This is a genomic window from Microbispora sp. CL1-1, assembly GCF_012034195.1.
GTDB lineage: Bacteria > Actinomycetota > Actinomycetes > Streptosporangiales > Streptosporangiaceae > Microbispora.
The window spans coordinates 1-45,709 of record NZ_JAATEK010000054.1; the positions used below are offsets into that span (position 1 = coordinate 1).

General features: G+C 69.4%; 35 protein-coding genes, 2 tRNA genes and 2 pseudogenes. 20 read left to right on the top strand and 19 right to left on the bottom strand.

The annotated features are described in order from the left end of the window. Nucleotides 1–963, bottom strand: a pseudogene (locus HCK04_RS41585) (hypothetical protein); the annotation flags it as partial. A 169-nt stretch (nt 964–1,132) separates the two neighbouring features. Next, nucleotides 1,133–1,411: a hypothetical protein gene (locus HCK04_RS36315; RefSeq protein WP_142651877.1), complete on the bottom strand. Its 279-nt coding sequence runs from the start codon at nt 1,409–1,411 to the stop codon at nt 1,133–1,135. Between the two features lie 325 nt (nt 1,412–1,736). Here HCK04_RS36315 and HCK04_RS36320 point away from each other — a divergent pair, with 325 nt between their 5' ends. From HCK04_RS36320 to HCK04_RS36330, 3 genes are all read left to right on the top strand, one after another. Continuing rightward, the gene (locus HCK04_RS36320) at nt 1,737–2,858 is read left to right on the top strand and encodes a sensor histidine kinase (RefSeq protein ID WP_142651878.1); all 1,122 of its coding nucleotides are present in this window, start codon (nt 1,737–1,739) and stop codon (nt 2,856–2,858) included. Nucleotides 2,859–2,953: 95 nt separating this feature from the next. After that, nucleotides 2,954–3,232 carry a hypothetical protein gene (locus HCK04_RS36325; RefSeq protein WP_142651879.1) on the top strand — a complete coding sequence of 93 codons (279 nt, stop codon included), beginning with the start codon at nt 2,954–2,956 and terminating at the stop codon, nt 3,230–3,232. Between the two features lie 70 nt (nt 3,233–3,302). Beyond that, entirely contained in the window at nt 3,303–3,962 is a 660-nt protein-coding gene (locus HCK04_RS36330) for a hypothetical protein (protein WP_142651880.1), read from the top strand. 72 nt (nt 3,963–4,034) lie between these two features. Here HCK04_RS36330 and HCK04_RS36335 read toward each other — a convergent pair. Further along, nucleotides 4,035–4,111, bottom strand: a tRNA-Thr gene (locus HCK04_RS36335). Between the two features lie 447 nt (nt 4,112–4,558). On the opposite strand from HCK04_RS36335, the gene HCK04_RS36340 reads away from it, so the two are divergent. Beyond that, complete coding sequence (locus tag HCK04_RS36340; protein WP_185949103.1) at nt 4,559–6,088, top strand: alpha/beta hydrolase; 1,530 nt, start codon at nt 4,559–4,561, stop codon at nt 6,086–6,088. Between the two features lie 218 nt (nt 6,089–6,306). On the opposite strand, the gene HCK04_RS43930 is transcribed toward HCK04_RS36340, so the two are convergent. Next, nucleotides 6,307–6,429, bottom strand: a complete 123-nt coding sequence (locus HCK04_RS43930; RefSeq protein WP_260617531.1) for a hypothetical protein — start codon at nt 6,427–6,429, stop codon at nt 6,307–6,309. A gap of 25 nt (nt 6,430–6,454) precedes the next feature. On the opposite strand from HCK04_RS43930, the gene HCK04_RS36345 reads away from it, so the two are divergent. Together HCK04_RS36345 and HCK04_RS36350 are read left to right on the top strand one after the other, a co-directional pair. Next, nucleotides 6,455–7,849, top strand: a complete 1,395-nt coding sequence (locus HCK04_RS36345; RefSeq protein WP_142651882.1) for an OmpA family protein — start codon at nt 6,455–6,457, stop codon at nt 7,847–7,849. Between the two features lie 244 nt (nt 7,850–8,093). Continuing rightward, entirely contained in the window at nt 8,094–9,947 is a 1,854-nt protein-coding gene (locus HCK04_RS36350) for a lectin (protein WP_142651883.1), read from the top strand. Between the two features lie 54 nt (nt 9,948–10,001). Here the strand turns inward: HCK04_RS36350 and HCK04_RS36355 are convergent, their stop codons facing one another. Further along, nucleotides 10,002–12,173, bottom strand: a complete 2,172-nt coding sequence (locus tag HCK04_RS36355) for a helicase-associated domain-containing protein (RefSeq protein ID WP_142651884.1) — start codon at nt 12,171–12,173, stop codon at nt 10,002–10,004. A gap of 69 nt (nt 12,174–12,242) precedes the next feature. Next, nucleotides 12,243–12,575 carry a helix-turn-helix domain-containing protein gene (locus tag HCK04_RS36360; protein ID WP_142651885.1) on the bottom strand — a complete coding sequence of 111 codons (333 nt, stop codon included), beginning with the start codon at nt 12,573–12,575 and terminating at the stop codon, nt 12,243–12,245. 84 nt (nt 12,576–12,659) lie between these two features. Between HCK04_RS36360 and HCK04_RS36365 the strand changes: the two genes are divergently transcribed. Together HCK04_RS36365 and HCK04_RS36370 are read left to right on the top strand one after the other, a co-directional pair. Next, nucleotides 12,660–13,511 carry an MBL fold metallo-hydrolase gene (locus tag HCK04_RS36365; RefSeq protein WP_142651886.1) on the top strand — a complete coding sequence of 284 codons (852 nt, stop codon included), beginning with the start codon at nt 12,660–12,662 and terminating at the stop codon, nt 13,509–13,511. Beyond that, nucleotides 13,508–14,386: an alpha/beta hydrolase gene (locus HCK04_RS36370; protein ID WP_142651887.1), complete on the top strand. Its 879-nt coding sequence runs from the start codon at nt 13,508–13,510 to the stop codon at nt 14,384–14,386. Before HCK04_RS36365 ends, HCK04_RS36370 begins: the two co-directional genes overlap by 4 nt. A 17-nt stretch (nt 14,387–14,403) precedes the next feature. On the opposite strand, the gene ricT is transcribed toward HCK04_RS36370, so the two are convergent. The 5 genes from ricT to topA all read right to left on the bottom strand — a co-directional run bounded on the left by ricT (nt 14,404) and on the right by topA (nt 23,419). After that, nucleotides 14,404–15,255: a regulatory iron-sulfur-containing complex subunit RicT gene (ricT, locus tag HCK04_RS36375; protein ID WP_142651903.1), complete on the bottom strand. Its 852-nt coding sequence runs from the start codon at nt 15,253–15,255 to the stop codon at nt 14,404–14,406. Nucleotides 15,256–15,385: 130 nt separating this feature from the next. Beyond that, the gene (locus tag HCK04_RS36380; RefSeq protein WP_142651888.1) at nt 15,386–16,558 is read right to left on the bottom strand and encodes a DNA polymerase III subunit delta'; all 1,173 of its coding nucleotides are present in this window, start codon (nt 16,556–16,558) and stop codon (nt 15,386–15,388) included. Between the two features lie 6 nt (nt 16,559–16,564). Next, nucleotides 16,565–18,628, bottom strand: coding sequence for a dTMP kinase (gene tmk / locus HCK04_RS36385; RefSeq protein WP_142651889.1), 2,064 nt, complete (start codon nt 18,626–18,628; stop codon nt 16,565–16,567). A 289-nt stretch (nt 18,629–18,917) separates the two neighbouring features. Then, a complete protein-coding gene (locus HCK04_RS36390; RefSeq protein WP_142651904.1) occupies nt 18,918–20,252 on the bottom strand; it encodes a metallophosphoesterase in 1,335 nt (444 codons plus the stop codon). Nucleotides 20,253–20,743: 491 nt separating this feature from the next. Further along, nucleotides 20,744–23,419 carry a type I DNA topoisomerase gene (gene topA / locus HCK04_RS36395; protein ID WP_260617532.1) on the bottom strand — a complete coding sequence of 892 codons (2,676 nt, stop codon included), beginning with the start codon at nt 23,417–23,419 and terminating at the stop codon, nt 20,744–20,746. A 268-nt stretch (nt 23,420–23,687) separates the two neighbouring features. Here topA and HCK04_RS36400 point away from each other — a divergent pair, with 268 nt between their 5' ends. Further along, a complete protein-coding gene (locus HCK04_RS36400; protein WP_030507892.1) occupies nt 23,688–23,873 on the top strand; it encodes a DUF5703 family protein in 186 nt (61 codons plus the stop codon). Between the two features lie 332 nt (nt 23,874–24,205). Here the strand turns inward: HCK04_RS36400 and HCK04_RS36405 are convergent, their stop codons facing one another. The 3 genes from HCK04_RS36405 to HCK04_RS36415 form a co-directional block, all read right to left on the bottom strand. Further along, nucleotides 24,206–26,278: a chaplin gene (locus tag HCK04_RS36405; RefSeq protein ID WP_142651891.1), complete on the bottom strand. Its 2,073-nt coding sequence runs from the start codon at nt 26,276–26,278 to the stop codon at nt 24,206–24,208. A 206-nt stretch (nt 26,279–26,484) separates the two neighbouring features. Continuing rightward, entirely contained in the window at nt 26,485–27,111 is a 627-nt protein-coding gene (locus HCK04_RS36410; protein WP_142651892.1) for a hypothetical protein, read from the bottom strand. Between the two features lie 109 nt (nt 27,112–27,220). After that, the gene (locus HCK04_RS36415; RefSeq protein WP_142651893.1) at nt 27,221–28,516 is read right to left on the bottom strand and encodes a M20/M25/M40 family metallo-hydrolase; all 1,296 of its coding nucleotides are present in this window, start codon (nt 28,514–28,516) and stop codon (nt 27,221–27,223) included. Nucleotides 28,517–28,728: 212 nt separating this feature from the next. Between HCK04_RS36415 and HCK04_RS36420 the strand changes: the two genes are divergently transcribed. The 3 genes from HCK04_RS36420 (at nt 28,729) to HCK04_RS43140 (ending at nt 30,386) form a co-directional block, all read left to right on the top strand. Further along, nucleotides 28,729–28,814, top strand: a tRNA-Leu gene (locus HCK04_RS36420). Nucleotides 28,815–29,498: 684 nt separating this feature from the next. After that, the gene (locus HCK04_RS41595; protein ID WP_205831155.1) at nt 29,499–29,888 is read left to right on the top strand and encodes a hypothetical protein; all 390 of its coding nucleotides are present in this window, start codon (nt 29,499–29,501) and stop codon (nt 29,886–29,888) included. Between the two features lie 33 nt (nt 29,889–29,921). After that, nucleotides 29,922–30,386: a hypothetical protein gene (locus HCK04_RS43140; RefSeq protein ID WP_240972152.1), complete on the top strand. Its 465-nt coding sequence runs from the start codon at nt 29,922–29,924 to the stop codon at nt 30,384–30,386. 306 nt (nt 30,387–30,692) lie between these two features. On the opposite strand, the gene HCK04_RS36430 is transcribed toward HCK04_RS43140, so the two are convergent. The 3 genes from HCK04_RS36430 to HCK04_RS36440 form a co-directional block, all read right to left on the bottom strand. Then, nucleotides 30,693–31,724, bottom strand: coding sequence for a site-specific DNA-methyltransferase (locus HCK04_RS36430; protein WP_205831156.1), 1,032 nt, complete (start codon nt 31,722–31,724; stop codon nt 30,693–30,695). Next, nucleotides 31,721–32,302, bottom strand: a complete 582-nt coding sequence (locus HCK04_RS36435) for an XF1762 family protein (protein ID WP_142651894.1) — start codon at nt 32,300–32,302, stop codon at nt 31,721–31,723. Before HCK04_RS36435 ends, HCK04_RS36430 begins: the two co-directional genes overlap by 4 nt. A 325-nt stretch (nt 32,303–32,627) precedes the next feature. Beyond that, nucleotides 32,628–36,359, bottom strand: a complete 3,732-nt coding sequence (locus HCK04_RS36440) for a CHAT domain-containing protein (RefSeq protein ID WP_168066549.1) — start codon at nt 36,357–36,359, stop codon at nt 32,628–32,630. Between the two features lie 433 nt (nt 36,360–36,792). On the opposite strand from HCK04_RS36440, the gene HCK04_RS36445 reads away from it, so the two are divergent. From HCK04_RS36445 to HCK04_RS36465, 6 genes and pseudogenes are all read left to right on the top strand, one after another. Then, nucleotides 36,793–37,203, top strand: coding sequence for a hypothetical protein (locus HCK04_RS36445; protein WP_142651896.1), 411 nt, complete (start codon nt 36,793–36,795; stop codon nt 37,201–37,203). Next, the gene (locus tag HCK04_RS36450) at nt 37,200–38,135 is read left to right on the top strand and encodes a hypothetical protein (RefSeq protein ID WP_142651897.1); all 936 of its coding nucleotides are present in this window, start codon (nt 37,200–37,202) and stop codon (nt 38,133–38,135) included. Before HCK04_RS36445 ends, HCK04_RS36450 begins: the two co-directional genes overlap by 4 nt. Nucleotides 38,136–38,141: 6 nt before the next feature. Further along, a pseudogene (locus tag HCK04_RS43145) lies at nt 38,142–38,252 on the top strand (IS630 family transposase); the annotation flags it as partial. A 955-nt stretch (nt 38,253–39,207) separates the two neighbouring features. After that, complete coding sequence (locus tag HCK04_RS36455; RefSeq protein ID WP_142651898.1) at nt 39,208–40,575, top strand: type IV secretion system DNA-binding domain-containing protein; 1,368 nt, start codon at nt 39,208–39,210, stop codon at nt 40,573–40,575. Then, on the top strand, nt 40,572–41,402 hold the full coding sequence (locus HCK04_RS36460; RefSeq protein WP_142651899.1) for a replication-relaxation family protein: 831 nt from the start codon (nt 40,572–40,574) through the stop codon (nt 41,400–41,402). Before HCK04_RS36455 ends, HCK04_RS36460 begins: the two co-directional genes overlap by 4 nt. After that, on the top strand, nt 41,399–42,703 hold the full coding sequence (locus HCK04_RS36465; protein ID WP_142651900.1) for a C40 family peptidase: 1,305 nt from the start codon (nt 41,399–41,401) through the stop codon (nt 42,701–42,703). The genes HCK04_RS36460 and HCK04_RS36465 overlap by 4 nt, the downstream gene beginning before the upstream one ends. A gap of 219 nt (nt 42,704–42,922) precedes the next feature. On the opposite strand, the gene HCK04_RS43935 is transcribed toward HCK04_RS36465, so the two are convergent. Further along, nucleotides 42,923–43,057, bottom strand: coding sequence for a hypothetical protein (locus tag HCK04_RS43935; protein WP_260617533.1), 135 nt, complete (start codon nt 43,055–43,057; stop codon nt 42,923–42,925). Between the two features lie 182 nt (nt 43,058–43,239). Here HCK04_RS43935 and HCK04_RS36470 point away from each other — a divergent pair, with 182 nt between their 5' ends. Then, nucleotides 43,240–44,547, top strand: a complete 1,308-nt coding sequence (locus tag HCK04_RS36470; protein ID WP_142651901.1) for an IS256 family transposase — start codon at nt 43,240–43,242, stop codon at nt 44,545–44,547. A gap of 209 nt (nt 44,548–44,756) precedes the next feature. On the opposite strand, the gene HCK04_RS36475 is transcribed toward HCK04_RS36470, so the two are convergent. After that, nucleotides 44,757–44,999 (bottom strand): hypothetical protein, encoded by a 243-nt coding sequence (locus HCK04_RS36475; RefSeq protein WP_142651902.1) that lies wholly within the window; start codon nt 44,997–44,999, stop codon nt 44,757–44,759. A 110-nt stretch (nt 45,000–45,109) separates the two neighbouring features. Here HCK04_RS36475 and HCK04_RS36480 point away from each other — a divergent pair. Further along, the coding region (locus HCK04_RS36480) for a transposase (protein ID WP_185949104.1) at nt 45,110–45,709 on the top strand (600 nt) is incomplete at its 3' end.

Consider the following 45,709-nt stretch of genomic DNA (forward strand, 5'->3'; position numbering starts at 1 on the left):
ACCCTGGCCGGGTCCACCCTGGCCGCCCTGACCGGGTCCACCCTGGCCGCCCTGACCGGGTCCGCCCTGGCCGCCCTGACCGGACCCGCCGCCCCAGTGGCCAGAGCCGCCGGAGCCGCCCTGGCGGGGCCGGTCCCCGCCCCAGTTGTGGTCAGAGCCGCGGCCCCAGTCCCAGCCGTGGCCATGGCCGAACCCACCCCAGTTCTGGCCGAACCCGCCCCAGCCGCGGCCGCGCCCGTCCCATCTGTGGCCGAACCCGTCCCAGCGCTGACCGATCCCGAACCCGCGACCGGGGAGGCCGTACCAGCAGCCGGGCAGGTCAAGGGTCCGGTCACAGTTCCAGCGGCCGGGCAGGGGGTACGCGCGACCGTTGAGGATGTACACCGGAGTGCGGTAGCTGCACGTGGGCATGATGTACACCCCACCGTTCATGATGTACTGGCAGCCGGGCAGGACGTACGTGCGGCCATCCAGGACGTACTCATGAACAACGCGCTCGTCGAGCCGGTAACCGGGGAGGCCGTACCAGCGGCCGGGTAGGCCGGCGATGGGCTGCTCGTACCAGTCGCCGGGCAGGGCGTACGTGCGGCCGCTCAGGATGTAGACGGGACGGGTTTGGCTGCAGGTGGGCATGACGTACACCCCGCCGTTCACGATGTACTGGCAGCCGGGCAGGACGTACGTGCGGCCGTTCAGGATGTATTTGTGATCGCGGTCCCCGCGGAAGCGACCTTGCACGGTGTGCCTCGGGGAGTAACCGTTCCTCGCGCTGATGTGGGACCTGCTGCTGGCCGTGTGCGTGGTGGTGGTCGCCGCACTCGAGGCAGCGTGCGTGAGGGTGCGCGCCGCGCTTGTGACCGTGTGCGTTGTGCTCACCGCGCTTGCGACCTGGGTGGCCACCGCCGCAGTGGTGATCAGTGCAGCGGCGGCGAGGACGCCACCGGCAACGAGAGCTTTCTTCATCAGGAGATGATTCCTTTCGTGAGGTTCGCGGAAGGCGCCATGCTCTCTTCCTGATGGGGTCGAGGACGCATCCCGGGAGCCGACCGGCTGAGAATGGCGCGGCGGAACGTGTAGTTCTTCGGTCGAGATGGTGCGAATCGAACTCTCGATAAGAACCCATCCGAGGAGGTCAGGAATACGAATTCTCAACAGAAAGCACGATGAGTTCGCAGATCCATGGAAGATGAATGCATGGGTTGAACAGGTCGACAGTCTGCGCCCCCGCTGCTGTCGCGATGGCGTCCGCCGTGGTACGACGGCGCGTGCCTCGCTTGAACAGACCGTCAATGCACTGTCCGCTGGTAACGGCCGGGCAGCGAGCGAACTCGGTCACCCTGCGACCGAGTCCGACCATCAAGGCGCGCAAGAGCACCACGCTCCGCAGGTGCACCTGCGGCTTCCCGGCCATGGCCAACCTCTCCACGGAATAACTCGTCATCAGATTCTGCTGACAGTTCGACTGCGGGTCACACTGTAATGGGAACGGGTACGCCGGCGCCCGTAGAACTGAAAGATTTCTGTGTGCGTGTCTTAAGGCAGAGGTGCCTTGCGAGCCATCTCGCCGAAAATGCCGTAGCTGGTGATTTGTAGAGGATTTCGATCTATTGTCAGAATTCAGCGGGCATGATACGTAGTGGGAGTGTTGGCAAGAGGCCCTCCCGGAGCTACCAGGAGGGCCCGGCCAGGGCGAAGCGCTGGGCTCGCCGCCAACGGGCGCGCTAGCGTACGGCCCAATGAGCCGACTTTTCCAGGGCGACGTCGAAGGCCCCGCGCTGCTGCAACGGGCCTTCTGGATGTCGTTCGGACTGCTGTTCCTGACCCCAGTCGGGGTGGCGGTGGCCCATTACGAAGGGACGCGGCGCTGGCTGGGCCTGGCGGCCATGGTGGTGTTCGCGCTGATGTACTACGCGGCGGCGTTCGTACGGCGGCACTGGGACGACCCATACACGGTGCGGTCGGTGACGGTGCTGGCGACGTTCGCGCTGCTGGCGGCGGGGCTGCCACCGCTGTTCGGTCTCGACTGGCTGGGTCTGCCGATCTACCTGGCATTCGTGCTGGCGATGTCGCTGCCGCTGCGGTGGGCCGCGTACGGAGTGCTGGTGTCGACGGCCGTGATAGCCGTGGACGGGGTGCTGGTCGGCGCCCCGGCCCCGATGATCGGCGGGTTCGCGCTGGTGCTGCTGGCGTTCGGAATGTTGATGGTCGCGCTCCGGCACTCGCGGACGCTGGTGCTGCAACTGCGCGAGGCTCGCGGCGAGGTCGCCCGGCTCGCCGCCGCCGACGAGCGGTTGCGCATCGCCCGTGACCTGCACGACCTGCTCGGCCACAGCATGTCGCTCATCGTGTTGAAGAGCGAGCTGGCGCGGCGGCTGGCCGACCGGGACCTCGCCCGCGCCATCGCCGAGATCGGCGACATCGAGTCGGTGGCCCGGTCCTCGCTGACGGACGTGCGCGAGGCGATCTCCGGCTACCGGCGGCGTGACCTGAGCGAGGAGCTGGACGGCGCGCGGACGGTCCTGGCTGCGGCCGGAGTGGACACGACTGTACGGATGTCGGGAGCGCCCCTGCCGGATGCGGCCGACGGCGTGTTCGGCTGGGCGGTGCGCGAGTCGGTCACCAACCTCGTCCGCCACGCACGCGCTTCCCGCTGCGTCATCGAGGTAGGACGCGACGGCGACGACGCGGTGCTGGAGGTCCGCGACAACGGCCGGGCCAAGGGGAAGCACGTTCCGGGCAACGGCCTGAACGGCCTGTCCGAGCGCGTCGCTGCCGAGGGCGGCACGATGGAGTCCGGCCCGCTGCCGGGCGGCGGCTTCCGGGTAGCGGTCCGCGTCCCCATCGGGTCTGCCTCATGATCAGGGTCATGCCGGCGGAGAACACGGTGCGGGGCCCCGGATCCAGCGCGTACACATGCTGCGGAAGCATCTGGCGGCTGCGATAGCCTCCCGCAATGCCCTCCGCTTCAGTCGACTGGCCATCGGTCGCGGCCGCGGGTTTCCCCTTTCCCGGGGATGTGGCGGTCCGCCGCCTCGCGGACGAACTCTCGGCCATGCTCGTGTCACCGGATCCCGCGGTCCGTGACGACCACGCTTACACCGCGCTCGCCCGCTGGACCCGCGACGGGCACCTGGACGAGGTGCTCGCGGACATCGGAGACACGTCGGCCAGGCGTTTCACCCACCCGGACATCCAGGCCCGCTCCTTCGCCGCGCTGGTCCTCGCCCGCTGAACACAAGCGAACGGAACTGACACACTTCGCGCCTCGCCAGCGATCTCTCTAATAGAGATCAGGAGGCGAGATGGGCGGAACGCTGTGGATGGAAACCGTCAAGGCAGTTCCCAACCTTGCAGTTGCCCTATTAACCCTCACCCTTGGATGGTTGGTGGGCAACCGGCTCACCGCTCGATGGGACGAGCGGAAGAAGCGCCGAGAGCTGGATCTCCTGGCTCTCGGCGCTTTCTATGAGGCATACGGGCAGTTCTGTTCAATTTGGAAGTCCTGGGACGGCGCTCCTGCCAGTTTCAGAGAGGATGATCGTTTCCAAGCGGAGATGCTGAGCCGTGCTGCCGAAGCAGAGGGCAAAGTGGAGTCGCTCCTTGTGCGACTGGCCTCCGAGCACTCCCTGTCGCAGCGGGAATGCACCCTTCTTGGCTGTTTTCGACAGGCTTTCCAAAGCCTACGGAAGTCCATCCAGCGGAAGGTCCCCCTGCAGTCCCGTATCTATAAGTCCGGCACCCGAGAGATAGTGGCGCATCGGTGGACCAGTGCGGACGCTCCGCCCTACCTTGCCTTCAAGGCTCTCGCCGGCTTCACATCAGACCTCATGTCTAATAGCAGCCTATCAAGTCGTGAGCCAGAGTCCTCCTTCATCGCCTTGCGACATATCACAAGTAACGCTCTGGAGAGGACTTGGGTGGACGAGACGTTCCAGTTGCTTAGCCTCGGAAGCCGCACTTAGCCGATCAAGTGGGCAACTGTTACGAGGGTGTTAGCAAGAGGCCCTCCCGGTGATCCGGGAGGGCCTCTGTAGTGGAGCCGCCTAAGGGAATCGAACCCTTGACCCCTTCATTACGAGTGAAGTGCTCTGGCCGACTGAGCTAAGGCGGCACGCCGCGAACGGCTTCGCACAGTCTACAGGGTTGGCGCGGTTCTCGTGCACCCGTCGCGGCCCGGAGCGTCGCGATCTTCGAAGGCCCCCGGAGGGCCCACGGGCGCGGTCCGGGGGCGTGATCAGCGCGACGAGAGATCGGTAAAACTTCCCGAGCCGCCCACTGGGCCTCCCTTTACCCGATGACCAGCGGAGACAGGGCATACCAGGCGCATCTGTCACACGAAAAGCGCCCTGTCTCGTCCGACGGCGCCCTCGGGCCACCAGACATTTGACCTCATCCCGCACGGCTCTTGCCGGGTGGTCGCCGCCCGCCCGCGGCAGGCGGCATGCTGGTGCTCGTCACGCAGGCGACAGCAGGGGAAACGACGGGTATGCGATCGGCTGGGCAGAAAGCGAAGGTCCTACCGCCTCGTACGCGGTACGGCGGTGGTCAGAGCCGGCGAATGGCGATCGCGGCGCTGGCCGCGCTGCTGCCGTTCGCGGCGTGCTCCAGCCACGCTCCGGCCGGCTCCGAACAGCCCGGCGCGGGCGCGTCGGCCCAGCCGGCGGCCGAGGCGCCCTCGGCCGATCTGCAGCCGTTCTACGCGCAGCGGCCCGCATGGAAGGCGTGCGGCGACGGCTTCCAGTGCGCCAAGATCCAGGTGCCCCTCGACTACTCGAAGCCCACGGGCGAGCGCATCGACCTCAGCGTGATCCGGCTGCCGGCGACCGGCAAGCGCGTCGGCTCCCTGCTCATCAACCCCGGCGGGCCCGGAGGCTCCGGCATCGACTACGCGCGGGCGGCCCGATCCGTGGTCAGCGACAAGGTGCGCGCCCAGTTCGACGTCGTCGGGTTCGACCCGCGCGGCGTGGGCCAGTCGACCCCGGTCACGTGCATGACGGCCTCCCAGCTCGACGCGTACATCGGGATGGACTCCAGCCCGGACACGCCGGCGGAGGTCACGGCGCTCGACAGGGAGTCGAAGCTGTTCGCCGACAACTGCGGAGCCAAGTCGGCCCGGCTGCTCCCCCACGTCGGCACGGCCGACGCGGCCAGGGACATGGACGTCCTGCGCGGCGTCCTCGGCGACCGTGGTCTCACCTATCTCGGCAAGTCGTACGGCACCTATCTGGGCGCGATGTACGCCGACCTGTTCCCCAAGCACGTGCGGGCACTCGTGCTCGACGGCGCGGTGGACCCGGCCGTGCCGTCGCTGAAGTCCAACGAGGTGCAGGCGAAGGGCTTCGAGGTGGCGCTGAAGGCCTTCGTCGAAGACTGCTTCCTCGACAAGTCGTGCCCCTTCAAGAGCCGTACGGTGGACGGCGCGATGCAGGAGATCAGCGACCTGCTGTCGCGGGCCGACCGGCAGCCGCTGAAGAACGACCTGGGCGACGGCCGGCAGATCAACGAGGCGTGGGCGGTCATCGGCATCGCCACTCCGCTGTACGAGCGGGCGGCCTGGCCCCGGCTGCGGGAGGCCCTGGCCAAGGCGATGAACCAGGGCGACGGCACGGAGCTGCTCCAGATGGCCGACCTGCTGGTCGACCGGCGGGCCGACGGCAGCTACTCGAACCAGACCGAGGCCAACATGGCCATCAACTGCGTCGACCACCCGTTCCCCAAGTCGCTGGCCGCCTACCGGAAGGCCGCGGGCCAGGCCGCCAAGGCGGCGCCGCACTTCGGGCCGTTCGTGATGTGGGGTTCGCTGCCCTGCGCCTACTGGCCGGTGAAGTCGGTCGGCACCGACAAGCCGCTCAAGGCCGCCGGCGCGCCGCCCATCCTCGTCGTCGGCACCCTGCGCGACCCCGCGACGCCGTACGAGTGGGCGCAGGGGCTCGCCTCGGAGCTGACCTCGGGCGTGCTGCTCGGGTATGACGGCGACGGGCACACGGCCTACCGCAGCGGCTCGGCGTGCGTGGACAGCGCGGTCGACGACTACCTGCTCGCCCTGCGCACGCCCAAGAGCGGCACGATCTGCCCGAAGACGGGCTGAGACCGGAGACCGACGTAGCGGACGGGCCTTTTCCCGGCAAACCATCCGTCCATATCCCTACAATTCCGGCACATGGCTTACCGGTGGCGATCACGCGATCTGACTGTGCCTGTGACCATGGCCGCGGCCTTGGCCGTGTCCGGATGCGGGGTGCTGGGCATGCCCCGTGGGCCGGAAGCCGCCTCACCGATGCCACCTCGGCCGTCCGCCACGTCAGCTCAGAAGCCCACGTCGGCCGAGGAGCCCACGTCGGCCGAGAAGCCCACGTCGGCCGAGAAGCCCACGTCGGCCGAGGAGCCCACCGGGGCGTCTCTGACCAAGGAGGGGTGGTTCGGTCCCACCGGCCCCCTCCACGCGCGGGTGGAGATGCGCGAGGTGGAACGGCTGGCCGACCGGTCCGTCCTCCATTTCACGGTCACCTCGCTGGAGGACGAGCCACGCCACACCGGCAACGCGTTCGGGACGGCGGCCGGTGACTTCGGCAGCTACCGCATCCCGCTCGTCGATCCGGTCGGTGGCAAGGTCTATCACCCGCTGACCGACCAAATCGGAACGCTGGGCAGCAAACCGGGATATTACGAGCCCGGCGTGCGCTACGAGACCGTCGTCTACTACCCGCCGCTCCCGGCCGGCGTCCGTACGGTCACCGCGATCACTCCGGGCACGGCCGGGGAGTTCACCGGCGTGCCCGTGGTGGACGGCACCGGTTCCGGCAGCGCCATGTCGCCTACGACCGCCCCCGGCAGCACGCCGCAGCCCGGCACCACCGTGTCGTGGCCGGTGCGGGAACCCACCGGAGAGGTCACCAGCAGCGTCCAGGACCTGTACGGCATCACCGAGAGCCCGGAGAAGACGACCGACGCGAGCGGCGGCGACGAGACCGTGGGCCTGCGCACCGACGTGCTGTTCGCCTTCGACTCCGACCGGCTCACGGCACGGGCCAAAGCCGTGCTCGACGACGTCGCGAAGGAGACCCGGGAGAAGGCCGATCCTGACCGGCCTCCCATCCTCATCGAGGGCCATACCGACGGCAAGGGCACCCACGCGTACAACATGGCCCTGTCCCTGCGGCGCGCGGAAGCCGTACGCAAGGAACTGCAGGCGCGCCTCGGCGGGGCGTACCGATACCGCGCGACGGGCAAGGGCGAGACCGAGCCCGTCGCCCGCGAGGGAGGGGCGGACGACGAGGATGCGCGGGCCAGGAACCGGCGGGTGGAGATCTCCTACCGCATCAAGCAGCCGACCGGCGGCTCCACGGCCTCGGCAACCGAGGAGACCCGTGCCGACGAGCCCACCGCGGGCGGGGGACGACCGGCGCCGTTCCACGCGGACGACGGCGAGACCGTGGCCGGCCGGACCACCACCCAGAAGCCGACCGGGCAGCGTCTCCGCATCGACGTGAAGCCCTTCTATCGCGACGGCGCCTACCTCGTCGCGGTGTTCGACATCGTCAACCTCGGGCCGCGCGCCCTCGGCGCGGGGACCGGATATGGCGGGGACATCGCCTACATCGGCGGCTGGTACACCGGCTTCTCCGTCGTCGATCCCGCCTCGCACACCGTCTATCGCGCCGTACGGATGGGGCCTGACGACCCGCACGGCCCCGACGACTACGTGGACCCGGGCTGGGCGACGTTCAACGTCGAACCGGGCACGGGCAACCGCGGCTTCTTCTACGTGCCGGCGCCCCCTCCAGGCGTCACGAGCGTGACCTTCGACGCCGGCCCCTTCGGCAGGTTCGACAACATCCCCGTACGTTAACCCCGTACGTTAACCCGGACAAAGGTGAAAGTTTCACGATCGGCAGTTTCGTGATCGACACTCCGATGCCTGCTCGGCCCAGGTGATCAGGCCGCTGCCCGCTCGGCCGAGCAGGCCCGGCACCTTGACCATCCCTCGCGCATGGGGTCTACTCCGCCGCATGACACGGTCTCCCGCCGTGAAATGTTAGCGCTCACATTAACGTAACCCGCTCGGCGAGCGACCACCACTTCAGGAGGCGCATGTGAGATCCGCTTTATCGCCATACAGGCGCACGGTCGCCTGGATCGTGAGCCTGCTGTGCGTGCTGGTGCTGCTCCCGGCCGGCGCGGCCAGGGCGGACAACCCGATCGTGCAGACGATCTACACCGCCGACCCGGCGCCGCTGGTCTACAACGGCCGGGTCTACCTCTACACCGGGCACGACGAGGACGGCTCGACGTACTTCACCATGAAGGACTGGCGGGTCTGGTCCTCGACCGACATGGTCAACTGGACCGATCACGGCTCTCCGCTGAGCGTGTCCACCTTCAGCTGGGCCAAATCGGACGCCTGGGCCGGGCAGGCCGTCTATCGCAACGGCAAGTTCTACTGGTACGTCCCCACGACCAACCGGTCCACCGGCAGGATGGCCATCGGCGTGGCCGTATCCAACAGCCCCACCGGGGCCTTCAGCGACGCCCTGGGCCGCCCCCTGGTCGAGAACGGCGAGATCGACCCAACGGTCTACATCGACGACGACGGACAGGCCTACCTCTACTGGGGCAACCCCAACCTGTGGTACGTCAAGCTCAACAGCGACATGACCTCCTATTCGGGCAGCCCGACGAAGGTCAACCTCACCACCTCCGGGTTCGGCACCCGCACCGGGGACGCCAACCGGCCGACGCTGTTCGAGGAAGGCCCCTGGTTCTACAAGCGGGGCGGCCTCTACTACATGGTGTTCGCGGCCAAGTGCTGCTCGGAGTTCATCGCCTACTCCACCGCCCCCGGTCCGACCGGCCCGTGGACCTACCGCGGCACGATCATGCCGACCCAGGGCAGCAGCTTCACCAATCACCCCGGGATCATCGACTATCAGGGCAATTCGTACTTCTTCTATCACAACGGCGCACTGCCGGGCGGTGGCGGCTTCACCCGCTCGGTCGCGGTGGAGAAGTTCACCTACAACGCCGACGGCACGATCCCGACGATCAACATGACCACGACCGGCGCGCCGCAGGTGGGCACGTTGAACCCGTACGTCCGCCAGGAGGCCGAGACCATCGCCTGGGAATCCGGCGTGGAGACCGAGCCCTCCACCGAAGGCGGCATGAACGTCGGCTTCATCGAAAACGGCGACTACATCAAGGTCAAGGGCGTCGCCTTCGGCAACGGCGCGACGTCGTTCACCGCGAGGGTGGCTTCCGGCGCCAGCGGAGGAAACATCGAGGTGCGCCGCGACAGCGCCACCGGCACCCTCATGGGCACCTGCGCGGTCCCGGCCACCGGCGGCTGGCAGGCCTGGACGACCGTCTCCTGCCCCGTCACCGGCGCGACCGGCACCCACGACCTCTACCTCAGGTTCACCGGCGGCAGCGGCTATCTGTTCAACGTCAACTGGTGGCAGTTCAGCGGCGACGGCGGGCCACCCGCCAGCCCTTCGCCGTCCCCCTCCGCGCCCGCGTCGCCGTCCGCGTCGCCGTCCGCGTCGCCGACGGGCACCCCGCAGACGACGAGCGCGATCCGGGGCACGGGCTCGGGCCGGTGCCTGGACGTCACCGAGATGTCGCAGGCCAACGGGGCGCAGGTGCAGATCTGGGACTGCAACGGGCAGTCCAACCAGCAGTGGACCTCCACCAGCGCCGGTGAGCTGCGCGTCTACGGCAACAAGTGCCTCGACGTCAACGGCGCGGGCACCGCGGACGGCACCAGCGTGATCATCTGGGACTGCAACGGCCAGAACAACCAGAAGTGGCGCTTCAACTCCGACGGCAGCATCACCGCCGTCGGCGCGAACAAGTGCCTCGACGTGTCGAACTACGGCACCGCCAACGGCAGCAAGGTGCACATCTGGACCTGCCACGGCGGAAGCAACCAGAAGTGGACCCGCACCTGATTCCGTAGAGCTCGGGGACGGCGCTTCGACGCGCCGTCCCCGGCCTGCCGCACGTCACGCGCGCCGGCGGGCGGCCCTCTCGACGATCGCCGCCCCGGTCTCGGACTCCAGCGCCGGGGTGTAGCCCGCGGCGCGCAACCGGGCCAGGGTCTCCTCCTCGCCCCGCGCGCTGATCAGCACCGTCGGGGCGATCTTGCGCAGGCCCAGCGTACGCAGCGCCGCGGAGCGGGCGAGCTCCTCGACGAGCGCTTCGTCGTCGGAACGCAGGCAGCACCCGGAGCGCACCACCCGGACACGCCCGTGCGTACGGGCGGTGTCCTTGATCAGATATTTCAGCGGCTGCGGCAGGGGCGCCTCGGCCACCTCGGCGAGCCGCGCGAGCAGGGCGTCGGCCTCGTGCCCGCGGTCGAAGGCCCGGCGTACGGTCGAGCCGGAGAAGCGCCAGACCACGGCGTGCCCCTCCGACTCGCGGTCGGCGACGTCGTCGAGCAGCTCGGCGAGCTCCGGGCCGGGCATCCCGCGCACCACGGCCGTCAGGTCGGCCTGGAAGAAGGCGGTGGCCTGTGCGGGCGGGAGCATGGCCGTCAGGGCGGCGGTCAGCGCGGGCTCCGGCGACGTCCACGCCGCACCGCTGAGCAGCAGATCGCGTACGGCACGGCCGACGCCGGTGAGGGCGCCCCCGGCGACCACGCCGAGCAGCTCGGCCTCGCGCAGCACGGCGCTTACCAGGTCGTCGTCCGCCCCCGACTCCGCGAAGTGGAGCGGGCGATGCCAGGCCGCCCGTTCCGTCACGTACGGCAGGCCGTCGGCGGAGACGCCCTTGCCCGGGGGAAGCGCGGCGAGCGCGTCGAGGACGGCGCTCCTGATCCCGACCGCGTACGGATCGTCGGGCTCGATGATGGCGACCGGCGTCCCGGCCTCCTCGGGCCAGAACGTGTAGACGGCGGGGATGGTCGCCCAGGTGGCGATGATCGGCGTCAGCCGCTCGGCGGGAGACCGCTGCAGCCAGTCGTCGTACTCCGGCTTCGGTAGCAGGCTCACGACCGGATCCGGCAGCTTGCCGCGATGGCCCTTCGGCCGCTGCACCGGCTCGGCGTGCAGGCCGAGCAGCCCGGCCTGCATCGCCAGATCGAGCCAGAGCCGGGCGACCTCCTCGGCCACACCGGCCGCCTTGGCGATCCGCCTGGTGTCGCGGACCGCCAGGCCGCCGGCCTTGCGCAGGGCGGGAGGCTGGCCGGCGCACGCGGCGAGCACCCGCTCGATCTGGGACAGCGCGGCCGTGGCGGCCGCCTGGGCGGAACCATCGGCGCCGACGGCGTCGGGAAGGCCGGACGGAGGCCGCGGCGGCTCCGGCGTGAACGGCACACGCAACTCGCCGAGAACGGCCACGGCGACCTCGATCGGCACCTCCGCCGTGTCGTCCAGCCCGGCGGGCAGGAGGAGGCCGCGCGCGGCCAGCCAGTCGGTGTCCGGGTCGCCGGAGCCTCCCGGCCGGAAGGCGTACTTCAGCACCTGGTGATAACCGAAGACGCCGCGCGCCTGATAGGCGTGGGTGAGCACCCGCGATCCGCTCCCGATGATCTCCAGCAGCCACTGCCGGGCGCTCGCGGGGGCCTGCGCGAGCAGGGCCCGCACCCGCTCCTGGTCGGTGAGCAGGTCGAGCACGTTGCGCTCCGCGTCCTCCCGCATCCTGGCCTTCGGGAATCCCAGGGCCTCGGCGATCGCGTGGACCTCCGGAGCGTTGAAGTGAAGCCCGATGAGCTCCGCCGCCGGGCGGCCCAGCCCCGCCGTCTCGGCGAGGTGCGCGTGGACGCCCGTGGACACGATCACATGGTCGGCGTGCGGTGGAAGCACCAACGCCATGTCGGCGAGCGCGTCCAAAGTGGCGGCCGCGTGGTCCCGCAGGGCGGGATCGTCTCCGGCTAACAGGTCGAGCACGTCGGCGCGGGGCACGGCCCTCGTCACCGGGTCCCCGTCATGCCAGAGGTCGAGCAGCGGCCCGTGGCGCTGCGCCGCCAGCCACGCGACGGCCGACAGGGCCTGATGCTGGGGACGGGTGCAGAACCGCGCGAGCGCGAGCGCCGCACGCGGCTGCAGCAGCAGCCGGGCGAGGTCCTGCGGAGTCACGTCGTCGTCTGTGGTGAACCCGACCCGGGCGAGGATCAGCCTCCGGTCCTCTGGCGACTTCGTCTTCAGCCATGACGCCAGGCGCTGCCGAGTGCTCATCACCGCAGCGTATTACGCCGCGTACGGCGGCCGGGCCGGTCTCGGCGGTCCATATATGGATGGCGGCGGCTATCCGCGGGCGTGCTCCAGTGCCCAGGCGCAGATGGCGCCCAGCGGTTCGCGCAGCGTACGCCCCAGGTCGGTCAGCGCGTACTCCACATGCTGGGGCGCCGTGTCCTTGATGACCCGCCGTTCGACCATGCCGTCCTTCTCCAGGCCGCGCAGCGTCTCGGTCAGCACCTTCTGCGTGATGCCGGGCAGCCGCCGGCGCAGCCGGCTGTGCCTCTGGGGACCGGCCAGCAGGGCGTAGATCACCAGCACCCGCCACTTCGCCGCGAACCGCTCAAGGGCCTGCCGCGTGGCGCAGCTCTCCTCCAGCGTGTCGGGAATCACGGGATCCATGCGGCCCTCCTCCGTACGCCTGACTGATGGGCACCACAAAGTGCCTTCTGGCCCGAAGAATCCGGCACGCCTAGCTTCTCAAGCATGAGCGATCTCGTCATCCACACCTACACGGCGGCGGAGCCGGGCCTGTTCGCCAACAGCTATCTGCTGGAGACGGCCGAGGGGGTGGTCCTCGTGGACGGCAACCTGCTCGTCTCCGACGCCCGGGCACTCGCGGCGCGCCTGGCCGCGCTCCGCAAGCCGCTGCTCGGAGCGTTCGTCACCCACGCACACCCCGACCACTTCAACGGCCTGCCGTACGTGGTGGACGAGGACGTGCCGGTGCACGCCTCGGTCGCGGTGGCGGAGACGATCGAGCGGATCGCCGTGCCCAAGCGGGAGCAGTGGCAGCCGGTGTACGGCGACGAGTGGCCCGACCGATATCGGGTGCCCGACCACCTGCTGAAGGACGGGGATATCATCGAGGTCGCCGGCCTGCGGGTCCAGGTGCGTGACCTTGGGCCGGCGGAGAGCCATGCCGACTCCTATGTCCTGGTGGAGGCGGGCGGCGAACGGGTGGCCTTCACGGGCGACCTGGCGTTCGGCGGGACGCACCCCTACACCGCGGACGGACACTCCACGGCCTGGCTGCACGTCCTCGACCGCGTCATCGACGAGTTGGACGGCTTGGTCCTCTACCCGGGCCACGGCTCCCCGAGCGACACCGGCATGTTCCTCCGGCAACGGCGATACCTGCTGCTCTACCGGGAGGTCGTACGGCGGCTCGCCGGGGACGGCGCCCCGCTGACGGATCGGCAGAAGCAGGAGCTGACCACGGTGATGACGGGCTTCCTGCCGGACGCGCCCCTGGAGTGGCTCATCGGCCTGGGCGCCGACGCGGTGGCCGCCGAACTGTCCACCCTGGCCACCACGTCTGGGGAGGCCGGACGATGACGACCACGGTGCGGACCGAGCGGGTCGCCTTCCCGGCGGCCGGTGTCGAGCTCGTCGGAGAGCTCAGGGTGCCCGAACGGCGCGAACCCTCGCCCGCCGTCGTCCTCACCGGGCCCTTCACCGGAGTGAAGGAACAGGTCACGGGCATGTATGCGGAGCGGCTCGCCCGGGCGGGCCTGGTCACCCTGGCCTTCGACCCTCGGGGGTTCGGCGAGAGCGGAGGGCGCCGAGGGCACGAGGACAGCGCGGGCAAGCTCGCCGACCTGCGCGCCGCGGTGAGCCTGCTCGCCCGCCGGGCCGAGGTCGCCCCGGACCGGATCGGCCTCGTCGGGGTGTGCCTCGGCGGCGGGTACGCGGTGCGGGCGGCCGCCACCGACCCACGGGTGAAGGCGGTCGCCGGAATCGCCGGCGCCTACAACAGCCCGGCCTGGTTCGCCGAGCAGATGGGCGCCGACGCCTACCGGACCGCGCTCGCGCGTTTCCTCGACCGCTACGACGAGTATCTGCCCGCGGTGGCGCCCGGCGGCGGTGAGGCCGCGATGCCCGGTGACGAGCCGTACGCCTACTACGGCACCTCCCGCTCCGCCTCACCGCATTGGGACAACCGGGTGACCTGGGGGTCGCTCCATTCGCTGATGACGTTCGACGCACTCGGCGCGGCGCCACTGCTCGCCGCCACGCCGCTGCTCGTCGTCCACGGACGGGTCGACGCGTACTGCGCGCCCGAGCTGGCGGAGACCCTCATCCAGCGCAGCCCGGGAAAGAAGGAGACGCTCTGGCTCGACTGCCGCGAGCACATCGACCTGTACGACGTGGAGCCGCATGTCACGCGCGCCGCCGAGGCGACGGCGGACTTCCTGCATCGGCACCTGTGACAGCGAGGCCCGCCGTGTCAGGCGCTCGGGTCGCTCTCGGCCACCACCTCGGCGTCACCGTACATCGCGTCATGCTGCTTGCGCGGGGCGCAGACGCTGGCCTTGGAGCAGGCGCAGCGCCGGCCGCCCTCGTTGAGGCGGACGATGACGGAGTCGGACGGCACGTTGTGGCCCACCACGGTGCCGGGGCCCTGCGGGGTGTCCACCGCGAGGCCGGTGCGCGGCGCCGACGCCCGGAACTCCTGATAGAGCGGGTGCTCGTACTTCAGGCAGCACATCAGCCGGCCGCAGGCGCCCGCGATCCTGAGCGGGTTGACCGGGAGGTCCTGGTCTTTGGCCATCCGCACCGAGACCGGCTCGAAGTCCTTGAGGAACGTCGCGCAGCACAGGTCGCGCCCGCAGGGGCCGATGCCGCCCTGCAGCCTGGCCTCGTCACGGGGGCCGATCTGGCGCAGCTCCACCCGGGCACGCAGGTTGCGGGCCAGGTCGCGCACGAGCGCCCGGAAGTCGACCCGGTGAGGCGCGGAGAAATACACGGTGTAGACGTTGTCGGCGTCCAGGTAGTCGACGCCGACAACCTTCATCGGCAGCTCGTGCCGTTTGATGAGGCGCTTGGACACGCTGCGTGCCTCCGCCCTGCGGCGGCGGTTGGTCTCGTCACGGGTCAGGTGCTCCTCGGCCGCGATGCCCTGGCAGACGGGCAGACCCTCGACGTCCTCGCTCACGTATTGCGGCGCCCACACGCACTCGGCGACCTCGGGCCCGGAGTCGGTCGGCACGAGGACCTTGTCGCCGACCTTGGGCGAGTGGCCGCCCGGATCGAGGTAGTAGAGCCGTCCGTAACGGGTGAAGCTCACGGCCATCATCATGCCCAAGCGCCGGCCCTCCTCGATCCGTACGGCTAACGCGTCCGAACCCACCATACGTGCCGTACGGCACCGGCAATCATCGCCTGTGGACAACCACAGCCGGACCGGGAGCCCCGGGTCGCCCGCGCACCTACGCGGGCGAGCGGAGCGCGAGGGTCATGGCCTCGACCGCGATCTGCGGGTTCACGTTGGCCGCCAGCCGCTCCCGGCACTTCATGATCGCGTCCGTACGGCGGAGCGTCTGCTCGGGGGTGGACGCCCGTGCGACGGCCTCCACCTCGTGCCTGCGGTCCTCGTTGGCCAGCTCGACGGAGGCCCCGAACTGCACAGCCAGCACGTCACGGTAGAACGCCACGAGTTCGAGCAGCGCGAGGTCGAGGGAGTCGCGCTTGATGCGGGTCGCCCGCGATTTCTGCATGGTCTCGAGCTCCTTGAGCGCGCCCGCGCCGCCCCGCACGAGGCCCTTGTTGAGCCCCTTACCGGACGAGCCCTCGCCGTAGACCTTGCGCAGCTCGGCCGTCTCGACCTCGTTCAGCGCGGTCGTGGCCGCGTCGGCGTCCTCGGTGGAGGTCTTCACCAGCCGCTCGGCGGCGGTGATGCACTCCGCCACCCCGGTCAGCGACCGGGGGATCGACAGCACGTCGTCGCGCCGGCGTCGGACCTCCTCGTCCAGCGCGAGCCGCCGCGCCCGGCCGATGTCGCCCTGGGCCGCCCGCGCGGCGTCGAGCGCCACGTCGTGGGGCACCCCGTCGCGGGTCACCAGGACGTTCGCGACCGCCTCGGTGGAGGGCGTGCCCAGCGTCACGACCCGGCAGCGCGAGCGGATCGTGATGATCATGTCGTCCGGTGAGGGCGCGCACAGCAGCCACACGGTCCGCGGCGGTGGTTCCTCGATGGCCTTGAGCAGCGCGTTGGCCGCCGCCTCCGTCACCCGGTCGGCGTCATCGAACAGCACGATCCGCCAGCGGCCGAGCGTGGGCGCCCCCGCCGCCTTGAGCACGAGCTCGCGGGTCTGCCGCACGCTGTACGACAGGCCCTCGGGCCGGACGAACGTGACGTCCGGGTGCGAGCCGACCTCGACCTGATGGCAGTCGTCACAGTGGCCGCAGCCCTGGTCGGGGCAGAGCAGCGAGGCCGCGAACGCCGTGGCGGCCGCGGACCGCAGGGCCGGCCCGGTGAACAGCCAGGCGTGCGTCATGCCCGCGCCGCGGCCTCCGGCGATGACGTCGGCGGCGGCCGACGCGGCCCGACGCATCACGTCGATCGCCCGGTCCTGCCCGATCAGGTCCCCGAAGACGGTCATGCGCGGCTACCCGAAGTCGCGGATGGCGGGCATCGTGCCGGTGGCCTCCTCGGCCTCCTGCGGCACCGGGTCAGGGAGGATCTCCCGCACCCGGTCCTGGATCAGGCGCGTCACCTCCCGCTGGTCCAGCGTGCCGTCCACCACGAGATAGCGGTCGGGGTCGGCCGCCGCCAGCGCCCGGAACTCGCGCCGCACCCGCTCGTGGAACTCCAGCGGCTCGGCCTCGATGCGGTCGGCGGGCGAGGCCATCCGCCGCAGCCCGACGGCGGGCGGCACGTCGATCAGCACGGTCAGGTCGGGGACGAGGCCGCCCGTCGCCCACCTGTTGATCCTCGCGACGTCCTCCGGGTCGAGCGACCGCCCGGCGCCCTGGTAGGCGAGCGACGAGTCCACGTACCTGTCGGAGATCACCGTCGAGCCGCGCCGCAGGGCAGGCCTGATGACCTTCTCCACGTGCTCGGCCCGGTCGGCGGCGTACAGCATCGCCTCGGCCCGTGGAGACAGGCCCTGATGGGCGGCGTCGAGCAGGATCGCCCGCAACCGCATGCCGACCTTGGTCGAGCCCGGCTCGCGGGTCTGCACGACGTCGAAGCCCTGATCACGCAGCCAGATCGCGAGCAGCCGCGACTGGGTGGTCTTGCCAGAGCCCTCGCCGCCTTCGAACGCGATGAACAGACCACGCTCGGGGTCCGTCTCCTCCGGCTCGAACCGCTGCCCGCGCAGGGCGGTCAGCAGGTCGACCGTGATGGGGATTCCCGGCCGGTCGTCCATGTGCCGCAGCGCGACCACCCCGACGGCGACCGCCAGCAGCGCGCCCAGCAGCAGCACGAGGTTGGTGCCGTCGAAGTGGTAGCTGATCCCGGCGAGCCCGAGGTCGTGCGTGCCGAACAGCGCGGCCAGCGTCGATGCCACCGCCACGACCAGCAGCAGCACCACCCGGGCGAGCGACTGCAGGAAGGAGAACGTGCGGCCGCGCAGCCCGTCCTCCACCTCCAGGCCGATCACGGTGTAGCCGATGATCCAGGCGATGCCGGCGCAGGCGCCCAGCACGACGGTCAGCACGACCACGATCACCAGGTTCTGGATCAGCGCGACGGCGGCCAGCGTCAGCCCCGCGAGCACGATCGACAACCCGAACAGCCGCCGCCTCGACAGGCCCTTCAGCAGCCGCAGGCCGAAGAACATGCCGAACGCCATGCCGAGGAAGACGGCGCAGAACACCGCGCCGTAGCCCGCGTCACCGCCGCCCAGGGTCTGCACGTACGCCTTGGCGACGCCGATGACGGCGCCCCCGGCGGCGAACGCCCCGAGCATGCCGATGATCAGGCCGCGTACGACGCGGTTGCCGCCGACGAACCGCCACCCTTCGGTGATCTGCCGCAGCACCGAGGGTGTGGACACGTGCCTGGTGTGGTTGTTCGGAATCGCCCGCAGCGTGAAGACCATCACGGCGGAGGCGAGATAGGCCAGCGCGTTGGCGTACAGCGCCACGCTGGTGGCCGCGACGTCGAACGAGGGCGCGGCGGCCGAGATCGTCGTGACCACGCCCGACACGATCGCGAACAGCGCCGCCGCCACGGGAGCGGTGCCGTACGTCACCAGGAGGTTGAGCTGGTTGGCCTCCTCCAGCCGCTCCTTGGGCACGAGGTTGGGCACCGTCGCGTCCTTGGCGGGCACCCAGAAGAGGTTCACGCACTCGACCAGGAACGTCGCGATGATCACCCACTGGTAGTTGCCGACCAGTGGGATCGACAGCACCACCGCGAACCTGGCGAGGTCGGCGACGACCATCGTCAGCCTGCGGTCGAACCGGTCGGCGACCGCTCCCGCGAGCGGGCCGAGCAGGATCGCGGGCAACATCTTGGCGACGAAGACGCCGCCGATGGCGAGGCTCTGCGCCTGGAAACCGGACCCCGCGGTCAGGTTTCCGGCCAGAGCGGTCAGCGCGATGATGTTGAGCCAGTCACCGAGGCTGCACGTCGCCATCGCCGTCCACAGCCTGCGGAACGACGCGTTCGCCAGCACGTGCGGCTGCTTGCGTCGCGCGGCGGCCCGGCCAGGGGTGCTCATGATGTCAGCGTATCCAGGTGCTCGCTGGGCTTGGGATGCGGACGAGCGGGCCGCTGGGGCCTGCCCGTCGCCTGAGGGTATTACGTCCGCCTCGTCCTCGCTGTCGAGATGGGCCCAATGCTCTATCCGGTTCCACTTCCGATGCCCCGGCGCGGTCAGCCGGGCAGCTCAACGAGAGGACGCCAACCCCGTGATCGGTCCCGCTTCCGCGGATCCGGCGCGGCCGGTCGGCAGCTCGGCGAGGCGGCCCCAACGATCTGTCCGATGCCGCCTCCAGGGTCCGGCGCGGTCAGGCGTGTAGCTCGATGAGGGTGATCTCGGGGGGCGCGCCCACGCGGACCGGCGGCCCCCAGAAGCCCGCCCCTCGTGTCACGTACACCTGGGTCTGGCCGCCGCCCGTGCGCGGCACGCTCGCCAGCCCCGACACCACGGGCTGCTGCAGCGGAACGAGCAGGTTGAACGGCGCCATCTGGCCACCGTGGGTGTGCCCGGACAGCTGGAGATCGACGCCGTGCGCGGCGGCCTGCGTCACCTGGACGGGCTGATGGGCCATGAGCACCACGGGCCGGTTCGCGTCGCGGCCTCCGAGCGCCTTGTCGAGATCCGGGCCGTCGCCGGACGGCACGCCGTTGAGGTCGTTGACGCCCGCGAGGTCAAGCACGGCTCCCCCGTGCCGGATCTCGACCCGCTCGTTGCGCAGCGGCCGGACGCCCAGCGAGCGCAACTCCTCGATCCATTCCTGGGGGCCCTCGGCGGTGTAGTACTCGTGATTGCCGGTCACGAAATATGCGCCATAGCGGGATTCGAGGGACTTGAGCGGCGTGGCCAGATGACCGAGCTCGGCGACCGTGCCGTCCACCAGGTCGCCCACGATCGTCACCGCGTCGGCCTCCAGGCCGTTGATCATCCGGACGATTCGCTCGGTGTGCCCCCGGCCGGTCAGCGGGCCGAGATGGATGTCGCTGACGACCGCGATGCGCAGCCCGCTCATCCGGGGATCGAGCCGGGGCAGGCGGATCGGCACCCGCTCGATCACCGGATCGCCGAGGGCCTCGCTCACGCCATAGCCGACGGTCGCGAGCGCTCCCACGGCCACGACCGCGGAGGCCGTACGGGAGATGAACAGCCGCCGGTCGAGCGCCGGCGGGTCCGCCTCGACCCCCTCCGCCACCGGCCTGCCGGTCGTGGCCGTGCCCTGAGCGGTGGCGCCTCCCCCTGCCGTCGCACCGGCGAGGACCACCTCGTCCACCGGCGCCGCCAGGACCGCCTCGTCCACGGGTGCCGCCTCTCCATCGGCCCGCTCGGCCGGAACGGCGGCTTCGGCCGTACGGCGGCGCCTGGACACGACGAACGTCGCGACCGCCCGGGGCACCTCCATCACCAGGCCCAACACGAACAGGTAGAACATGACGGCCAGCCACAGATAGCCGGGCCAGGCCACGACCCGCTCCACGTCCATGCCGAGGCCGAGCCGGCTCCCGCCGAAGGTCACCACCATCAGGGCGGCGAGGACCACGAGCCCCCACGTCAGCACCCGGCGCGAACGTGATCCCGGCGTCGTCGACGCCCTGACCAGCCTCCGCCACAGGTAGGCGTGCACGACCACGACGGCCACCAGAATCATGCCCACGAACCCCACGAGAACTCCCCTCGACCGGCGGCGATCAAGGGCCGGCTGACGACGATGCTATGAGCTCGCAGCGACAGCCGCGTCCGTTGTCCACAGCCGGGCTCCATCTGTGGACAACTCGCGAAGCCCCGCCGGGGCAGGCCACCGCGCCTGTGACGGTCCCTGGGCAGGCCACCGCCTGCGGGAAGGGCGCGCGCGGCCTCGTCCAGGCAGGACACCCCGCCCGGGACCTCGCCCGGGCGGGGAACCTCACACCGCGCTCAGGGCAGTGCCATCACGCGCGAGCGCACCTGAGCGGGGCGCCCGCCACCGCGCCCGGGCAACCCACCCCGCTCACCACGGCACGTGCGACGGCATCAGCCACCGCACGTGCCACCGCAGCAGAGAACGCGCGAACCGCGCCCCTGATAGGAGCGCGGTTCGCGGTGACAGGCGACCGGCGAAGACCCTCGGTCAGTGGAGAACCGGGATCAGTGGAAAACCGGTCAGGACTTCGCTGCGGGCTTCTTCGTGGTGGTCCTGGCCCGGGTCGTGCGCTTGGGGGCAGGTGCCCGCTCCCGCCGTTCGGCCAGCAGCTCCGCCGCCCGCTCCAGCGTGATGTCCTCGACCGTGTCGCCCTTGCGCAGGGACGCGTTGGTCTCGCCGTCGGTGACGTACGGACCGAAGCGGCCCTCCTTCACCACGACCGGCTTCTTGGAGTTCGGGTCCTCGCCCAGCTCACGAAGGGGCGGCGCGGCGGCGGCACGGCCACGCCCGCGGGCCTTCGGCTGTGCGAACAGCTCCTTGGCCTGCTCGATCGTGATCGTCAGCAGGTCCTCCTCGGACGGCAGCGACCGCGAGTCGGTGCCCTTCTTGATGTAGGGCCCGAACTTGCCGTTCTGCGCGGTCACCTCCTCGCCGTCGATCTCGCCGACGACCCGCGGAAGCTGGAGCAGCTTCAGCGCCTGCTCCAGCGTGATCGTGTCCAGGTCCATCGACTTGAACAGCGAGCTGGTCCGCGGCTTGGGAGCGTCCGCCTTCTTCGTCCGCTTCTTGCCGTCCTCCGGCGCCGGCTCCTCGGGCAGGATCTCCGTGACGTACGGGCCATAACGGCCGTCCTTGGCCACGATCTTCCGGCCGGTCGCGGGGTCGACGCCCAGCTCGCGGTCGCCGCTCGGACGCGAGAACAGCTCCTCGGCCTTCTCGGCGGTCAGCTCGTCCGGCGCCATGTCCTCCGGGATGTTCACCCGGGCGCCGTCGCGGTCGAGGTAGGGCCCGTAGCGGCCGACCCTGATCACGATGTCCGTCCCCTTGATCGGGAACGAGCTGATCTCCTTGGCGTCGATCTCGTTGAGGTCGGTGACCATCTCCTTCAGGCCCTCGTCGCCGTCCTCGCCGCCGAAGTAGAAGCGGCGCAGCTCGGGCACCCGCTCGGCGCGGTTGTTGGCGATGTCGTCGAGGACCTTCTCCATCTCGGCCGTGAAGTCGTAGTCGACCAGGTTGCCGAAGTGCTGTTCGAGCAGGTTGACCACGGCGAACGCCAGGAACGACGGCACCAGGGCGGTGCCCTTCTTGAACACGTAGCCCCGGTCGAGGATCGTTCCGATGATCGACGCGTACGTCGACGGACGCCCGATCTCCCGGTCTTCCAGCTCCTTGACCAGCGACGCCTCGGTGTAGCGCGCGGGCGGCTTGGTCGAGTGCCCGAGCGCGCTCAGCTCGGCCGCCGTGAGCCGGTCGCCCTCGGCCAGCGCCGGCAGGCGCTTCTCCGAGTCGTCCCGGTCGGTCGAGGGGTCGTCCGCGCCCTCGACGTACGCCTTGAGGAAGCCGTGGAAGGTGATCGTCCGGCCGGTGGCGCTGAACTCGACGTTCTCTCCGGCGCTGGACGTGCCGCCGACCTTGACCGACACCGACTCGCCGACGGCGTCCTTCATCTGGGACGCGACCGTACGCTGCCAGATCAGCTCGTACAGCCGGAACATGTCCCCGGACAGGCCGGTCTCGCCCGGCGTGCGGAACTCCTCGCCGGACGGCCGGATGGCCTCGTGCGCCTCCTGGGCGTTCTTCACCTTGCTGGTGTATACGCGCGGCTTGTCCGGCACGTACGCCGAGCCGTACAGCTTGATCGCCTGGCTGCGGGCGGCGGCGACGGCGGTCTCCGACAGCGTGATGCTGTCGGTTCGCATGTAGGTGATGTAGCCGTTCTCGTAGAGCCGCTGGGCCACCTGCATCGTGTATTTGGCGGAGAAGCCCAGCTTGCGGCTCGCCTCCTGCTGCAGCGTGGTCGTCCGGAACGGCGCGTACGGCTTGCGCGTGTACGGCTTGCGCTCGACCGACCGCACGGCGTAATCCACGCCCTCCAGCCGGCCGGCGAGGGCCGTCGCGGCGGCCTCGTCGAGGTGGAGGACGTCGGAGCTCTTCAGCTTGCCGGTGGAGGCGAAGTCGCGGCCCTGGGCCACGCGCCTGCCGTCCACGCCGGTCAGCGTCGCGGAGAACGTCCGGGGGTCGTCGCCCGCCCGGCCGGTGTCGAACAGCGCCTGGAGATCCCAGTAGTTGGCGGCCGTGAACGCCATCCGCTCGCGCTCGCGCTCCACCACCAGCCGGGTCGCGACCGACTGAACACGACCGGCGGAAAGCCGCGGCTTGACCTTCTTCCACAGGACCGGGCTGACCTCGTAGCCGTACAGGCGGTCGAGGATGCGCCGGGTCTCCTGGGCGTCGACCAGACGGAGGTTCAGGTCACGGGGGTTGGAGACCGCGTCCCTGATCGCGTGCGGGGTGATCTCGTGGAACACCATGCGGTGCACGGGGATCTTGGGCTTCAGCACCTCGCGGAGGTGCCACGCGATGGCCTCGCCCTCCCGGTCCTCGTCGGTCGCGAGGTAGAGCTCGTCGGCTTCCTTGAGGAGCTGCTTGAGCTTGGACACCTGCGACTTCTTGTCCGGGTTAACGACGTAGAGCGGCTCGAACTCGTGGTCGACGTTCACCCCGAGGCGGGCCCAGGCCTCCTCCTTGTACTTCTCCGGGATGTCATCGGCCTTCTCCGGAAGATCGCGGATGTGGCCGATGCTCGACTCGACGATGTAGCCGCGCCCGAGGTACCCGGCGATCGTCTTCGCCTTCGCGGGCGATTCCACGATCACCAGGCGGGTTCCGCCGGCGTTGCCGTTGTTGGCTGGCACGCTGCTTCCTACCTCGCTGTCCGCTGTCATTCCCCGTGCTGCCGGGCTTCGTACTCCCGGCTCATGACACCCTCGTCGTCCGGGCCGGAGGCTCCTACCCCCTGGGGGCGCCGACGAGGCGCCGCTTTGAAGGTACCTGCCGCCGCACGTTCCTCCCCCTCGGGCTACCCGGTTATGTCCGGGAATGTAACCCGCCTGGCGCTGTTATCCACGGAGACGCAGAATAGAGCCCAACGAGTTCCCTAGCACGCCCCGGAGACCAATGGCAGTGCTCGACTACTCCTATCTGGACCTGTATCTCCCTCGGGACACCCCTCGCGAGGCGGCGAGGCAGATGCTCACGGAGCATGCCGAGCACGGAGATTGGGAGCTGGAGCGGTTACGCCTTTATCCCGACGGCAGCAGGCGCGTCCGGCTGCGTCGGAAGATCATACGGGCCGCACGGACCATGTGACCCCAGGTGCCGCGGACGCCACGGTCAAAACGGCTTTGCTCATCCGCAATCTCGTTGCAGTCATGGCCGTAAGTGCTCCCATCTGTCTTGAAACAGTACCGGACAAAAGGGCTTTGCCCGCCCCGGGCCGCGCCCCCGGAACGGGCAAAGCGATCATGCCTCCTCCACTGGTGGTGGGGGGCGTCCTGGTCGCCCGCGCCGGAAGCGTCTGGCAGACGCTCCCCGGCGCGGGCGAGTGATATCCCTCGCCTCCGTCAGCCGCGCGCCGCCCGATCACTCCGTACGGCCGTCGCCGCCGGAGGCGTTCCGAGCCGTCACGCGCGGCCGTACGACTACTTGCGGCCGAACCGGAAGCGGCGGGTGACGGCGAACAGGCTCGCCGAGGCGGCGAACATGGCGCCGAGGGCCAGAGCGAGGAGCGACGCCGGGTTCATCCCGGTCAGGCCGACGGGCTGCTCGGCGCTCATCAGGTTGAGCCCGCTCAGCTTGCCGAGCGGCAGCAGGCCGTCGGTGCTCTTGCCGAGGTCGCCGGTCGGGAGGCCGCGCGTCGCGTCCTCCAGCGTCTTGGCGGCGGGCAGCGAGCGGGTCGCGCCGTCGAGCGTGCCGCCGACCTTGGAGACGGCCGCGGGGGTGCTGCCGGCCTTCTTGCCCTTGGCGTCGGAGACGACGGGCAGGCTCGGCGTCTCCGGCAGGCCCAGCATGTTCGGCAGGTCGCCGACGACGGGAGCGGTCGGGGTGGCGGCGGCGCTCATCGGCTGCACCGTCTGCTTGCCCGACAGCACCGACGCGCCCGGCATGGCGGGCATGACCCCGGCGCGGGCGGCCTTGTGCTGCGGGAAGCCCCCGGAGCCGTGACGCTTCCAGCCGCCGCCCACCTGGGCGCCGCCGAGGCACCCCGCGGCGGCGTCGCCGAGCACGGCCACCGAGTTGCCGCAGATGTTGATCGGAGCGGTGATCGGGGCGACGATCTGGTTGCCCGCGAGGATCCCGTGCCGGCCCGAGGTGATGTTGCCGCCCGCCCCGGCGCCGCCGCCGAGGACCGAGGCGCCGCCCTGGCAGCCCGCGTGGGACTTGCCGATGACGGCCACCGCGTTGCCGCAGACGTTGATCGGAGCGGTGATCGGCGCGACGACCTGGTTGCCGCCCAGGATCGAGCCGTGGCCGGACGTGACGTTGCCGCCCGCGCCCCGGACGCCGTGCTTGCTCCAGCCGCCGACGATCGTCGCGCCGCCGCGGCAGCCCGCGAAGGCGTCGCCCGCGATCGCGATGGCGTTGCCGCAGACGTTGATCGGCACCGTGATCGGCGCGACGACCTGGTTGCCGCCCCCGATGCTGTGCACACCGCTGGTGCGGTTGCCGCCCGCGCCTCCGCCGGACCAGCCGCCGTGGCCGCCCTTGCCCCAGTGACCGCCCTTGCCCCCGTGGCCGTGGCCGCCCTTGCAGCTGCCCGAGCCGTTGCCGCAGACGTCGATCGGCGTGATGATCGGCGAGATCACCTGGGTGCCGCCGCCCACGGCGTAGCGGCCGTCGGTGTCGTGGCCGGTCGATCCGGGACGGTTCCAGTGACCGCCTCCCTTGTGACCGCCCCCGTTGTGACCGCCGTACCCGCCGTGGCCGCCCTTGCCTCCGTGGCCGTGACCACCCTTGCCCCCGTGGCCGCCCTTGCCGCCGGAGCCGCCCACGGACGAGCCTCCGGTGCAGCCCGAGAACGCCTTGCCGATGGCCGCGACGGAGTTGCCGCAGACGTTGATCGGAGCCGTGATCGGCGCGACGACCTGGTTGCCGCCCAGGATCGAGCCGTGTCCGCTGGTGCGGTTGCCGCCGGCGCGGACGACGTCACGGCCGCCGCCGACGAAGGCGCCGCCGCGGCATCCGGCGGTGGCGTTGCCGAAGACGGCGATCGAGTTGCCGCACAGGTTGATCGGAGCGGTGATCGGCGCGACGACCTGGTTGCCGCCCCCGATGCTGTGCACACCGCTGGTGCGGTTGCCGCCCGCGTTACCGCGCCGTCCCGGGCTCTTGACGGCCGCGCCGCCACGGCAGCTCGCGTCCGACTTGCCGATGACCGACACCGCGTTGCCGCAGGCGTTGACCGGGATGTTGATCGGCGCTTCGACCTGGTTGCCGCCGAGGATGCTGCCCGCTCCGGAGGTCTTGTTCTCTCCGGCGCCCACGCCCGCGCCCTGCACGACCGCGCCGCCCTGGGAGGAGGCCCGTGACTGGCCGATGACGGCCACCGCGTTGCCGCTGATGTCGATCGGCAGGGTCACCGGTATGTCGATCTGGTTGCCGCCGAGCACCGAGTGACTGCCGTCGGTGTCGGCGAGAGCCGTACCGCTGCCAAGGGCCATGACGCCGGCGGCCAGAAACGCCGCGGAGGTCGAGCCCTTCGCCCACGTTCGCATGATGAATGCTCCTAGTGGTTCTTCTTAGGGGGTTACCTGACAGCTCGTGACGCGAGTCCGGGCCGCATGAGCACAGCGGAGCCGTAGGACGGTCACGAGGATGGGAAATTCCGCGTCACCCGCGGGAGCCTGCCGCCCGGGCACCACGAGCGAGGGCAGGCGGTGGCACCGGTCGCCGTACGACGGGGACCGGCGCTGAAGCGGGATCAGTCAGGAGAGAAAGACGGGTCGTCCGCCGCTGTGCGGACAACCGGGGGAACAACCGCCGCCAGAGGGGCGGGCAGCTTGGTGAAGCGCGGTTCGAACACTTCCCGCGCGACATCCCCGAACAGGATGCTTCCACCGCTCGACTGCGGGACCAGGCCCTGGTCTGCGGGCGCGTGGTCCGCGGTGGAGGGTGGGGGGAGCAGCGGCTTCGACTGGCTGGTGAGCCCGTCGACCGTGCGCCCCGCCATCGCCTCGGCGTTCACCGAGACGTCGTGCGCCACCGTGGGGAAACCGTCGGTGATCTTCCCGTGGGACCCGGCCCCGCCCGGCGAGGGCGGCAGACCGAGATCCGGACCTGAGAGACGATCGGGAAGAACCGACCCGGCGACGTCATGTGAGGGTGTGGTCCCGGCCACGGACATCGCCGTGCCGAAGACACCGAAGAACAGGCCGAGCAGCCATCCGGCGGCGATCAGCCCGCCGACGACCAACAGGCGACCCAGACGGGAGCCGGCCGCGAACCGCGCCATCCGGCCCCGCTTCGCAGAGCCGGGAGACGTGACGCGCACGCCGGGAACGGCGGAGGGCGAGCCCGCCCTGCGCTGTTCCTGCGACGTGCGCGTCACGCGACCTCCCCAAACCGCTGAGTCAACAGTCCGCCGGGCCTATCCGGTGCGGATCAACCCCCAACGGAGAGTTACTTTAGCGGCACGGCACGTGATCGCAAGAGCTTTCTCAGCAGTATTCGAGGAAACGGTCAAGGACCCGGACGCCAAACCGGAGAGAATCAACCGGAACCCGCTCGTCGACGCCATGGAACATCCCGGAGAAGTCCAAGTCTTCGGGAAGCCGCAGCGGCGCGAAGCCGTACCCGCTGATGCCGAGGCGGCTGAACGCCTTGAGGTCGGTGCCGCCGCTCAGCGTGTACGGCACGGCCCGCGAGCCGGGGTCCTCCTCCTGCAGCGCGTCGGCCATCGCCTTGACCAGCGTGCCCTTGAAGGGGGTCTCGACCGCCACGTCGTGATAGACGAACTCCCTGGTCACGTTGGGCCCGAGCAGCTCGTCGACGGTCTGGAAGAACTCGTCCTCATAGCCCGGCAGGAACCTGCCGTCCACGTGCGCGGTCGCGATCTGGGGGATCACGTTCGCCTTGTATCCGGACTGCAGCATGGTCGGGTTGGTCGTGTTGCGGAGGGTGGCGCCGATCATCCGGGCGAGCGGCCCGAGCGTGGCCACCGCCGCCTCCGCGTCCTCCGCCTTGACCTCCTTGCCGAAGACCTCCTCGAAGAACGCCTGCACCGTGGGGGTGAGGCGCACCGGCCACTTGTGACGGCCGATCCGGCCGACCGCCTCGGCGAGCTCGGTCACGGCGTTGTCGTCGTTGAGCATCGAGCCGTGCCCGGCCCTGCCCCTGGCGGTCAGGCGCATCCAGGCGATGCCCTTCTCCGCCGCCTCGATCAGGTAGAGCCGGCCCTTCTCGGTGGTCACGCTGAAGCCGCCCACCTCGCCGATGGCCTCGGTGCAGCCCTCGAAGACCTCCGGATGCCGCTGCGCCAGCCACTGGGCGCCGTAGTGGCCCCCGGCCTCCTCGTCGGCGGTGAAGACGAGGACGACATCCCTGGGCGGCCTGCGCCCCTCGCTCAGGCGCCGCCGTACGACGGCGAGGATCATCGCGTCCATGTCCTTCATGTCGACCGCGCCGCGGCCCCAGACACAGCCGTCGGCGATCTCGCCGCTCAGCGGGTGGTGGGTCCAGTCGGCCGCGTCGAACGGCACGACGTCCAGATGGCCGTGGAGAACGAGGGCGTCCCTGCTCGGGTCGGCGCCCTCGACGCGGGCGACCACGTTCGCCCGCCCGCGGTCGGATTCGAGGAGCCGCGGCTCCAGGCCGACCTCCGCCAGCTTGCCGGCCACGTATTCCGCGGCCTCGCGTTCCCCGGGCCCCGCGTTGTCCCCCGCGTTGACCGAGTCGATGCGGATCAGGTCGCGGCACAGCTCCGCGACCTCGTCCTCCCCGTAGCGTGGGGTCATTACGCCTCCTCCTGCCGGGCAGGCCCATGCGGGGACCGGCCCGCCTTTCCCGTCGTACGGCTCGCGCCTCCATCCTGCCGCCGTACAGGGGTGACGTTCACCCCCGGGCTCCCGGGAACCGCGCCGGAGCGGATTCCCGGTATGAAGCAGGGCGCAGAGAGTGCTAACCTGTATCAGCCGACGCGGGATGACGATCCTGCGTGAGGCACCACGTCCGGGTGGCGGAATAGGCAGACGCGCTAGCTTGAGGTGCTAGTGCCCAGTGATGGGCATGGGGGTTCAAGTCCCCCCTCGGACACGCACTCTGGTACATGTTGGGCCTGGCCTCAACTGCGACCACTCTCTCCAGGGGGTCGTAGACGAGGTGCAGGCCCATCTGCGTATAGAGGTCGTTCCGGTCGGCAGGGTCCGCCTTCTTGATGACCTTGGCCATCTCGGCCAACCGAGGGATCATCTCTGCGATCTCCTTTTCACTGATCTCCCTCTTCCTGGTAATGGCCCGTAGCTGGCCCTCTGCCTTCAGCCGCTCGGCTCGGGTCTCGGCCATCCACTTGCCGATCTCCTGGGGGTCTCCACCCGCGTCCAGAGTCGTCCGGTAGCGGGCCATCCGACGGTCGCAGTCATCGATGGTCCGCTTGGCTGTATCGATGGCGACGCGGTCTGCCTCGCTGTTCTGGACATCGAGCAGGGTCTCGACCGTCCGCTGAAGGTTGGCTGGTGTGAAGATCCGGCAGAGCCAGGGGTCCAACTCGTCGAGGATCTGGTCCTCCCGGACATAGACCGTGCGCGGGTGGTCGATCTTGTTGGCCACCGCGTATTCGGTCGGGAACTTGCACCGGTAGTGCGGCCTGCCGTTGTTCCAGCTGCCTTCCATCCGCCGCGTGCAGACGCAGCAGTACAACAGACCGCGAAGCACGTACGGGCGTGGAGTGCTGCGGGGCTTCCGTTGGTCAGCGGTGCGCCCCTTCGCCGACAGGAGTGCTTGGACCCGCTCGAACGTCTCGACGTCCACGATCGGCTCGTGGACAACCTTTTCGGACCAGACCCACTGGCTCGCCGGGTTCCACTTGAGCTTGGTGGTGTGGCCCTGGGTGACATCGTGGACGTCCAGGAGTTCTTCCTGCTTGCGCTGCTTGTTCCAGACCTGGCGACCGGTATAGCGAGGGTTGAGGAGGATGGCCTGGATCGCCGACTTCGACCAGGCGATCCCGCTGCGATGGCGGTTTCTGGCCCGGTCGTAGGCGGAGGGGCACGGAATGCCCTCGCGGGTGAGCCCCTCGGCGATCAGGTAGAGGCCCTGGCCGTGGAGGAACTCCCAGAAGATCCGGCCCACGATGGGAGCTGTGGTCGGGTCGGGCTCCAGTCGGCGTAGGCGCTTGCCGTCGGCTGCCTTGCTCGGATTGGGATGCGGTCCGACGTCCACGAGGCGGTAGCCGTATGGCGGGCGGCCCCCGAGGAAGCGGCCTTCGATCTTGGCCTGGGCTTCCATGGTGGTGCGGACTCGCATCTTGATCCGGTTGCGCTCGCCCTTGCTGATCCCGCCGAACATCAACATGATCAGCTCATGCGCTTCGTTGGTCGGGTCGATCGGTCCGCCGACCTCCGGCACCCACAGGGGCACCCCGTAGTGGTTGAAGAGCTCGAAGGTATTGCCGAATTGGTTGCCGTAGAAGGCGCGCTGCGGCTCACCGACCACGACGGCGTCGAACCCCCGATTGGGGTTGCGCAGCTCGTCGAGCAGGATCGCGGCCTGCGGCCTGCGCTGCGGCGGGATCGATCGCGACTTGTCGATGTCGAAGAACTCCGCGACGATCACGCCGCCGCGTGGTTCGATCAGTGCCTGCGACCGGGACAGTTGCCAGTTCCGTGACGAGGCCGGGTCCTGGTTGTCCTCTGTGGACACTCGCCCCCAGAAGGCGAATGGGATCATTCGGCGTTCCTCTCTTCCCGCTGACTCTTGGTCAGCTCCGCGTGACTTTTCAGAAGGATGCGCAGGAGCACTCGCGCCGCCCCTGGGGTCAGCTGTGGCGTTTCTGCGGGCAACACCACGGTGACGACGCGCTTGCTCTTGGCCCCGGCCTCCCGCGATTTGGGCTTCTTCTCGCGGTCGGCCGGGCCTGCAGGGTACGCCTGGAAACTCGATTCCGGAGGCCCTGAGCAGGCCCTTTGTGGCTGTTCAGTCACCCTCGCCTCCTGCCGGGATTGCCGTGCCGGCGGCAGCGAGGAGCCGGTCTTGGGCGAGCTGGCAGTAGTCGGCGTTGAGCTCGATGCCGGCGAACTGCCGGCCGAGTTGCCGGGCAGCAATGCCGGTGGTGCCGCTGCCGGTGAACGGGTCCAGGACGGTGCCGCCGGGGCGGCAGCCGGCGGCAATGGCCCTGAGCGGGATGTCGATCGGGAATGCCGCGAAGTGCGCCGCCCGCAGTGGCCGGGTGGGGATCGACCAGACATCCCCGGGATTCCTGCCGTTCGGGTGCGCGGCGGCATGCCGCGCACCGGTGGGCCTCATCGCCGCGCCATGCCGCGGGCCGGCCGCGTCCTCACCGTCACTGCCGTACTTGCCGAGCGGAGGCCAGGCCGTCTGGATGCTGTTCGCCTTGTTACCCCCGGAGCGTGCCCGCCTGGAAATCGGACGGTCGCCGGTGTAGGGCTGACGGACCGGGTCGAGGTCGAACCAGTACCGCTGCTGTTTGACGAGCAGGAAGATCAGCTCGTAGCGGTTGGACATCCGGTCCCGGACGGACTGCGGCATCGCATTGGGCTTGCTCCACACGATGGCGTTGCGGAGGATCCAGCCGTCCTCCTGGAGGGCGAAGGCGACCCGCCACGGCATGCCGAGCAGGTTCTTCGGCGGCACGGCCAGCCGCGCCTTGGGCCGCACCTCCGGCTGGCGCGGGTTGTAGTCCTTGCCCCGCGCCCAGCCGTCGGAGTTGGCCGCATAGCAGTCCCCGAGGTTCAGCCAGCAGGTGCCGTCGTCGGCGAGAACCCTCCGCGCCTCGGCAAAGGTGGCCCGCAGGTTCTCCACGTACGCCTCCGGCGTGGGCTCCTGCCCGTACTGGCCCTCGCAGTAGTTCCGAAGCCCCCAGTACGGCGGACTGGTGACAATGCACTCCACCGAGCCCTCGTCCATCTCTGCCAGCACCGCACGCGCGTCCCCTTGGTAGAGCGCCGCATGCTCGTCGTGCCAGTACGGCTCGCGCAGCCCGCTCATCGGCCGCCCCCGACGGCCCGGATCGCCCACAGGACGCGTGCGACGTCGTCGGCTCGGCTGACGGTGTGCCACCCGAGGGGCCTGGGGACGACGCGGAACCCGGCGTCCCACAGGTCCATGCCGGACTCCTCGATGCGGGTGTAGGCGATCAGGCGCCGGTAGCCCATCTCGCGGGCCAGGGGCCAGACGGCACCCAGCAGCGGTCGGCCGACATCGGGTGTGCCGTCGGTGGCCAGGGCGAGGACCTCGGCGGTGTCGCCATCGTCGAACGCCCAGGCGATCGGCCAGCCTATGAGAGCGACACCGACGAGGATGCCGTCACCGGTCTGGGCACCGAGAGCGAACGCGGCACCGGCCGGCGGAGCGAGGCGGGGCTGGGTCCAGGCGATGAATGCCCGCGCGGTCTGGATCGGCACTGGAGAAATCACCAGCCGCTGATTCTCCAGACGCTCCGAGCTGTTCAGGCCCTGGCGCTCGTTGGCGATTGTCTTCTTGTCATTCCTGCTTTCCATCGTGTAGTCGGGACACGTTTCTCCGGATGCGTGCACCGTCAGGCCGCTGTGCGGCCCGAGGCGCATGACCAGGGATAGCCAGCGGCTCAGAGACCGCTCAGAAAGGTCCTCCTCGGACCAGGATCTGAGCGAGCTATGCGACCTCTGCACAGCTCAGAGATCGCGGACAGTCACCTATGCGAAAATCCTGAAGCAGAACTCTGACTCGAATATGAGTAAATTCTGAAGTGCTCAGCCGGAAGTAATGACACTCGTGTCAATGGAGGGGGCCGCCCCTCGCCACTCCGGCGTAGTCGGCCCCTCGGCCCCAGGGAACCGGCTGAGGAGGGCCCCGCATCCGCGACGGTCTGCGGCTTGAGAGAGGGAACGGGCGCAACGCCGTCTGTTGCCGTCAGATCCCGGCGTGGATGTGGGCCGCCCACATGCTGGGGCTGGCGGTGAAGTCATCGCGGAGCCGGCGGATGGCGTAATGCAGCGCACCCGCGGTTTGCCCGGTGCGTGGCGTGGTCGTTCCCCGCTCGGTGAGGTGAACATAGACGTCGTTGGCGATGCGGACGGCGGCGGCCTCGTTGACGGGCCACAGGGTGCCGATGACGTGTTGGTAGCCGGCGAGCTGAAAGGCAGCGGTGATGTGCACGGCTTGGTCGGCCAGGCGCTGGTTGCCGGAGGTGGTGCTGCAGGCGGACAGGTATGCCAGGCTCGCGCCGGTGAGGCGGAGCCGGGAGATGGCCACGACGGTGAGCGGGTGGGTGGCGTAATCGTTCAGCAACAGCATGCTGGCGGCGGGGTCGTCCCAGTCGCTGAGCCCGTGGCAGGCCAAGTGGGCGATGCGATGCTCGGGCAGGGCGGTCAGCACCGCGTCACGGGTGGCCTCCGGGCCGGTAAGAGTGAGGGAGCCGGGCAGTAGGTCGGCCAGGCGTTGGGCTTCGGCGAGAGCGCCTGACAGCGGTGGAGCGTCAGAGGTCTTGGGCATGGCGACGATCACGGCTGTTGGAGCGGTTTGGGGGGATGCCGGTTCGGCGGGGGTGGTGTCTCGGTTGTGGCGGGCGTAGCCCAGGGCGCGGATGGTGGGGGTGTAGGAGGAGACGACACGGTCCAGCACGGTGCGCGGAGCCCTGTCGGCAGTGTCGGTGTCGGTGTGGTGGCCGGCGGCGTGCAACGGCAGGAACGCCGTCTCGCCGATGGGGCACCACCAAAGTCGCGGCCAGGCCTGCCCGGGCCGGGGTGGACCTGCGTGACCGAGCTCGGCCAGGACCGGTGCGGTGATGCGGTCCCATAACCAGGCCAGGATCGTGTGCATCTGCAGGTGGCCACCTGGCCGCTTGGCAAGGGACCGGCCGGTGGCGGCGTCGATAGCGGCCCGAAAGCGGTTGAGCTCGTCGATCACGTCGTCCCAGGTGAGGTCGCGAAGCGGGACAACCCGTACGGGGTGGTCGGCCTCGCTGGTGAGGATCAGCGCATCACTGCGGTATCGGCTGACGTTCACCAGCACCACCGCCCCTTCGGCGGCATGGCGTCGCAGGTCCTCAATCGGTGGCGGCAGCAGGAACCCCTCCAGGCCAGGCAACCGGCGGATGCGCGTCAGCAGGTCCTCCCACTGCACGGCCAGTTGATGGCGCCGCTCGGCGAGCCGCCGCGCGGCTGCCTGGGCTGCGTCGACCTGCTGTGAAGTCTGGTGGCCAGGGTGGGGCGATGGGCCGGGCTCGGCGGGTGGCAGGTCTGCGACCAGTGGGTCCAGGCTGGTGTGTTCGGCGGCATCCAGGGCATCGCGCAACTGGGTGAACTGCGCCGCCAGTGCGGGTGCAAGGGCCTGCAGGGTGCTGAGGTCGCCACGGGTCTCCATGACCTCGGCCAGCAGCACTCCACGTGCTTGTTCCAATAGTTCCACCGCGCGTTCGGGCCGGCCCGCGGAGATGGCAGCCGATGCCGCTTCAGCGGCCAGCCCGGCGGCTTCGCCGAGACCGTGTTCGCGGTCGGGGCGGGCCAGGTGACGTGGTGCGATTTGCGATAACAGCGCGATCGCGTCCTGGTAGGCGGTCAGCGCCGCCTCGTTGTCACCCGCCGTCATGGCTGTCTGCCCCAGCCCTCGGTTGGCACCGAGCCGCACGTTAATGGGCCCCGTGGTTGACGTTGCCGCCTCGGCCCATCTCCCCCGTGCCTCGGCCAGCGCGTCCAGGTCGCCGGTCTGTTCGGACAGGGTGTGCAGGGCGGCCCCGAGTTTGGACAGATACATGGCGCGGTTGGGGTGGCCGGACGGAGTGGCGGTGACGGCCTCCCGTCCGGCTTGCACCGCCTCGGTCAGCACATCCAGCTCGCCGGTCTGTTCGGAGAGGGTGTGCAGGGCGTTTCCGAGGTTGGACAGATACAGGGCGCGGTTGGGGTGGCCGGACGGAGTGGCGGTGACGGCCTCCCGTCCGGTTTGCACCGCCTCGGTCAGCGCGTCCAGCTCGCCGGTCTGTTCGAACAGGGCGTGCAGGGCGATCCCGAGGTTGGACAGATTCATGGCGCGGGTGGGGTGGCCAGGCGGGGTGGCGGTGACAGCGTCCCGTCCGGCTTGCACCGCCTCGGTCAGCACATCCAGCTCCCGGGTCCGCTCGAACAGCGTGTGCAGGGCGATCCCGAGGTTGGACAGACACTTGGCGCGGGTGGGGTGGCCAGGCGGGGTGGCGGTGACAGCGTCCCGTCGGGTTTGCACCGCCTCGGTCAACGCGTCCAGCTCGCCGGTCTGTTCGAACAGCGTGTGCAGGGCGTTTCCGAGACTGAACAGACACCTGACGCGGTCGGGATGGCCGGGCGGGGTGGCGGTGACAGCTTCACGTCCGGCTTGCACCGCCTCGGTCAGCACATCCAGCTCCCCGGTCCACTCGAACAGGGTTCGCAGAGCGGCCCCGAGGTTGGACAGATACCTGGCGCGGTTGGGGTGGCCGGGCGGGGTAGCGGTGACGGCGTCACGTCCGGCTTGCACCGCCTCGGTCAGCACGTCCAGCTCCCCGCTCCACTCGAACAGGGTGTACAGGGCGTTTCCGAGGTTGGACAGATAAATGGCGCGGTCGGGGTGGTCGGGCGGGGTGGCGGTGACGGCGTCCCTTCGGGTTTGCACCGCCTCAGCCAATGCATCCAGCTCGCTGGTCTGTTCGAACAGTGTTCGCAGGAAACCCCCGAGGTTGGACAGACACCTGACGCGGTCGGGATGGCCGGGCGGGGTAGCGGTGACAGCGTCCCGTCCGGCTTGCACCGCCTCGGTCAGCACATCCAGCTCCCCGGTCCGCTCGAACAGCGTGTGCAGGGCGATCCCGAGGTCGGACAGACACTTGGCGCGGTCGGGATGGCCGGACGGAGTGGCCGTGACAGCTTCACGTCCGGCTTGCACCGCCTCGGTCAGCACACCCAGCTCCCCGCTCCACTCGAACAGGGTTCGCAGAGCGGCCCCGAGGTTGGACAGATACCTGGCGCGGTTGGGGTGGCCGGACGGGGTGGCGATGACGGCCTCCCGTCCGGCTTGCACCGCCTCGCTCAGCACATCCAGCTCCCCGCTCCACTCGAACAGGGTTCGCAGAGCGGCCCCGAGGTTGGACAGATAAATGGCGCGGTTGGGGTGGCCGGACGGAGTGGCCGTGACAGCGTCCCGTCCGGCTTGCACCGCCTCGGCCAGCGTGTCCAGGTCGCCGGCCTGTTCGGACAGGGTTCGCAGGGCGTTTCCGAGGTTGGACAGATAAATGGCGCGGTTGGGGTGGCCGGACGGGGTAGCGGTGACAGCTTCACGTCCGGCTTGCACCGCCTCGCTCAGCACATCCAGCTCCCCGCTCCACTCGAACAGGGTTCGCAGAGCGACCCCGAGGTTGGACAGATACATGGCGCGGTTGGGGTGGCCGGACGGGGTGGCGATGACGGCCTCCCGTCCGGCTTGCACCGCCTCGCTCAGCGCGTCCCGCTCCCCGGTCTGTTCGGAGAGGGTGTGCAGGGCGTTTCCGAGGTTGGACAGATACAGGGCGCGGTTGGGGTGGCCGGACGGGGTGGCCGTGACAGCGTCCCGTCCGGCTTGCACCGCCTCGGTCAGCACATCCAGCTCGCCGGTCCGCTCGAACAGGGTGTGCAGAGCGGCCCCGAGGTCGGACAGATACATGCTGCGGTTGGGGTGGCCAGGCGGAGTGATGTCAAGAGACCGGCGGAACAGGCGCACCGCGTTATTGAGGAGGCTGAGATCGCCGGTGCGCTCGTAGCGGGTAGCCAGCTTGAAGCCCTGCCGGCTCCATCGGGTAGGGCCGCCAATGGCCTGCAGTCTTTGGAGACGGTGACCGATGGCGGCCAGTAGACGTTCTCGCATCCGGGGGCCTCTCCAACGTTCATGCGATGGCGCGCACCCGTTCCAACAGGTGTGCTCCCTGTCCGAAGTCCCAAGTCAGCCCTAGGTGCTGCCACCGCGATGCCCACCTCACTGTTGTGCGACGGTCAGCTCCGCGGCAAAGGCCTGGTTGATAACAGATTCGCCGATCTACACTAAGTCGACCACAAAACCTCCGGGCCGCAACTCATATGCCAATAAGGAGCGGTGCGACATGCGGAAGGCGCGCGAGCCCGTGTCGGAGATAGCCGAGCGAATTGAGCGAGTGTGCACGCTACTCGGCGATGGGGAGTTGGAAGCGTGCGCCGACCAGGCCGGCGCGGGGGAGATATTAACGCGGATCTTGGCGGCTCTGGGTGACAGTGAGTATGACGATCCGGCCTTGGTCCGGGATCTGGACGCTCTGGACGGGGCGATGGCCGAATGCGGGTTCGGCGCGGTGACCCAGCCTGAGCGCGTCTACCAGCCGCTCGATGGCTCCGGCGCAGGGCATCCAGTAGTGCAGGCGTGGGTCTGTCCAGCCCACAGGCGATGCAGCCGCGTTGAACCCGTCGCCGGCACCCGGCAGCCGCCGATGTGCGCGGCAACCAGACACCAACTCGCGCTGGTACGCGTGGCGTCGTGACCGGGTTTTTGGACGAACTGGGCAAGAAACTGGCCGAACGGTGGCTAACCCTGTTGGTCCTTCCCGGACTGATCTATCTGACCTACCTGGCTGCCGCGCTCACCCTCCATCAAAGCGGCACACACGCCTTCGACGTGGAGGCCCTACGGAACGCCATCGATCGGCTAGCGACCCGACCGGCCACCGCCAGCACCGCCGTCATAGCGCTGGCAGCCACCGCCGTCCTGGCAGCAGCTGCCGCGAGTGGATTGGCCGCGGCCGCACTGGGCCGCCTGATCGAACGCGCATGGGTGATCGAAGGGCGCCGGTGGCCCGCCCGTCTGCTCACCGGAAACCGGCAGAAACGCTGGAAAAAGGCCGATGATCGTGTCCACCAGCAGACCAAAGCCGCCGTCCGCGCCCACGCCGATCCCGTCGCCGGCCCGCCCGCGGCCGAACTCGTCAGAGCCATCACCAAGCGCGCGGCGATCAGCCTGGACGTCCCGCAACGGCCGACCTGGATCGGCGACCGGCTGCGCGCGGTCGACCAGCGCCTGCTGACCGCCTACGACCTGGATCTGACCAGCGCCTGGCCGCGGCTGTGGCTGACGGTTCCTGATGTCGCCCGCACCGAGCTGGCCGCTGCCCGCGACGCGATGGCCGCGGCGGCCCGCCTGGCCGGATGGGCTCTCCTCTACCTGCTCTTGGCTCCTTGGTGGTGGCCGGCGCTGCTGATCGCCGCTGTAATCATCCTCACCGCCTGGATCCGCGCCCGAACCGCCACCGCCGCTCTTGCCGACCTGATCGAAGCCACCGTCGACCTGTACGGCCGAGACCTGGCTACTCAACTCGGCATCCCAGTCCCTGCCGATGGCCCACTGGCACCGGAGATCGGACTGAAGATCACCACCATTCTGAGGAAAGACCCGGAGACCTACCGTCCCACTAGCTGAGACGCCGAGGTCCACGACAACTACGGCACTCACTAGACTGCGGCGATCAAGGCGTGGCTGAAGCGCCATCCGCGGTTCCACATGCACTTCGCCCCCACCGGGCCCTCGTGGATCAACCAGGGCCGGTTGTTGCTGACCGTGAGCGTAGCTGGGCGGAAGACGTCCGGTTTTGTTGCTGCCGAGTGACGGCGTCGGGATAGTACGACGGTGTACGCCTGGGACTACATCAGGACATCTCGTCAAAGCAGCAACTGGCGGTTCTCCGGACGCTCTGGACTGATCTGAGCCTCACGCTGCTGAAGATTATCTGATTCTCATTCCTGCTTTCCATCGTGCTTTCGGAACAGGTTTATCCGGATTCGTACGCCGCCAGCCCGCTGAGCGGGTCAGAGGGTGTATGACCAGAATAAAAGCAAGATCAAATACCTCTCTGAGTGCCCCCTCAGACCTGATTCCGAGCGAAATCTGAGGCGGGCTGTATGCGCCCTGAGCAGCTCAGAGATCACGGACGGCAGATTATGCGGGAAATCTGAAGCGGAACTCTGAGCAAATTATGAGGCGGTGCGTAGACCAGTTTCCGAGACCAACGAATTCCTCTCGGACTGGAGCAAGAAAATGAGCACCGATCCCGTCACCGGTTCCCCGCTGGACACCGCGGAGACCTCGTTCCGGCTGCTGACGACAGGGCCGGGTGCCCTGTCCTTGGACTGCACCGCGTTCGCTCCCGCCCTCCCCAGAGGCGAGGTGAACCTCGCGGAGCTGCGGATGCTGCTCACCAGCCGGCATGTCAGCGACGAGACGCGTGACGCCGTCTGGCGGGAGCTGGTCACGCGAGCACGGGTGCGTAAGGGAGCGTGGACGGTCGCCGCCGTCGGCATGGCGATGCCTGCCCTGCGCATGATCGCCGCGATGCTCACCCGGGGCCTTCCCTACGGGGACGCGGCCGACGTGGACTCCGAGGTCCTGGCCGGCTACCTGCGGGCCCTACGCCGCCTGGACCTGGACACCACGGCCGTACGCGCCCGACTGTGCCAGGCAGCCCGGTGCGCGGGCGAGCGCGCCGTACGGCACGGTGCCCGAAATCGCCGCCCTGGCGCACCTTCCCTTGGACGCCGCCGTACCGGGTCTGAGCCGTGCCGGGGCCAGGTCGGTGCCGCCCGCGCCGCAGGTCGCCGCGAGGGGCAAGGTGCTCGGCTTCTGCGACGCCGGGCACGTGCGGCCGGTCGCGCTGCGCGTGGCCGACTCCTTCCACCACGTGCACGTCCTCGGCCCGAACGGCACCGGCAAAAGCACGCTTCTGGCCCAGATGATCCTGTCCGACATCGAGGCCGGTCATGGCGTCGCCGTCGTCGACGCCAAGGGTGACCTGGTCACCGACCTGCTCGGCCTCATTCCCGAAGAAGCGGGCGAGCGCATCGCTTTGATCGACCCGGACGACCGTCATCCCCGGCCGGCGCTCAACGTGCTGAGCGGCCCGGACAGGGAAACCCTCGCGGACAACCTCGTCGGTATCTTCCACAAGATCTACGCCGACTCCTGGGGCCCGCGCAGCGACGACATCCTGCGCGGCTGCGCCCTCACCCTGTCCCGCAACGGCGGAACCCTCGCCGACATCCCGGCCCTGCTCACCGATCCCCTCTACCGAAAAGACCTCACCGAACGGCTCGACGACCCCTTCCTGCTCGGGTTCTGGAACTGGTACGAGCACCTGTCCGAGCAGGCCCAGGCACACGTCACCGCGCCCATCATGAACAAGCTGCGGGCGTTCCTGCTCCGCCCGTTCGTCCGCGACATCCTCGGCTCAGCACAGTCCACCTTCGACGTCGGCGACGTGCTGGACGGCAAGATCCTGCTCGCCCGCCTCCCCAAGGGCGTCCTCGGCGACGACACCGCCCGGCTGCTCGGCTCCCTTCTGCTGGCCCAGGTCTGGCAGGCCGCCTCTCACCGCGCCCGGCTCGGCCGCAGCCGCTCGCCCTCCGCCTTGTACGTGGACGAGACGCAGAACTTCCTGAACCTCCCGCACGCGCTGGCGGACATGCTCGCCGAAGCCCGCGCCTACCGGCTGTCGATGGTCCTCGCCCACCAGCACCTGGCCCAACTCCCCCGCGACCTGTGCCAGGCCATCAGCTCCGACGCCCGCAACAAGATCTACTTCTCGCTCTCACCCGAGGACGCCCGCGAAGTCGAGCACCACTTCAGCCCCTACCTGACCCGGCACGACCTGGCCAACCTCGGCGCCTTCCAGGCCGCCGCCCGGCTCGTGGTGCGCTCCGCGGAAACCCCGCCCTTCACCCTGCGCACCCGGCCCCTGCCCGAACCCGACCCCGACCTCGCCGCACGCATACGGCTCGCCGCTGCCCGCGCCCACGGACGGCACCCCGCGGCCGGCGACCCCCTTCCAGAAGGAGACCCCCGCACCCAACCAAAAGGAGACGAATGAACCAGCACTACACGCCTCGCGTCCTCAACTCGCTCGTCATACGGCTCACGAGCCACGACCGGCGCCTGCTCCGCATGGTCTGGACCCACGAGGTCCTGACCACCCACCAGCTCCTCCAGGCGGCGTTCGACAACGACCACACCGGCCGCCACCGCCTGGTCAAGCTGAACCGTCTCGGCGCGCTCGACCGCTTCCGCCCGCGGCCCCCTCTCGGCTCCGCACCCTGGCACTACGTCCTGGGAGAGGCCGGCGCCGCCGTACTGGCCCTGGAAGACGGCGTCACCCTGTCGGAGTTCGGATACCGGCGCGGCCAGGCCCTGTCCATCGCGTACGGCCAGCGGCTCGCGCACACCATCGGCGTGAACGGCGTCTTCGCCGCCCTGTCCGGCCACGCCCGACGCGCCGGCGACTGCCGCCTGGACACCTGGTGGACCGAGACCCAGTGCAAAGCCATGTGGGGCAAGCACGTACGGCCCGACGCCTACGGCCGATGGACCGACAACGGCCTCACCCTGGACTTCTTCCTCGAATACGACACCGGCACCGAAACCCTCGATCGCGTCGCCGCGAAGCTCAGCGGGTACGCCTCGCTGGCCGCCGCCAGCGGCATCAACACCCCGGTGCTGTTCCTGACCAGTGGCGCGCGGCGTGAAGCCAACCTGCATGACCGGCTGCGACTCCGAGGCGCTCTCGTGCCGGTACCCGTCGCGACCGCCACCGAGGGCCAGGAACCGCACGACGCCGTCTGGCTTCCGGGCAATCGTACGGACGGGCGGCTGCGCCTCGCCGAACTCGCGCGCCACTTCGGCCAGCAGAGGCGCGCTTGATCGCAGAGCTCGGGGTCGGCAAACTCATCGCGGCCGGCGGTTGCCTGGTATGCGGCGTCGTCGTCATCGCCGCCATCGGCGGCGGAGCCAAGTACGCCTTCACCGCCGGCGACACGGCCAAGCTCCGAGCCGCGATCTGCGCCTATGCCGCCCCACCTGGCGCGATACGGCGGGTGCCCGCTTCCCGCTTCGGGCTCTCCTCCCAGCAGATCGCGAACGCCCGACAGATCGTGAACGTCGCTGCCAAGCTGGGGCTTCCCAAGCGAGCAGCCGAGATCGCCCTAAGCACCGCGATTCAGGAAAGCAGCCTTACCAATTTAAGGACCGGCAACGGCTCGTACGGGCTGTTCCAGCAGCAGCCATCCCAAGGCTGGGGGACCAAGCAGCAGGTCACCGACCCCTCCCACGCGGCTCGCTTCTTCTACACGCGCCTGGTCGAGATCCCCGGCTGGGAGCACATGCCGCTCACCCAGGCGGCAGCGCTCGTCCAGCGCCCTCGCGAGGACCTACGCGACGCCTACGCCAAACACGAACCGCTCGCCAAAGCGCTGGTCGCCCTGCTGTGGAAGGGCAGATCGTCCGGGCGAGCGGCCGTGGACACGGTCACGAGCGACGACATGCGGGTCCGTATTCAAACCGCAGCCGGGCTCGGCGTTCCACGTGACGAGCTCGTGGCCAGCATCGCGGCGGACCTGGCCAGCCAGAAGTCAGGCGAGCAACTCGACCCTGACGAGATCAGGAAGCGCGCCGACGACATCTTGACCACGGTCGCGGGCCAGCTCTGCGAGGAACTGAAACTCCGGGCGAACAACCCTGCCGACGAGACGACCTCTGACGGAAACGCGCTGATCGAGGGCCCCGCTGGGCGTGGTGCGATCGCGGTCAGAGCCGCGCTAGCCATGATCGGCGTGCCTTACTCCTGGGGTGGCGGCGGACCCGGCGGGCCGAGCTTCGGCACCGGCCGGGGCGCCAGGACCAAAGGCTTCGACTGCAGCGGCCTCACCGAGTACGCATGGAGCAAGGCAGGAGTCAGCATCGGTTCCTCCACCGGCCCCCAGTGGCACTCGGGCAAGCACGTCGACCGCTCTCAGCTCCAGCCGGGCGACCTGGTCTTCTTCGCCTACAACCCCCGCGATCCCAGCACGATTCACCACGTGGGCCTCTACATAGGCGAGGGGAAGATGGTCCATGCCCCACATACCGGCAGCCATGTGCAAATCGCACCGATGTCCCGAAGCGACTACGCCGGGGCCGTACGACCGTCTTTAAGAGGGCGATTTGATTTGAACTTCTCGTCCTAGCCTCGATCTTTCGCGCCCATCTGGTGGCTGGCTGAGCGGTTCGGCTGGAGTGTGAAATCGCGGTCGTGGTCAGCCTAGTGGCCCGGCTGTCGCGCCGGGTGGGCGGGGTTCCACGGGCCCGTAGGGGTGTCCTTCCTGGATTGTAGGGGCGGCTTTGTGCCGGCCAGGTCGGTGCCGGGAACGCCTCCTGGCCCTGGGCCGGCCAACTGCTCGCCGCCGTCACCCGGCTTCAGATGCGGTGATGCGCAGGCGTAGTCGTCCTCCGCCGCGGACCAGGCGGGCGGCGACGGCGAACAGGCGCAGCGTCAGCCGTTTCGGCTCATACCGGCGGGCCGGTCCGTCGCGGGCGAGCATCGCCAAGGTGATGTGGCGGTGCCGGGCGTCATAACGCCGGATTTGGTAGTGGTCCAGGCCGGTTCCGTTCTGAGGTTGTCCCGTAGCTCGTAGAACTTGAAGTGGCGGTCCCCGCCTCGGGCCCTACCTGGTGGTAGGTCTCGAGCAATCGCCAAATCACTCCGAGTAAGGAGACGGGGACCGTGAGCAAGACCTACCAGAACAACCGCCGACGCGCCCAGCAAGCCGCCGAAGACGTGGCCGTTCCGCATACCGTGAGCGTGGCCATGGAGCAGATCGCCGCCTCGATGAAGGACGGCCTGCTCGCGCTGGCTGTGCAGTCCGGCCTGGCCGTGATGTTCGCGATGCTGGAGGAAGACGTCACCGCGCTGTGCGGTCCCCGGGGCAAGCACAACCCCGACCGCCTCGCGGTCCGGCATGGCAGCGACGCCGGATCGGTGGTGCTGGGCGGCCGCAGGCTGCCGATCCGCCGCCCCCGGGTGCGCACCGCAGACGGCGCAGGCGAGGTCGCCATCCCGGCCTATGAACTGTTCTCCTCCACTGAGATCCTCAATGAGATGGCGCTCGGCAAGATGCTCGGCAAGCTCTCCACCCGCCGCTACCGGCTCGGGCTTGAGCCGGTCGGCGGCGCCGTCGAGCGCTCCTCCACCGGCACGTCCAAGTCGGCGATCTCGCGACGCTTCGTCGCCGCCACCGAGCGCGCCCTGGCGGAGTTGATGTCGGCCGATCTGTCCGGGCTGGATCTGGCCGCCCTCATGCTGGACGGGGTGCACTTCGGCGAGCACACCTGCATCGTGGCGCTGGGGATCGGCATCGACGGCACCAAGCACCCTCTTGCGTTGGTGGAGGGCTCCACCGAGAACGCCACCCTGGCCCGCGAGTTGATCGTCGGCCTGCGTGAGCGCGGCCTGAACGTCACCCGCCCGATCCTGGTCGTGCTCGACGGCTCCAAAGCGCTGCGCCGGGCGGTACTGGATGTGTTCGACCACCCGGTGATTCAGCGCTGTCAGCTCCACAAGATCAGGAATGTCCGGGACAAGCTCCCTGAGAAGCTACGCGCTGTGGCCGAGAAGCGGATGCGCGACGCCTACCACGCCGATACCCCGCTCGCCGCCGAAGCCAAGCTGACCACGCTGGCCGCTGAACTGGACAAGAAGTATCCCGGAGCCGCGGCCTCGCTGCGAGAGGGAATGGACGAGACGCTGACCATCCTGCGGCTGGACGTGCCACCGACACTCGCACGCTCGCTGCGCTCGACCAACCCCATCGAATCGATGATCTCCATCTGCCGCGACCACGCCGCCAACGTCAAGAACTGGAAGGACGGGCAGATGGCGCTGCGCTGGTGCGCGGCCGGCATGACCGAAGCCACCAAGCAGTTCCGCCGCGTCAACGGCTTCCTGCACCTGCCCACACTCCGCAGCGCGCTTGACCGGCACGTCGCAGCCCAGAACCCGACCTCAAACTGCTACAACGAGAACGTCGCCTGACCGCGGGACCGCCGATCAAGTTCCACGAACGTCGGGACATCCTCTCCGTTCTTGGCGGACTGGAAACACTCCTCGATCGCCCAGCGGGAGCCGGCGACGGCGATGAGATCCTCCAATGTGGTGCCGACTGGTGCACACAGGTAGTAGGCCAGCTCAAGCCCGCCCTTGGCGTTGGGGGTGAGGCTGTGCCGGACGAGTAGCCACCGCTGTTAGCCGGGCTCTGCCTCAAAGATCACCGTGGCGAGTGCCCAGTCATACAGGCACATACCTTTGGTGCCGTCGCCACAGGAACAGCGCTTCCACGCCTCGAGCGGAGCCTGGGCGGTCGCGGTACCGACTCGGATCCGTCCGCCCCGTCCTGCGCCGATCCGTTGGCTCTTGGGCACCGCCACCACATAGCTCAGGTGGTGCTCTTCTAGGAAGCGCCTGAACTTGTTGTCGGTTGCGTCCACGGGAGTGGTGTAAGAGTTTCCACTGGTAGAGGCGTGGCGTCGTGAAATGAGGACGGCCATCGCGTGATCCTTCGTGATTGCGAAGTCAAGATCGAAGGAGAACAAAGGCGATGGCCGTGAACGACAGTGTGGACCCTGCCGCCTGGCTGGCGGAGCAGATCCAGGCGCAGGATCCGGATCTGTTGCGATCCATGGTGAAGACCATGGCCCAGGCGTTGATGTCAGCCGAAGCCGACAACCTGTGCGGTGCCTCCTACGGAGAGCGCAGCAGCGAACGGACCAACTCCCGCAACGGCTACCGCAAGCGCGAGTGGGACACCCGCGCCGGCACCGTCGAGCTCGAGATACCCAAGCTGCGGCAGGGCTCCTACTTCCCCGACTGGCTGCTGGAACGCCGCCGGCGGGCCGAACAAGCCCTGATCAGCGTCGTGGCCACCTCGTATCTGCTGGGTGTGTCGACGCGGCGGGTGGACAAACTGGTCGAGCAACTGGGGATCGGCGGCATCTCCAAAAGCCAGGTCTCGGCCATGGCCAAGGTGCTCGATGAGCAGGTGGAGGCCTTCCGCACCCGGGCGTTGGACGGCGGCCCGTACACCTTCGTGTGGCTGGACGCCCTCACCCAGAAGGTCCGCGAGGGCGGGCGGACGGTCAACGTGCACGCCCTGGTCGCCACCGCGGTCAACGCCAACGGCCGCAAGGAACTCATCGCA

What these genes read in the sequence shown, in the direction of transcription:
- HCK04_RS36315 (WP_142651877.1), bottom strand. Translation starts at nt 1,411, where the DNA reads ATGGCCGGGAAGCCGCAGGTGCACCTGCGGAGCGTGGTGCTCTTGCGC.
- HCK04_RS36320 (WP_142651878.1), top strand. Translation starts at nt 1,737, where the DNA reads ATGAGCCGACTTTTCCAGGGCGACGTCGAAGGCCCCGCGCTGCTGCAA.
- HCK04_RS36325 (WP_142651879.1), top strand. Translation starts at nt 2,954, where the DNA reads ATGCCCTCCGCTTCAGTCGACTGGCCATCGGTCGCGGCCGCGGGTTTC.
- HCK04_RS36330 (WP_142651880.1), top strand. Translation starts at nt 3,303, where the DNA reads ATGGGCGGAACGCTGTGGATGGAAACCGTCAAGGCAGTTCCCAACCTT.
- HCK04_RS36340 (WP_185949103.1), top strand. Translation starts at nt 4,559, where the DNA reads ATGGCGATCGCGGCGCTGGCCGCGCTGCTGCCGTTCGCGGCGTGCTCC.
- HCK04_RS36345 (WP_142651882.1), top strand. Translation starts at nt 6,455, where the DNA reads ATGCGCGAGGTGGAACGGCTGGCCGACCGGTCCGTCCTCCATTTCACG.
- HCK04_RS36355 (WP_142651884.1), bottom strand. Translation starts at nt 12,173, where the DNA reads ATGAGCACTCGGCAGCGCCTGGCGTCATGGCTGAAGACGAAGTCGCCA.
- HCK04_RS36360 (WP_142651885.1), bottom strand. Translation starts at nt 12,575, where the DNA reads ATGGATCCCGTGATTCCCGACACGCTGGAGGAGAGCTGCGCCACGCGG.
- HCK04_RS36365 (WP_142651886.1), top strand. Translation starts at nt 12,660, where the DNA reads ATGAGCGATCTCGTCATCCACACCTACACGGCGGCGGAGCCGGGCCTG.
- HCK04_RS36370 (WP_142651887.1), top strand. Translation starts at nt 13,508, where the DNA reads ATGACGACCACGGTGCGGACCGAGCGGGTCGCCTTCCCGGCGGCCGGT.
- ricT (WP_142651903.1), bottom strand. Translation starts at nt 15,255, where the DNA reads ATGATGATGGCCGTGAGCTTCACCCGTTACGGACGGCTCTACTACCTC.
- HCK04_RS36380 (WP_142651888.1), bottom strand. Translation starts at nt 16,558, where the DNA reads ATGACCGTCTTCGGGGACCTGATCGGGCAGGACCGGGCGATCGACGTG.
- tmk (WP_142651889.1), bottom strand. Translation starts at nt 18,628, where the DNA reads ATGAGCACCCCTGGCCGGGCCGCCGCGCGACGCAAGCAGCCGCACGTG.
- HCK04_RS36390 (WP_142651904.1), bottom strand. Translation starts at nt 20,252, where the DNA reads ATGATTCTGGTGGCCGTCGTGGTCGTGCACGCCTACCTGTGGCGGAGG.
- HCK04_RS36405 (WP_142651891.1), bottom strand. Translation starts at nt 26,278, where the DNA reads ATGCGAACGTGGGCGAAGGGCTCGACCTCCGCGGCGTTTCTGGCCGCC.
- HCK04_RS36415 (WP_142651893.1), bottom strand. Translation starts at nt 28,516, where the DNA reads ATGACCCCACGCTACGGGGAGGACGAGGTCGCGGAGCTGTGCCGCGAC.
- HCK04_RS43140 (WP_240972152.1), top strand. Translation starts at nt 29,922, where the DNA reads ATGCGGTCCGACGTCCACGAGGCGGTAGCCGTATGGCGGGCGGCCCCC.
- HCK04_RS36430 (WP_205831156.1), bottom strand. Translation starts at nt 31,724, where the DNA reads ATGAGCGGGCTGCGCGAGCCGTACTGGCACGACGAGCATGCGGCGCTC.
- HCK04_RS36435 (WP_142651894.1), bottom strand. Translation starts at nt 32,302, where the DNA reads ATGCGCCTCGGGCCGCACAGCGGCCTGACGGTGCACGCATCCGGAGAA.
- HCK04_RS36440 (WP_168066549.1), bottom strand. Translation starts at nt 36,359, where the DNA reads ATGTATCTGTCCGACCTCGGGGCCGCTCTGCACACCCTGTTCGAGCGG.
- HCK04_RS36445 (WP_142651896.1), top strand. Translation starts at nt 36,793, where the DNA reads ATGCGGAAGGCGCGCGAGCCCGTGTCGGAGATAGCCGAGCGAATTGAG.
- HCK04_RS36460 (WP_142651899.1), top strand. Translation starts at nt 40,572, where the DNA reads ATGAACCAGCACTACACGCCTCGCGTCCTCAACTCGCTCGTCATACGG.
- HCK04_RS43935 (WP_260617533.1), bottom strand. Translation starts at nt 43,057, where the DNA reads ATGCTCGCCCGCGACGGACCGGCCCGCCGGTATGAGCCGAAACGGCTG.